Genomic DNA, 57,671 nt, shown 5'->3' with positions numbered 1-57,671 from the left:
CTTCTCGGGTGAGGACCTGGTGGACGACGAGTCGATGCTCGCGACCGTCCGGGCCCAGGAACCCATGGCCGGCGCGTCACTGGCCGAGGCCGTCTCGACCGACACCGCCTACGTCGTGGAGCCCGAGGGGCGGGCACGCCATTCCGTGGCGGCGCTCGACCTGGGCATCAAGACCAACACCCCCCGCATGCTCACCGCACGCGGCGTGCGGGTCCACGTGCTCCCGTCGGACGCGACCCTGCAGGACGTGCTCGACCTCGACGTGGACGGGGTGTTCCTGTCCAACGGCCCCGGGGACCCGGCCACCGCCGACGCCGCCGTGCACCTGACCAAAGAGGTCCTGAGCCAGGGGATCCCGTTCTTCGGGATCTGCTTCGGCAACCAGATCCTGGGCAGGGCGCTCGGGCTCGAGACCTACAAGATGAGGTTCGGCCACCGCGGGATCAACATCCCGGTGGTGGAGAAGGCGACCGGGAGGGTCGCCATCACCTCCCAGAACCACGGGTTCGCGCTCCGCGCCCCGGATACCGAGACCTGGGAGACACCCTGGGGCACCGCCACCGTCACGCACGTGTGCGCGAACGACGCGACCGTCGAGGGGGTCGCCCTCACCGACGGCTCCGCCTTCTCCGTCCAGTACCACCCCGAGGCCGCGGCGGGTCCCCGTGACGCCGCCGACCTCTTCGACCGCTTCGTCAGCCTGCTCGACTCAGCAACCGGTGACACCGCCGCCCACGGTTCCGCAGACTCCAGAAAGGGCTCGAACTGATGCCCCGCCGCACAGACATCAACCACGTCCTCGTGATCGGTTCCGGACCGATCGTCATCGGCCAGGCCTGCGAGTTCGACTACTCCGGCACCCAGGCCTGCCGGGTACTCCGCGCCGAGGGGCTGCGCGTCACGTTGGTCAACTCCAACCCGGCCACGATCATGACCGACCCCGAGTTCGCCGACAGCACCTACATCGAGCCGATCACGCCCGAGTACATCGACAAGATCTTCGTCAAGGAGGCGGCCGACGGACACCCCGTCGACGCCGTCCTCGCCACGCTGGGCGGCCAGACCGCGCTCAACGCCGCCATCCAACTCGACGCGCAGGGGATCCTGACAAAGCACGGCGTGGAGCTGATAGGCGCCGACATCCCCGCGATCAACCGCGGTGAGGACCGTCAGACCTTCAAGGACATCGTCGCGAGTGTGGGAGGCGACTCGGCACGCAGCGCCGTCTGCCACACCATGGACGAGGTCCACGCGACCGTCTCCGAACTGGGTCTGCCCGTCGTGGTCCGGCCGTCGTTCACCATGGGCGGGCTCGGCTCCGGCCTGGCCTACACCACCGAGGACCTCGAGCGGATCGCCGGCGGCGGGCTGTCCGCCTCGCCCACCGCGAACGTCCTCATCGAGGAATCGATCCTCGGGTGGAAGGAGTATGAGCTGGAGCTCATGCGCGACAACAAGGACAACGTCGTGGTGGTGTGCTCGATCGAGAACGTCGACGCACTGGGCGTCCACACCGGCGACTCGGTCACCGTCGCCCCGTCGATGACGCTGACGGACCGCGAGTACCAGGACATGCGCGACCTCGGCATCGCGATCATCCGCGAAGTCGGCGTGGACACGGGCGGTTGCAACATCCAGTTCGCCATCAACCCCGTCGACGGTCGCCTCGTGGTGATCGAGATGAACCCACGCGTCTCACGGTCCTCGGCGCTGGCGTCCAAGGCCACCGGGTTCCCCATCGCCAAGATCGCCGCCCGGCTCGCCATCGGCTACTCGCTCGACGAGATCACCAACGACATCACCGGCGAGACCCCGGCGTGCTTCGAACCGACCCTGGACTACGTGGTGGTCAAGGCCCCCCGCTTCGCGTTCGAGAAGTTCCCGGGTGCCGACGACACGCTCACCACCACCATGAAGTCGGTGGGCGAGGCGATGAGCCTGGGCCGCAACTATCGCGAGGCGCTGGGCAAGGTGATGCGCTCGCTGGAGACCAAGGCGGCCGGCTTCTGGACCCTGCCCGACGAGACGATCGCGCCCGGACGGTCGACCGACGTCGACGCCGTCCTCGCGGACCTCGTGCGCCCGACCGAGGGCCGGATGTACGACGTCGAGCTGGCGCTCCGCCTCGGCGCGACCGTCGAACAGGTCCACGAGGCCTCGGGGATCGACCCGTGGTTCCTCGAGGAGGTCGCCGCGCTGGTCGAGCTCCGTCAGGAGATCGTCGACGCACCGGTGGTCGACGAGGCGCTGCTGCGCCGCGCGAAGCACAACGGCCTGTCCGACGCCCAGATCGCGGCTCTGCGGCCCGAGTTCGCGGGCGCCGAGGGCGTCCGGCGTCTGCGTCACCGGCTCGGCGTGCGGCCCGTCTACAAGACCGTCGACACCTGCGCCGCGGAGTTCGAGGCCAAGACCCCGTACCACTACTCGACCTACGAACTCGACCCCGCGGCCGAGTCCGAGGTCGCCGCCCAGACGGAGCGCGAGAAGGTCATCATCCTGGGCTCCGGACCCAACCGGATCGGTCAGGGCATCGAGTTCGACTACTCGTGCGTCCACGCCGCGCTCACGTTGTCCGAGGCCGGGTACGAGACCGTCATGGTCAACTGCAACCCGGAGACCGTCTCGACCGACTACGACACGGCGGACCGTCTGTACTTCGAGCCGCTGACGTTCGAGGACGTCATGGAGGTCTACCACGCCGAGTCCGAGTCGGGAACCGTCGCGGGAGTCCTGGTCCAGCTCGGCGGCCAGACCCCGCTCGGCCTGGCTGCACAGTTGGAGGAGGCCGGCGTCCCGATCGTGGGCACCAGCCCCTCGGCCATCGACCTCGCGGAGGACCGGCGTGAGTTCGGCGAGGTCCTGGTGAGGGCCGGTCTGCCCGCACCCGCGTTCGGGACGGCCATCAACGCCACGGAGGCGACGGAGATCGCGGCGCGTATCGGCTACCCGGTGCTCGTCCGCCCCTCGTACGTGCTGGGCGGGCGGGGGATGGAGATCGTGTACGACGAGACGTCGCTGCGGTCGTACATCGAGCGCGCGACCGAGATCAGCCCGGACCGTCCGGTCCTGGTCGACCGATTCCTCGACGACGCGGTCGAGATCGACGTCGACGTGTTGTGCGACGGCACCGAGGTTTACCTGGGTGGCGTCATGGAGCACATCGAGGAGGCCGGCATCCACTCCGGTGACTCCGCGTGCGCCCTCCCGCCCATCACCCTGGGGCAGGACGACATCGACCGCGTCCGCCGCTCCAGTGAGGCACTGGCGTTCGGCATCGGCGTCAAGGGACTGATGAACGTCCAGTACGCGATCAAGGACGACGTCCTGTACGTGCTCGAGGCGAACCCCCGCGCCAGCCGCACCGTGCCGTTCGTCTCCAAGGCGACCGGCGTGCACCTCGCCAAGGCGTGTGCCCGCATCATGATGGGTGAGACGATCGCCGAGCTCAAGGCCGAGGGGCTCCTCCCATCCGACCGGGACGGCGGTTCGCTCCCGGCGGACGCGCCGGTCGCCGTCAAGGAGGCGGTCCTCCCGTTCAACCGTTTCCGCACCCCCGAGGGCAACCCCGTCGACTCGCTGCTCAGCCCGGAGATGAAGTCGACCGGTGAGGTCATGGGCATCGGCCCCAACTTCGCCGTCGCCTTCGCCAAGGGCCAACTCGCGGCCGAGGGCGTCCTCCCGACGTCCGGGACCGTGTTCGTCTCGGTCGCGAACCGGGACAAGCGGTCCATGGTGTTCCCGGCACAGCGCCTCGCCGCGCTCGGGTTCACGGTCCTGGCCACCGAGGGCACCGCGCTCATGCTCCGGCGCTACGGGATCGCGTGCGAGACCGTGGCGAAGCTGACCGAGGCCGGGGGAGGGCCGGTCGACGAGCAGGGCGACCCGGTCCGGACGATCGTCGACCGGATCAACGCCGACGAGGTCGACCTGATCCTCAACATCGCCTCGTCCACCGGGGGGACCCGCGCCGACGGGCACGAGATCCGCTCGGCCGCGATCACCCGGAGGGTCCCGTGTATCACCACCGTCCAGGGCGCGACGGCGGCGGTGCACGGCATCGAGGCCATCCGGCGCGGTGACGTCACGGTGAGCCCCCTCCAGGAGTTGCACAGCGGGTTCGCCGCCCGATGACCGGGGGCGCACCCCGAGACCCGTTCGGTGCGCGGCTGCGGTCCGCCGTCTCCGCACGCGGGAACCTCTGCGTGGGGATCGATCCCCACCCGGCGCTCCTCGAGTCCTGGGGGCTGGGAGTGGACGCCGCCGGGGTCCGCGAGTTCTCCCGCCGGTCCCTGGAGGCGTTCGGGGATCTCGTGCCGGCGGTCAAGCCCCAGGTGGCGTTCTTCGAGGAGCACGGTTCCGCGGGCTTCGCGGTCCTCGAGGAGGTCCTGACGTCGATCGCCGAGTCGGGAGCGCTGTCGATCGCCGACGCCAAGCGCGGGGACATCGGATCCACCATGGCCGGGTACGCCCGGGCCTGGTTGGCCGCGGACTCACCACTGGCCTGCGACGCCCTGACCGTGTCCCCGTACCTGGGGGTGGGCTCGCTCGAGGCCGCCTTCGACACCGCATCGGCGAACAACCGCGGGCTGTTCGTGTTGGCCCGCACCTCCAACCCTGAGGCGGGGGGCCTGCAGGCGGCCACGGGACCCTCCGGAACGGTCGCGCAGTCGGTCGTGGACGAGGTGGGCCACCGGAACGCCGCATCGGGGCCCGGCACGCCGGGCCCGTTCGGTGTCGTCGTGGGCGCGACGGTCGCCGACCCGCCCCGACTGGACGGTCTCCGCGGCCCGGTCCTCATGCCGGGAGTGGGGGAGCAGGGGGGGACGCTCGCGGACGTCCGGAGGATCGCCGGGCCCGCGTTGGCCCACACCCTCGTCAACGTCTCCCGGCACGTCCTGCGGTCGGGCCCGGACGTCGGGGCGATGCGTGCGGTGGTCCGCGATCTGGCCCGTACCTACCGTTTCGTCGGGTCCGCCTGAGGGGTCCGGCACCCCGGCGGAGTGCTGGCGTCACACGGGACGGCTGGCGTCACAGGGGCCACGTCGCCGGGAGCAGACGCCGTGACCCGGTCGCCCCATTTAGGGCGGTTCGGTTCGCGGGAGCACGCGACCGGCGTTAGTCTTCTCCTCACCTCACACGTCAATCCGCAGTTCAGGCGGGGTGCCACGCCGGGCCCCGCGCGACGACGAGGCCATCCGGCCGCGTACTGTTGCTGAGGTCATCAGGCCCGACGCCGTGCCGGTCTCCCGCGAGGGGGGCGGAATCGCCCGGGTACGGTGAGCACGAGGGAGCGCCCGCTCCCGGCACGAGCCGCAGCCCGCGGACGCGCCGGGGTCGGTCACCGCACACCACACGTGGATGTCCTACGGTGGACACCCGCGTGAGTCATGAGACACACACGAACGAGACGGAGGAATTGTGGCCCTTCCCCAGTTGACCGATGAGCAGCGTGCAGCTGCTCTGGAGAAGGCGGCTGCCGCCCGTCGCGCCCGGGCTGAGCTCAAGGAGCGCCTGAAGCGTGGTGGCACCGACCTCAAGCAGGTGCTCAAGGATGCCGAGAGCGACGAGATCCTCGGCAAGATGAAGGTCTCGGCGCTGCTCGAGGCCCTGCCCAAGGTCGGTAAGGTCAAGGCTCAGGAGATCATGACCGAGCTGGAGATCGCACCGACGCGTCGCCTGCGTGGTCTCGGAGACCGCCAGCGCCGCGCACTGCTCGAGCGGTTCGACTTCACGGTCGACTGATCGACGCATGAACACACCGTCATCCGGGGTCTCGTCCCCGGAAGCGACGGCGAAGAGGGGCCGGCTGATCGTCTTGGCCGGCCCCTCCGCCGTCGGCAAGTCAACCGTCGTGGCACGGCTGCGTGACCGCGTGCCGGACCTCTACTTCAGCGTCTCCATGACCACCCGGGACCCACGTCCCGGCGAGGTCGACGGGCGCGACTACCACTTCGTCAGCGCCGAGCAGTTCCGCGAGGCCGTCGACCAGGGACGGATGCTCGAGTGGGCCGAGATCCACCGGGGCCTCCAGCTCTCGGGCACCCCGGCCGACCCGGTCCGCCGCGCCCTCGAGGAGGGCCGGCCGGTCCTCATCGAGGTCGACCTCGCCGGCGTCCGGCAGATCCGTGAGTCCATCCCCGAGGGACGTACCGTGTTCCTGTCCCCGCCGTCGTGGGAGGAACTCGAGCTCCGTCTCCGCGGCCGGGGTACCGAGCCGCACGAGGTCGTCACCCGCAGGCTCGAGACGGCGAAGGTCGAGATGGACGCCCGCGGGGAGTTCGACGAGGTCGTCGTCAACGACGAACTCGAGGTCGCGGTCGACGAGTTGGTATCATTGCTGGTCGGCCAAGACTGACGCCGAATCCGACGCGAGAGCACCACCCCAGGCCAGAGCACCACCCAGGCTGTACCCAGAGGAGAACCCATAGTGGCCACCATCGAAGCCGCAGCGGCAGCCCCGTTGTACGACACCCCGATCGGCATCACCAACCCCCCGATCGACGAGCTCCTCGAGCGGGCGTCCTCCAAGTACGCCCTGGTGATCTTCGCCGCCAAGCGCGCCCGGCAGATCAACTCGTACTACAACCAGATCGAGGAGGGCATCCTCGAGTACGTCGGTCCCCTGGTCGACCCCGGTCTGCATGAGAAGCCGCTGACGATCGCGCTGCGCGAGCTCCATTCCGACCTGCTCGACTGCGCCGAGGGAGAGTGACCCACTCCGGGGGCGACGTGCGGCGCACGCGCGTCGTCGTCGGGGTCGGCGGCGGAATCGCCGCCTACAAGGCCTGTGGCCTGATCAGGCTCCTCACGGAGTCCGGGTGCCACGTCGACGTGGTCCCCACCGAGGCGGCCCTGCGGTTCGTCGGGTCCGCCACCTTCGAGGCACTGTCGGGGAACCCGGTCTCCACCGGGGTGTTCTCGGACGTGCCGTCGGTCCGCCACGTCGCCCTCGGGCAGCGGGCGGACCTCGTCGTGGTCGCCCCCGCGACGGCCGATCTGCTCGCGCGGGTCGCCTCCGGGCGCGCGGACGACCTGCTCACCTCCACTCTTCTGACCGCGCGGTGCCCCGTGCTGCTCGCGCCGGCGATGCACACCGAGATGTGGGAGCACCCGGCGACGAGGCGCAACGTCGACACCCTCCGGGGCGACGGCGTGCACGTCATGCCGCCCGCATCCGGGAGACTCACCGGGGCCGACACCGGCGCCGGCCGCCTGCCCGAGCCGGCCGATATCGCGCGTCTCGCGAGACTGCTGCTCGACGGCGGCGGCCTCCCGTGGGACCTGGCCGGCAAGCGGGTCGTGGTGACGTCCGGTGGTACCCGCGAGGAGATCGATCCGGTGCGGTTCCTCGGCAACCGCAGTTCCGGGAAGCAGGGACACGCGATCGCCGCTGTCGCGGCGGCGAGGGGAGCGAGGGTCACGCTCGTGACCTCCTCCGACCTGCCGGTGCCGGCGGCCGTGGAGGCGATCCACATCGACTCCGCCCGCGAGCTACGCGACGCCACCTTCGCCGCCGCGGCCGAGGCGGACGTGGTCATCAAGGCCGCGGCGGTGGCCGACTTCCGCCCGACGGACGTGTCGTCCTCCAAGCTCAAGAAGGGCACCGGATCCGAACCGGCCGAGATCCGGTTGGAACGCAATCCGGACATCCTCGCCGAGCTCGTCGCGGGCCGCGGGTCCGGGGACGTCCCCGCGGGCTGCATCCTGGTCGGGTTCGCCGCCGAGACCGGCGACTCCTCGGGATCGGTCCTCGACCACGGCCGGGCGAAGCTCGCCCGGAAGGGGTGCGACCTCCTCGTCGTCAACGAGGTCGGTCGCGGCACCACTTTCGGGCAGGACGTCAACGGCGGGTGGATCCTGGACTCCGCGGGCGGGGAGACGCCGGTGGACAGGGCGAGCAAAGATCTCCTAGCCAGCCGGATCCTCGACGCCGTGGTGTCCCGGGCCGCGGCCCCATCCGCGCGAACCACCACGGACCGCACCGACTAGTCTGTCCCCACGCGATCGACCGATCACACGCATCCGGCACCAGGAAGAGAGAACCACTGTGACGCAGGCACGTCGGCTGTTCACCAGCGAGTCCGTGACCGAGGGGCATCCGGACAAGATCTGTGACGCGATCTCGGACGCCATCCTGGACGCGATGCTGACGCAGGACCCCGAAGCCCGTGTCGCCGTGGAGACCATGGTGACCACCGGGATGGTGCACGTGGCCGGCGAGGTCAAGACGAGCGGCTACGTGGAGATCCCGCAGCTCATCCGCGAGAAGATCGTGGAGATCGGATACGACTCCTCCGACAAGGGTTTCGACGGCGTCTCCTGTGGTGTGTCGATCTCGATCGGGCAGCAGTCCCCCGAGATCGCCCAGGGCGTGGACACGTCGCACGAGGCACGGACCTCCGCCGACCCGGTCGAGGACGCGATCGCCCGACAGGGCGCCGGCGACCAGGGCCTGATGTTCGGTTACGCGTGCTCGGACACCCCTGAGCTCATGCCGCTGCCCATCGCTCTGGCACACCGCCTGTCACGCCGGCTGACCGAGGTCCGCAAGGACGGCACGTTGGCCTACCTGCGCCCGGACGGCAAGACCCAGGTGACCATCGAGTACGACGGCGACCGCGCGGTACGCCTGGACACGATCGTCATCTCGACGCAGCACGCACCCGAGATCGATCTGGAGACGACGCTGCGCGACGACCTCACCGAGCACGTCATCGGGCCGGTCCTCGCCGAGGCCGCGGCCGGTATCGAGACCGGCGAGTTCCGCCTCCTGGTCAACCCGACCGGACGGTTCGTGCTCGGCGGCCCGATGGGCGACGCCGGCCTGACCGGACGCAAGATCATCGTCGACACCTACGGCGGCATGGCCCGCCACGGTGGCGGCGCGTTCTCCGGAAAGGACCCGTCCAAGGTCGACCGCTCCGCGGCGTACGCCATGCGGTGGGTCGCCAAGAACATCGTCGCCGCCGGCCTGGCCGAGCGGGTCGAGGTCCAGGTCGCCTACGCCATCGGCAAGGCCGCCCCGGTCGGGCTGTTCGTCGAGGCGTTCGGGACCGAGAAGGTCGACATCGCGGCCCTGCAGGAGGCCGTCACAGAGGTGTTCGACCTGCGTCCCGGCGCGATCATCCGCGACCTGGACCTCAAGCGTCCGATCTACGCCGGGACGGCCGCCTACGGTCACTTCGGCCGGACCGATCTGGACCTCCCCTGGGAGAGGACCGACCGCGTCGACGAACTCAAGCGGGCCGTCGGGCACTGACGACCGTCCCGGTTGTCGGAGCGGGGTGCGAGAATCCGAGACCGTGACCACGACGCGCCCAGCGGCCCGGGTCGCGGCGGCCACGGCCCCCGTGGCCCGGGTCCTGCCCCTGCTCGGGGTTCCGCATCTGGACCGGGAGTTCGACTACCTGGTCCCGGAGTCCCTGGCCGACCAGGCGGTACCCGGTACCCGCGTCCGCGTGCGGTTCGCCGGCCGCCTCGTCGACGGGTACCTCGTGGAGCGCTCGGACGAGACGCATCACCGCGGGGAGCTCGCGTGGCTCGAGCGCGTCGTCTCGCCGGAGCCCGTGCTCACACCGCAGTTGCTCCGGCTGGTCGACCTGGTCGCGCGACGGTGGGTGGGCATGCGCTCGGACGTCCTGCGACTGGCGATCCCCCCGCGGCACGCCGCGGCCGAGAAATCGGTGCCGGACCGCGAACCACCGCTGGGTGTGACGGAGGGCCCGGTCGAGATCCCGGTCGGCTGGTCCGACCACCCGATGGTGACGCGGTTCCTCGACGCGGCGACCGGGGGGGTCCCGGCCCGGGCCGTCTGGACCGTGCCGCCCGGACGGGACTGGGCGCGCGCACTCGCCGCCCTGGCGGACTCGGTCAGGCGGAGGGGCCTGCAGGTGTTGCTGATCGTCCCGGACCAGCGGGACGTCGACCGGTTGACCGCGGAGTGTCGGCAGATCGTGGGCGGGGGAGCCACGGGGCGGGACCTGGTGGTCGACCTGTCCGCGGGGATCGGCCCCTCGGCTCGGTACCGACGGTGGCTGCGGGCGGTCCGCGGGCACGCCCGGATCGTGGTGGGGACCCGCAGCGCCGTGTTCGCACCGCTCCCGGAGCCGGGTCTGATCGTGCTGCACGACGACGGCGACGACTCGTTCGTGGAGCCCCGCGCCCCCTATCCGCACACCAGGGAGGTCGCCGCACAGCGGTCCGTGCTGGACGGCACCCCGTTGCTGCTGAGCTCGGTGGATCGGACCCCGGAGGTGGCCGAGTACGTGCGGTCGGGGTGGGCACACGAGATCCGGCCCGAACCCGGGCTCGTCCGGGCGCTCGCCCCGCGCGTCGTCGCGTTCTCCGACGCGGATCCGACCCAGGCCCGTGATGTGGCCGGCGGGCGCACCCGGTTGCCCGCGGTGGCGGTGACGATGGCCCGGGAGGCCGTCGACGTGGACGCCCCGGTGCTCGTCCAGGTCCCGAGGAAGGGGTACATCCCGACCCTGCTGTGCGGGTCGTGTAGGACACCGGCCCGGTGTCGCCGGTGCAACGGTCCGCTCCGCGCGGGGCGGATGGATGCGGTGTACGGCCCCGTGGATCTCGCCTGCGGCTGGTGCGGAGCCCCGGAGCCGGGTTTCCGGTGCGTGGCCTGCGGGTCGCGGGCCCTGCGCGCGGGTGTCGTGGGCGCGGGCCGGACGGCCGAGGAGCTCGGCCGGATGTTCCCCGGGGTCAGGGTGCGGACGAGCGGGGGCGGGGAGATCCTCGACACCGTTCCCGCCGCCCCCGCCATCATCGTGTCCACTCCCGGGGCCGAACCGGTCGCCGAGGGTGGATACGGAGCGGCGCTGCTCCTGGACTCGTGGGCCCTGCTGGGACGCCCGGATCTCCGAGCGGTACAGAACGCCCTTCGGCACTGGGTGGGCGCCGCCTGCCTGGTCCGCCCGGCCGCCGACGGGGGCCGTGTGTTCCTGTCGGCGGATTCCGGGTCCCCGGTCGCGCAGGCCCTGGTGCGGTGGGACCCCCAGGGGTGGGCCGAACGCGAACTCGCGGACCGCGCCGAGGTGGGGTTCCCGCCCGCCGTCCACATGATGGCGGTGGACGGCCCGGCCTCCGCGCTGGCCGAGATCCTCGACGAGCTCCGGATCCCTGACGAGGTGGAGGTGCTCGGGCCCGTCGACCTCCCCCCGGGGGAGGAGTTGCCCGGACACGACGGCGTGGAGGACCCCGAGCGGGTGTTGCTCCGCGTCCCGCCACCGCTGCTCGGAGCGGTCTCCACCGAACTACGGGCGGTCGTGGTGGCGCGGTCGGGACGGCGGAACGCCGACCCCGTCCGGGTCCGGCTCGACCCGGTACACATCGGCTGACCGGCCCGTGCGGTGGGTTGCCCGGAGAACACCTAGAATGGGCGTTTCCCGTATCCCCGTCCGCGAGGAGTTCAGATACGCATGGCCGTCCATCCCGTCCGGCTCTTCGGTGATCCCGTCCTGAGGACCCCGACCGATCCCGTCACCTCGTTCGACGACAGGTTGGCGCGCATCGTGGCCGACCTCATGGACACGGTCCGCCACGAGGACGGAGCCGGGTTGGCCGCTCCCCAGATCGGCGTGTCCACCCGGGTGTTCGTCTACACCTGTGGAGGCCGCGAGGGCCACCTCGTCAACCCGGAGTGGGAACCGATCGGGGACGAGAGGACTCACGTCAACGAGGGGTGCCTGTCGATCCCCGGGGTCTCCGAACCCACCGAACGCTACGCGCGTGTCGTGGCGCGCGGCGTCGACGTGCACGGAGAGCCGGTGCGTCTCGAGGCCGAGGGGATCCTCGCGCGCGCCGTGCAGCACGAGACCGACCACCTCGACGGGATCCTGTTCCTCCAGCGCCTCACCCCGGACCGGCGGCGCTCGGCGATGGCCGGGATACGGTCGTCCGGATGGTTCGGTAGCGACGCCATCAGCGCCGGGGTCGTCTACGACCGACTCGCCGACGCGATGGCGGTGAGGTGACGGTGCGACTCGTCTTCGCCGGCACCCCGCAGGCGGCCGTCCCCTCGCTCGAGGCCCTGCTGACCTCAGGCCGACACGACGTGGTGGCGGTGGTCTCCCGTCCCGATGCCCGGACCGGTCGCGGCCGGAGCCTGTCCCGCAGTCCCGTGGCCGCGGCCGCCGACGCCGCGGGGATCGAGGTCCTCACGCCGCCGAACGCCCGCGACCCGCAGTTCGCCGAGCGCCTCCGTGACCTCGCACCCGACGCGGTGCCGGTGGTGGCCTACGGGCACTTGGTGCCGCGACCCGTCCTGGACATCCCCGCACACGGCTGGGTGAACCTCCACTTCTCGCTGCTGCCGGCGTGGCGGGGTGCCGCACCGGTCAACGCCGCCATCGAGGCGGGAGACGAGGTGACCGGCGCCACGACCTTCCGTCTCGACGAGGGGATGGACACCGGTCCGGTGCTCGGCACGATGACCGAGATCATCCTCCCGCGCGACACCGCCGGGGACCTGCTCGCCCGGCTGTCGGTGTCCGGCGCGGGACTGCTCCTGGCCACCCTGGACGCCCTGGAGACGGGCGAGCTCCGCGCAGTCCCGCAGCCGACCGACGGGATCTCCCGGGCGGGGAAGATCACCGTCGACGACGCGCGGGTCCGCTGGACCGATCCGGCACTGGCGGTGGACCGCCACATCCGTTCCGTCACCCCGGCCCCGGGGGCGTGGACGACCTTCGGCGGCGAGCGGGTCAAGATCGGTTCCACGTCGCCGTCCGGGGAGGGAGCACCGACCCTGGCCCCCGGGCGGATCCTGTGGGACAAGCACACCTTCCTCGTCGGCACGGCCACCGCTCCCGTCGCGGTGGCCACTCTCCAGCCACCCGGCAAGAAGATGATGAACGCCGTCGACTGGGCACGCGGGGCCCGACTCGACGACGGGGCGGAGTTCTCATGAGTGCCCACGGCGGAGGGGGCCGCGGCCCCGGAGGCGGCGGTCGGCAGGGTGATGGCCGGCGGGGCGGCGGTCGGCAGGACACCGGCAAGCAGGACGGTGGCCGGCAGAGCAGCGGCCGGCAGAGCAGCGGCTGGTCGGGCGGGCGACGACCGGATGCACCCCGATCCGCCGACCGTCGGATGGACGGGCGAACACCTCGGCAGAGCCGCCCCGATGCCAGGACCGTCGCCCTCGCCGTGATGACGGCGGTGCGCGAACGCGCGGCGTATGCGAACCTCCTGTTGCCGTCCGAGCTCAGGAAGGCGCGACTCGACACCCGGGACGCGGCCCTGGCCACCGAGCTCACCTACGGCACCCTCCGGACACAGGGGTTGCTGGACCGCATCATCGCGGAGGCCGCCGGCCGCCCGGTCGAGGAGATCGACCCCCCGGTCCTGGACCTGGTGCGACTGGGCGCCTACCAGTTGCTGTTCACCCGGATCGGGGCGCACGCGGCCGTCGACACCAGTGTGGAGGCGGCGCGGACGCAGGGGCTGGGCCGGGCCGGGGCGTTCGTCAACGCGGTGCTGCGCAAGGTCTCCGCACAGGACCTGGACGGCTGGGTCGCAGTGCTCCGGAAGGACGTGACGGACCCCGTCGCCCGGCTGGCGGTGGGCACCGCGCACCCGGAGTGGATCGCCCGTGCGTTCGCCGAATCCCTGGGGGCGGACGCAGCGGAGCTGCCCGAGCTGCTGGCCGCCGATGACGCGCGCCCCAAGGTGCACCTGGCGGCACTGCCCGGCGCCATCTCGGCGGAGGAACTCGCGCTGGTGACCGGCGGCACCGAGGGCGTCGTGTCGCCGTACGCGGTCCACCTCGACTCGGGTGACCCCGGGACCCTCGAGGCGGTGCGCGACCGGCTCGCCACGGTGCAGGACGAGGGCAGTCAGGTCGTCGCGATCGCCGCGTCCCGTGCACCGCTCGTCGGCGAGGACGGCGGCCGGTGGTTGGATCTGTGCGCCGGACCCGGGGGCAAGGCCGTCATGCTGGGCGCGTTGGCGGAGATCGAGGGCGCGACGGTGACCGGTGTGGAGGTCTCTGAACACCGTGCCGACCTCGTGCGGGAGGCCACCCGGGACCTTCCGGTGACCGTCCTCACCGCGGACGGCCGGGATCCCGGTCTGGAACCGGGGTTCGATCGAGTCCTCCTCGACGCACCGTGTTCGGGTCTCGGCGCCCTCCGGCGTCGTCCCGAGGCCCGGTGGCGAAAGACCGCCGCCGACATCCCGGGACTGGTGGTGCTCCAGCGGGAGCTGCTGGAATCCGCACTGCGTCTCGTGCGGCCCGGGGGCGTGGTGCTCTACGCGACGTGTTCCCCCCACCTGTCCGAGACGGTGTCTATGATCCGAGAGGCGAACAGGCGCGACGACGTCGAACTCCTCGACGTACGCGAGATCCTCGAGGGGATCGACGGGGCCGCCACCGAGGGCCTCGGAGACGGACCGTGGGTGCAGCTCTGGCCGCACCGCCACGGCACCGACGCGATGTTCATGGCGGGGCTGCGCAGGGTCGCCTCAGACCCCACACCGCCGACACGAGAGGACTGACAGTCGATGCCGTCATCAGACGCGGACCAGGGCCGGGACGACGCGACCTTCCTCTCCGGCGGGACCGGGTGCGCGGCGTGGGTGTACCGCCCGGAGACCTCGTCGGACCCCGGCGGGACGACCGCACCGGCCATCGTCATGGCGCACGGCCTCGGGTGTATCCGCGATCTCCGACTGCCCGCGTACGCCGAGCGGTTCCGCGACGCCGGCTTCGTCGTCGTGGTCTTCGACTACCGGCACTTCGGCGCGAGCGACGGGCAGCCCCGCCAGCTCCTCGACATCGGCCGTCAGCTCGACGACTGGCGGTCCGCGCTCGCCTTCACCCGGTCACTGACCGGCGTCGACCCGGACCGTGTCATCGCGTGGGGCACGTCGTTCTCGGGCGGCCACGTCCTCACGCTCGCCGGAACAGGGGAGCGACTCGCGGGGGTCGTCGCGCAGGTTCCGCACGTCAGCGGGCCGGCCGCGGTCCGGGCGACGCCGCTGCGCTCGGCGGTCAGGCTCACCCCCGCGATCATCGGCGACCTCTGGCGCGCGGCCCGGCGTGGGGAGCCCCGGTACGTCCCGCTGGTCGGTAAGCCGGGGGAGGCCGGTGCCATGACGAGCCCGGACGCCGACCCCGCGGTCGACCGCCTGGCGGCGGACTCCGGACTGGAGCGCGGCGACTTCCCCGAGTACGTCGCAGCCCGGATCCTGGTGCGGATCGGCTTCTATTCTCCGATCCGGCACGCGAGACGGATCGCGTGCCCCGTCCTGGTGCAGATCGCCACCCGGGACGCCATCACTCCCGCGGCGACCGCGCGCCGGGCCGCTCAGCGGATGCCGCGTGGCAGGTATCTGGAGTACCCGTGCGAGCACTTCGACCCCTACGTCGACCCGTACTTCGAGCAGATCGTGGCCGACCAACTCGAGTTCTGTCTCTCGCTGGCGGGTCCGGGCGCCTGATCGTCCGGCCAGCTGAGGGCCCGACTATGTGAAAGCCCGGCTACGTGAGAGCCCGAGGCGGCTCCGGTCCACGCCCTGGGAAGTCCGCTCGCGCCTGCCCGCCTAGACTGGGCGGCATGTCGTACCAGCCGCTCATCGCGCCGTCGATCCTGTCCGCCGACTTCGCCCGCCTGGACAGGGAGATCGAGCGGATCCCCGCCGCGGACTGGATCCACGTCGACGTGATGGACGGCCACTTCGTCCCCAACCTGTCCTTCGGCGCCCCGGTCGCGAAGGCGGTCGGCGAGGTCACCGACAAGCCGATGGACTGCCACCTGATGATCGAGGACCCGGCACGGTGGGTGGGCGACTACGTCGACGCGGGTGCGGCCAGCATCACCTTCCACGTCGAGGCCACCGACGATCCGAGGGCCGTCGCGGACCTGCTGCACTCGCGCGGCTGCCGGGCCGGCATCTCCCTCAAGCCGGGCACGGCCGTGGAGCCGTACCTCGATCTGCTCGAGCACGTCGACCTGGTCCTGGTGATGAGCGTCGAGCCCGGGTTCGGGGGCCAGTCGTTCATGCCGGAGGTGCTCGACAAGGTCCGCACGCTGCGCGCGGAGATCGACCGGCGCGGGCTCGACGTGCTGATCCAGATCGACGGCGGCATCGACTCGCGCACCATCGGGGACGCCGCCTCCGCGGGCTGCGACGTCTTCGTCGCCGGATCCGCCGTCTACGGCGCGCCCGACCCCGACGCCATGATCGAGACCCTGCGCGCGGGGGCGGCGGACGCACGGGCGTGACGATGTCGGATGGGCCGGACGACGGTCGACGGCGCCGTGAGCGCGAGTCCCTGGCCGACGCGCTCGCCCTGTCGCGGTCGTCGCTGGGGGTCACCACACCCAACCCGCCCGTGGGCGCCGTGGTACTCGACCCCGCGGGTGCCGTGGCCGGACGCGGGGCCACCGAGGCACCCGGCGGCCGGCACGCCGAGGTCGTCGCTCTCGACGCCGCCGGGGACCGCGCCCGGGGCGGCACACTCCTGGTGACCCTCGAACCCTGCGATCACCAGGGCCGAACCGGGCCCTGTTCCGCGCGGGCCCTCGCCGCGGGCGTCGCGCGCGTGGTCTACGCCGTGCGGGATCCGAACCCCCTCGCCGCCGGTGGGGCGGAGACGTTGCGGCGGGCCGGGGTGGACGTGGCGCAGGCTGACGACGACGAGGTGGCCGCCGCCGAACAGGGTCCGCTGAGGGCGTGGCTGCACCGCCAACGCTCGGGCCGGCCGTACGTCACCTGGAAGTACGCGGCCACCCTGGACGGCCGGGTGGCCGCGGCCGACGGCAGCAGCCGATGGATCACCGGCCCCGAGTCACGACATCACGTGCACGGACGACGGCAGGAGATCGACGTCGTCGTCGTCGGTTCGGGGACCCGCGCCGCCGACGACCCCTCGCTCACCGCCCGGTCCGACGACGGGGCGCCCACGGATCGGCAACCACTCCGGGCGGTGATGGGACTGACCCCGGTGCCCCCGGACGCCGCCGTGCGGGGTTCCGACGGCCGGTTCAGGCACCTGGCCACCCGCGATCCCGCGGAGGCGCTCGCGATGCTCGGCGACGTCCAGCACGTCCTGGTCGAGGGCGGCCCCCGTCTGGCCGGGGCGTTCCTCGCCGCCGGGCTCGTCGACGAGGTCGAGGCCTACCTCGCCCCGATCGTGCTGGGAGACGGTCGGTCCGCCGTCCAGGGTGCCGGGGTCGGCACGCTCACCGACGCCCACGGCTTCGAGGTGCGCGAGAACGCGACCCTGGGTCGTGACGTCTACCTCCGCATGACCAGACGCACCGCGTGACCAGGCGCACCGCATGATTACATCCACGAGAGGACCACACTGATGTTCACCGGAATCGTCGAGGAACTCGGCACGCTGGAATCGGTCGAGACCGTCGGGGACTCCGCGCGACTGCGGATCCGCGGACCCCTCGTCACGTCGGACGCCCGTCACGGGGAGTCGATCTCCGTCAACGGCGTCTGCCTCACCGTCACGGAGTTCACCGCCGGAGAGGGATTCGACGCCGACGTCATGGCCGAGACCCTGGACCGCACCGCCCTGGGTGCGCTGAGCCCCGGGGACCCGGTGAACCTGGAGCGGGCGATGCGGGCGGACGCGCGGTTCGGGGGTCACATCGTCCAGGGGCACGTCGACGGGACCGGCGCGGTGATCAGCAGGACCGAGCACGACCAGTGGCACGTGGTGCGCATCTCGTTGCCGCAGGACCTGGCCCGTTACGTGGTGGAGAAGGGGTCGATCACGGTGTCGGGCACCTCTCTCACCGTGTCGGCGGTCAGTGCGCTCGACCAGACCGAACCGTGGTTCGAGGTCTCGCTCATCCCCACCACGCTGGAGGACACGATCCTCGGCCGCCTGACCCCGGGGGACGCGGTCAACCTCGAGGTCGATGTGCTGGCCAAGTACGTGGAGCGTCTCCTCGGTGGACGCGGTGGCCGGTCCCGGTGACCGGATGCGCCATACTTGTGGCCGTGCCCGCGGCCGACGCCCGGGTTTGATGAGTACCGAGGAGAACCCGCAGCAGTGACCACCTTCGACGGCATCGACCGCGCCATCGCCGACATCGCGGCGGGACGAGCCGTGGTCGTGGTGGACAGCGAGGACCGGGAGAACGAGGGCGACCTGATCTTCGCCGCCGAGCTCGCGACCCCCGAGCTCATGGGCTTCCTCGTGCGTTACTCGTCGGGGTACGTCTGCGTCGCGCTCGAGGCCGAGGACTGCCTCCGCCTGGATCTGCCGCCGATGCGGGCGATCAACGAGGACCGGCACGACACCGCCTACACGGTGACCGTGGACGCCCGTACCGGAGTCTCGACCGGGATCTCGGCCGCAGACCGCGCCCGCACCGCCCGGATGCTGGCCTCCACCGAAGCCGTCCCCGGGGACTTCACCCGCCCGGGTCACGTGGTGCCGCTGCGCGCGCGTCCCGGCGGGGTGCTGACCCGGCCGGGTCACACGGAATCCGCGGTGGACCTCGCCCGCCTGGCCGGCCTGCGGCCCGCCGGGGTGATCTGCGAGATCGTGTCCGAGGACGATCCGACCACCATGGCCCGGACCCCGGAACTGCGGCGCTTCGCCGACGAGCACGGGCTCGCGCTGATCACGATCGAGGCCCTGCAGGACTGGCGGCGGGCGCACGAGGTGCAGGTGATCCACGAGGCCGCCGCCCGCATCCCGACCCCGGCCGGCACGATGACCGCCCACGGGTACCGCGACGTCCTCCAGGGGGTCGAGCACGTGGCCATGGTCGCCGGCGACATCTCGGGCGACGAGCCCGTGTCGGTCCGCATCCACTCCGAGTGCCTCACCGGGGACGTCTTCCACTCGCTGCGCTGCGATTGCGGTCCGCAACTGGACGCGGCCGTCGCCTCGGTGTGCGAGGAGGGGCGCGGGGTGGTCCTCTACATGCGCGGTCACGAGGGCCGGGGGATCGGCCTGGTGCAGAAGCTCCGCGCCTATCAGCTTCAGGACGACGGCCGCGACACGGTGGACGCGAACCTCGACCTCGGACTGCCCGCCGATGCCAGGGACTTCAGCCTGGCCGCGCAGATGCTGCGCGATCTCGGGGTGACGCGCGTGCGGCTGATGACCAACAACCCCGCCAAGGCCGACGCCCTCCGTGCCGGCGGGGTCGAGGTGGTGGCGCGGGTCCCCATGCCCACCGCGGTGACCCCGGAGAACCTCCGGTACCTGCGGACCAAGCGGGACCGGATGGGCCACCTGCTCGAGGGCCTGGACGACGGGATCGACCCGGACACCAACGGAGAGGATCGGCGATGAGCGGCACCGGTAGGCCGGAATTGGTGATCCCCGACGCCCGCGGGCTGCGGCTGGGCGTGGTGGCCTCCACCTGGCACGACGAGATCTGCGCGCAACTGATGGACCGGGCCCTCGCGGTGGCCGAGACCTCCGGCGCGGTGGTCACCGTCGCCCGTGTCACGGGAGCCGTGGAGCTCCCGGTGGTCGCCCAGGAACTCGCCAGGTCACACGACGCCGTGGTGGCCCTCGGGGTGGTCATCCGGGGCTCGACCCCGCACTTCGACTACGTGTGCGGCTCGGTGACCGACGGCCTGACCCGGATCGCGCTCGACGAGGCCACGCCGGTCGCCCACGGGGTCCTCACCACCGAGAACGAGGCCCAGGCCCGCGACCGTGACGGGCACGAGGGCGCCACCGAGGACAAGGGCGGGGAGGCGGTCGCCGCCGCCCTGCGGGCGGCCGTCACCCTGCGCGACCTGCGGGCCGGACGATGACCGGGCGTTCGGACCTCGAGCGCCCGGATCTCGACCACTGGGACTTCGAGCACCGTCCACGACGACTCCGGATCGCCGTGATCGCGCTGGCGATCCTGACCGTCCTCGCCCACGTCGTCTGGGCTGTCGTGCTGGTCCGCGACGACACCGGGGTCACCATCGGGATCGCCGACCAGCTCGCCTTCGTGGCGATCGGTCTGATCTTCGCCGGCGTCCTGCTCACCCTCCTCCGGATCAGGGTGCGGGTGGGCGAGCAGGGGGTCGAGGTCCGCGGACCACTGCGTTCGCGGCTCTGGGACTGGCAGGACGTCGTGGGGATCACGTTCCCCCGGTCGAGCATGTGGCCCCGGCTCGAACTACCGGCCTACGAGCACGTCGGCGTCTGGGCCATCCTCACCGTCGACGGTCAGGACGCGGTCGAGGCCATGGGCACCATGCGGGAGACGGTCCGCCGGTACAAGCCCTCGGCCGCCGATCCCGAAACCGTCGCCGACCGCTGAGGCGTCGTGGCCGACCCGCGGACCTACCGCCCAGCCCCCGGTTCCATCCCCACGGAACCGGGGGTCTACCGGTTCCGCGACGCCCAGGGCCGCGTCATCTACGTGGGCAAGGCCAAGAACCTCCGCAGCCGGGTCGGGTCGTACTTCGCCGACCTCACCCTGCTCCACCCACGCACCAGACAGATGGTCACCGCGGCGGCGGGCGTCCAGTGGACCGTCGTCTCCACCGAGGTGGAGGCACTCCAGCTGGAGTACACGTGGATCAAGAAGTACGACCCCCGCTTCAACGTGCGGTACCGGGATGACAAGACCTACCCGCTCCTGGCGGTGACGGTGGGGGAGGAGTTCCCGCGCGCATTCGTCTACCGGGGGCCGCGACGGGCGGGGACCCGCTACTTCGGTCCCTACTCCCACGCGTGGGCGATCCGGGACACGCTCGACACCCTCCAACGGGTGTTCCCCGTGCGGTCGTGTTCGGCCGGGGTGTTCAGACGGCAGGCCCAGCTCGGCCGCCCCTGCCTGCTCGGCTACATCGACAAGTGCGCCGCCCCGTGTATCGGTCGGGTGACCGCGGACGAGCACCGCGAGATAGTCGACGAACTCTGCGACTTCCTCGCCGGCCGGACCGACGTCATCATGAAGCGGATCGAGAAGCGGATGCTCGAGGCGTCCGAGGACCTGGATTTCGAGCGCGCGGCCCGGCTGCGGGACGATCTCGGCGCGATGAGGCGGGCCATGGAGAAGCAGGCCGTGGTCCTGGGAGACGGTACCGACGCCGACGTCGTGGGCGTCGAGGCCGACGAGTTGGAGGTCTCCGTCCAGGTCTTCCACGTCCGCAACGGGCGCATCCGGGGCCAGCGCGGATGGGTGGTCGAGCACGCGCACGGTGTGGACGCCGACGGCCGGTTCGACCCGGCGCTCGCGGTCCCCGGTGTCGTCTCGGACTACCTCGCCCAGTTCTACGGAGGGGAGGCCGACCTGGCCGGGGCCGCCGAATCGGGCGCCGATCTCGCCGCCGCGGTGCCACGGGAGGTGCTGGTCCCGGCCCTCCCCGAGGACGCGGACGAGCTCGCCGACTGGCTCTCCACCCTGCGCGGATCACGTGTGTCGCTGCGGATTCCCCGGCGCGGCGACAAGCGCTCGCTGGCCGAGACGGTCCGGCGCAACGCGGTGGAGGCCCTGACCCAGCACAAACTGCGCCGCAGCGGTGACCTGACCGCGCGGTCGGCCGCGCTGCAGGAGATCCAGGAGACCCTGGACCTCGACACGGCGCCGCTCCGGATCGAGTGCGTGGACATCTCGCACACCCAGGGCACCGACGTCATGGCCTCACTGGTGGTGTTCGAGGACGGGCTGCCCCGCAAGAGCGACTACCGCCTCTACCGGATCCGCGAGGCGGCCGGCGACGGTCACTCCGACGACGTCGCGAGTATCGCCGAGGTGACCCGCCGACGGTTCCGGCGGCACCACGAGGAGCCGGCGGTGACCCCGGATGACACCGACGGCCCCGTCGACGACCGGGCCGAGCCCGACGACGCGGGGGCGGGCAGGTCCACTCCGACCCGCCGATTCGCCTACCCTCCCCAGCTCTTCGTGGTGGACGGCGGTCGGCCCCAGGTGGAGGCCGCCGCCGAGGTCCTGTCCGAGCTCGGTGTCACCGATGTCCCGGTGATCGGGATCGCCAAGCGGCTCGAGGAGATCTGGTTGCCCGGGGAGGAGTACCCGGTCATCTTCCCCCGGCACGGCGAGGGTCTGTTCCTCCTCCAGCGTCTGCGCGACGAGGCACACCGCTTCGCGATCCGCGCGCACCGGGGGGCCAGGTCAAAACGGATGACGACGTCGGTCCTCGACGAGGTACCCGGGCTCGGACCCGCACGCCGCGCCGCACTGCTGGAGACGTTCCCCACCGTGTCCGCTCTCCGGGCGGCCGGGATCGAGGACCTCTGTGCGGTCCCCGGGATCGGCCCCGGGGTGGCGGCCGCGATCCGGGCCACCCTGGGATCCCAGGACGCGGCGGCGGCACCGGGGGCGGATGAGGCGGCGGATGAGGCGGCGGCACCGGCGGCGGATGTGGCACCCGCCGACACACCGGGTCCGGACGGGTCCGGCGCCGACGTGGGAGACTCGGAGAGTGCGGTCGACGATGGCGGAACGAGCGACTCGAGGTGAACCATGGACATGAACGATGAGGGCCGAGAGCTCCTGCTCATCTGCGGGATGTCCGGTGCGGGCAAGGGCACGGCGTCGAAGGTGCTCGAGGAGTTCGGCTGGTACGTCGTGGACAACCTCCCGTTGAAGTTCATCGGGGAACTGGTGGATCGCCTCGGCGAGACGGAGGAGGAACCCAAGAGGTTGGCGATCGTGGCGGACGTCCGCAGCCTGGGTTTCGACGAGCACATCGGCGAACTGCTGGGCCGCTTCGACGGCCGCCCGCAGGCGAGGATCCTCTTCCTGGACGCCTCCGACGAGGCCCTGGTCAAACGCTTCAACAACGTCCGGCGGTCCCACCCGTTGCAGTCGGGCGACGGGCTGATCGACGGTATCCAGCGGGAACGGAGGGTGCTGGAGGGGATCCGTGGCCGCGCCGACGTCGTGGTCGACACCACCTCGCTGAGCGTGCACGACCTCCGGCACCGGCTCGAGAAGCCGTTCGGTGACCTGGGGTTCGACTTCCACCTCACCGTCGAGTCCTTCGGCTTCAAGTACGGGGTGCCGGTGGATGTGGACATGCTGCTGGACATGCGGTTCCTGCCCAATCCGCACTGGATCCCGGAGCTGCAGGCGCACACCGGCCGCGAGAAGCCCGTCCAGGACTACGTGCTCGCGGACCAGTCGATCGAGGAGTACCTGCGCGCCGCGGTGTCGATGATCGGTCTCGCGATGACCGGGTACCGGCGGGAGGGTAAGCGGTACATGACCATCGCGGTCGGGTGCACCGGCGGCAAACACCGGAGCGTGGCGATCGCCGAATCACTGGCCGGGCGGCTCGCCGGCCTCGACTCCGTCAATGTCCACGTCCGGCACCGTGACCTCGGACGAGAGTGATCGCGTGACCGGCCAGGCCACGGTCGGCGGATCCGGCCGGATGGGATCACTCGTCGCCCTCGGGGGAGGGCACGGGTTGTCGGCGACCCTGCGTGCCGGGCGGATGGTGGCCGACCACGTGACCGCGGTGGTGACCGTGGCCGACGACGGCGGCTCCTCGGGGCGTCTCCGGCGCGAGCTCGACATCCTGCCCCCCGGAGACCTCCGGATGGCGCTGTGCGCGCTCGCGGCCGACGACGACCAGCACCAGCAGCTGACCAGTCTGTTCCAGCACCGCTACGGAGGGACCGGGGCACTGGCGGGCCACGCCGTGGGGAACCTCGTCTTCGCGGGATTCTGGGAACTGCTCGGGGACCCCGTCGAGGCGCTCGACGCCGTCGCGTCGATGCTCGGGGTGACCGGGCGCGTGCTCCCCATGTCACCGGTCGCCCTCGACATCGCCGCGGAGGTCGTCGGCCTGGAGGCCGACCCCCGGGTCGTGCGTACGATCATCGGCCAGGTCGCGGTGGCCACCACGCCCGGCAGCGTGCGTCGGGTTCGCCTCATCCCCGCCGACCCGCCCGTGGCGGAGGGCGTCGTCGAGGCCATCGAGGCCGCGGACATGGTCGTCCTGGGACCGGGATCGTGGTTCACCAGTGTCATCCCGAACGTGCTGGTGCCGGAGATCGCGTCCGCTCTGGCCCGCACGTCCGCGACCCGGGCGCTCGTCCTCAACCTGGCGCCGCAACACGGGGAGACCGCCGGGTTCTCCGCCGAGCAGCACCTCCACGTCCTGCGCCAACACGCGCCCGAGGTCGACGTCGACGTGGTCCTGGTGGACCCCCGGATGCCGCTCAGCGGGACCGAACGCGAGCACCTCGACCGCGCCGCGGCGGGCCTCGGCGCGCGGGTCATGGTGGCGGACATCGCCAGGACGACATCGGATGGGACGATGAGACCCGTACACGACCCCGCACTGCTCGCCCGGGCGCTCGCCGCCACGGTGACGGCGGGGGCCGATGAATGACCGGAGAACGAAGGAGCAGGGCGTGTCACTGACCGCACAGGTCAAGTCCGAACTGGTGAGGGTGCCGGTGGGCAACTCCGAGACCAGGAAGGCGGAGATCGCCTCGCTCCTGCGGTTCGCGGGCACCCTCCAGGTCCTCTCGGGACGCCTCGTGATCGAGGCGGAGGTCGATTCGGGCGAGATCGCCGACCGACTGTCCGGGGAACTCGACTCGCTGTTCTCGGTCCCCTGCGAGATCCACCCGATCGGGGGATCCGGCGGCAAGCCGGCCCGGAAGTTCGTTCTGCGGGTGATCGACCGCGGCGCGGACCTGACCCGCCAGCTCGGCCTGGTCGACACCGCCGGTCGCACGGTCCGGGGGTTGCCCGCCGCGGTGGTCGGCGGATCCGTCGCGGCCGCGGAGGCGTCGTGGCGGGGGGCGTTCCTCGCCCACGGTTCCCTCACCAAACCCGGACGGTCGTCGGCCCTGGAGGTCACTGCTCCGGGCGCCGAGGCGGCGATGGCCCTGGTGGGGGCCGCGCGTCGGCTCGGGGTCACCGCGAAGGCCCGCGAGGTCCGGGGCGGCGACCGGGTGGTGATCCGGGACGGGGAGGCGATCGGGATCCTCCTCGCCCGGATGGGCGCCTCCGCCACCAGGGACATCTGGGAGGAGCGACGGTCCCGCGGGGAGGTCCGGGCGACCGCCAACCGGCTCGCCAACTTCGACGACGCGAATCTCCGCAGATCGGCCCGTGCCGCGGTCGCGGCGGCCGCCCGCGTCCAGCGCGCTCTCGAGATCCTGGCCGAGGACGTCCCGGACCACCTGTTGGCCGCGGGTGAGCTGCGCGTCCAACACCGTCAGTCCTCGCTCGAGGAACTGGGCCAGCTCGCCGACCCACCCATGACCAAGGACGCGGTGGCCGGCCGGATCCGCCGACTGCTGTCCATGGCCGACCGCAAAGCAGCCGATCTGGGTATCCCGGACACCGAGTCCGTCGTGACCGAGGACATGCTCGACGAAGACTGATCCGTGGTCTGTGGACCCTGCACAGCCCCCACATGGGGCGGGTAGTCTGGGTCACGTCCCCGGGCACCACCCAGCCCTCAGGGGTATTTTTCTCGCACCACCTATAAGGAGACATCACGTGACCGTGCGCGTAGGCATCAACGGATTCGGACGTATCGGCCGCAACTTCTACCGCGCGGTGGAGGCACTGAAGGCCGAGGGCAAGACGGATATCGAGATCGTGGCCGTCAACGACCTCACCACGAACGACATGCTCGCTCACCTGCTCAAGTACGACTCGATCCTCGGCCGCCTGGGCAAGGACGTCACGTTCGACGACTCGTCGATCACCGTCGGTGGGACCAAGATCGGCGCCCTCGCGGTCAAGGAGGGCCCCGCGTCCGTGCCGTGGGGTGACTACGGTGTCGACGTCGTCGTCGAGTCCACCGGCATCTTCACCGACGCCGTGAAGGCCAAGGGCCACCTCGAGGGTGGCGCCAAGAAGGTCATCATCTCGGCGCCGGCCAAGAACGAGGACATCACCATCGTCATGGGCGTCAACGACCACGAGTACGACGGCTCGCAGACGATCATCTCCAACGCCTCCTGCACCACCAACTGCCTCGCGCCGGTCGCCAAGATCCTCTCCGACGAGTTCGGGATCATCAAGGGCCTCATGACCACGATCCACGCCTACACCCAGGATCAGAACCTGCAGGACGCCCCCCACAGCGACATGCGTCGCGCCCGCGCCGCCGGCATCAACATGGTGCCCACCTCCACCGGTGCCGCCAAGGCGGTCGCTTTGGTCCTGCCCGAGCTCAAGGGCAAGTTCGACGGTTACGCCGTGCGCGTCCCGCTGCCCACCGGTTCGCTCACCGACCTCACGGTCGAGCTCGAGAAGAAGGCCTCCGTCGACGAGGTCAACGCCGCGATCAAGGCCGCGGCCGAGGGCCCCATGAAGGGCATCCTCAAGTACACCGAGGACCCCATCGTCTCCTCCGACATCGTCGGCGACCCGCACTCCTCGATCTTCGACGCGCCGCTAACCAAGGCCATCGACGGCCAGATCAAGATCGCGTCCTGGTACGACAACGAGTGGGGCTACTCCAACCGCCTCGCCGACATCATCGGCCTGGTCGGCAAGTCGCTGTAAGAGCCCTCGGGCCTGACGACCCTGCATCACACCGGGCCCGGTCCGGGAACGCCCAGAGCGTCCCGGCCGGGCCCGAGGTACATCACCCGCACCACCGATGTCGACCCACACCACCCGCACCACACCACCACCGTCCTCCCGACAGGAGCCCCACCCCATGGCAGTGAGCACTCTCCAGGACCTGCTCGACGCCGGCGTCGAAGGTCGCAAGATCCTCGTCCGCTGCGACCTCAACGTCCCGCTCGACGGATCGACCATCACCGACTCCGGCCGGATCACGGCCTCACTGCCCACCCTCAACTCCCTCCTCGACGCCGGCGCCGCACTGGTGATCACAGCGCACCTGGGCCGGCCGAAGGGTGCGGCCGATCCCGCGTTCTCGTTGGCCCCCGTCGCGGAGAAGCTGGGAGACGAGCTGGGCCGTTACGTGCAGCTGGCGGGCGACGTGGTGGGGCCGGATGCCCGTGAGCGCGCCAACGGGCTGACCGACGGCGACGTGCTGTTGGTCGAGAACATCCGCTTCGACCCCCGTGAGACCAGCAAGGACCCCGCCGAGCGTGCTGCTCTGGCCGCCGAGTTGGCGAGCCTCGTGGGGGAGGACGGCGCGTTCGTGTCCAACGGGTTCGGGGTGGTCCACCGCGCCCAGGCGTCGGTCTACGACATCGCCGAGGTGCTCCCCGCCTACGCCGGTGACCTGGTCCAGAGTGAGGTCGAGGTCCTCGCCGGTCTGACCGGGGACGCCGAGCGCCCCTACGCCGTGGTCCTCGGCGGCTCCAAGGTCTCGGACAAGCTCGCCGTGATCGAGGCCCTCGCCCCCAAGGTCGACACCCTGGTCATCGGCGGCGGTATGTGCTTCACCTTCCTCGCCGCACAGGGCCACGGCGTCGGGTCCTCGCTCCTTCAGGAGGAGATGATCGGCACCTGCAAGGACCTGCTCGACAAGTTCGGCGACGTGATCACCCTGCCGGTCGACGTGGTGGCGGCCGACGGGTTCGCCGCCGACGCGGCGCACACCACGGTGCCGGCCGACGCGATTCCCGACGGCCGGATGGGGCTCGATATCGGTCCCGAGTCCGTGGCCCTGTTCACCGAGAAGCTGTCCGCCGCCAAGACCGTCTTCTGGAACGGCCCGATGGGCGTCTTCGAGTTCGAGGCGTTCTCGGCCGGTACCCGTGGCGTCGCCGAGGCGATCATCACGGCCACCCGCAACGGTGCGTTCTCGGTGGTGGGCGGCGGCGACTCCGCGGCAGCCGTCCGGACGCTCGGGCTCGGCGAGGAGAACTTCTCGCACATCTCGACCGGCGGCGGAGCGTCGCTCGAGTACCTCGAGGGCAAGGAACTCCCGGGGGTCACCGCCCTCGAACGCAGTAACAACTGATCCGCACGCGCCGACCCACAGGAGACGTCATGGCACGCACCCCGCTCATCGCCGGAAACTGGAAGATGAACCTCAACCACCTCGAGGCGATCGCTCTCGTGCAGAAGGTGGCGTTCGCACTGCCCGAGAAGTACCTCGAGAAGGTGGAGGTGGCGTTCATCCCTCCGTACACCGACATCCGCGGTGTACAGATCGTGATCGAGGGGGACAAGCTCGGCTTCGCCTACGGAGCGCAGGACGTGTCGGTCCACGAGTCCGGTGCGTACACCGGTGAGATCTCGGCGGGGATGCTCGCCAAACTGGGGTGCACCTATGTCGTGGTCGGCCACTCCGAGCGTCGCGAGTACCACTCGGAGACCGACGAGTTGGTCGCCGCCAAGGCCGCGGCGTGCCACAAGCACGGCCTCAGCCCGATCGTCTGCGTGGGGGAGAAGCTCGAGACCCGCGAGGCCGGTGACCACGTGGGGTTCGTCGTGGAGCAGCTCAAGGGATCCCTCGCGGGTCTGGACAAGGGACAACTGGCCTCCACCGTGATCGCCTACGAGCCCGTGTGGGCCATCGGCACGGGGAAGACCGCCTCGGCGGCGGATGCGCAGGAGGTCTGCGCGGCGATCCGCGCGGCCCTCACCGAGCTGGCCGGCCCCGAGATCGCGGATCAGATGCGGGTCCTGTACGGCGGGAGCGTCAACTCCTCGACCGTCGGCGAGCTGCTCGAGCAGCCCGACGTCGACGGCGGTCTCGTGGGCGGGTCCTCGCTCAAGCCCGACGAGTTCGCCCAGCTCTCGGCCATCGCCGCCGGCGGTCCACTGCCCTGAGTCGACAGGCCCGGCGTGGCCGCCCCGAGACGGGCGGGCGCGCCGGGATTCGCCCTGGAGACCTCACCGGGTAGTCTGGACCAGTCGTCCTCCGACCACCCCGACCTGACGTAAGGCCCGATCCGCACATGAAGCTCGCCCTGGACATCTTCCTCGTCGCCACCAGCCTGCTGTTGATGCTGTTCATCCTGCTGCACCGCGGCAAGGGGGGCGGACTGTCCTCGCTGTTCGGCGGTGGCGTCCAGTCCAGCCTCTCCGGGTCCAGCGTCGTGGAGCGGAACCTCGACCGCGTGACCGTGGTCGTCGCGATCCTGTGGCTCATCGCCATCGTCGCCGTCGGACTCCTGGTCCGGTTCGGCTGACCGTCTGACCGTCGCGCCGCGCGGCGCGTCGACACGGGGTGCGCACCTCCGCGAGGAGGGGCGCACCCTGTCGTCGTGGACACCCGGTTGTCGGTGGCCGAGAGACGGGTCCCCGGTGACCAGGGTGCCCGCGGATCAGTTCAGTGCGGACGCCGCGCCCACGTCGAGGTGGTAGGTCGTGGACTCGGTGCCCACTGCGCCGGCCACCGGCCAGTCCGACGGTGAGGCCCCGCCGATTCCCTCGGCGACCGCCTCCGCCTTGCCCTCACCTGCGGCCACCACCAGGATGTGCCGCGAGCGACGAACCGCCGGGAGGGTGAACGTCAGCCGCTCCGGAGGCGGCTTGGGGCAGTCGCGGACCCCCACGACCAACCGCTCCGTCTCGGCGACCGCCGGCGTGTGGGGGAAGATGGAGTCGATGTGCCCCTCGGGCCCCATGCCCAGGATGGTCACGTCGAAGAGGGGCTCGTCGCCGGCGGGCACGTCCAGCGACTCCAGGAAGCGAGCGGCGGCGACGTCGACGTCGACGAGGTCCTCGGTCCGGGCAGGCCACCGGCGCACGGTCGGACGGTCGCCGAGCGCATCGAGCAGCGCCTCATCCAGCTGGCCGTCGTTACGTTCCGGGTGGTCGGCGGGAACGAAGCGTTCGTCGCCGAAGAAGATCGTGACCTTCTCCCATTCCACGGTCGAGTCCGCGAGTGCGGCGGCGGTCTTGACCCCCACCGAGCCCCCCGTCAGCGACAGACTCGCCCGTCCGGCGGTGGCGATCCGCTCGGTCAGATGCTCCACCGCCGCCCGGGCGGCCGCGGTAGCGAGCGCGTCGGAGTCGGCGTGGACGAGATGACGGATGTGGGACATCGGTCCTCCTGTGGTGTCGGGTCTCGGTGGTCCGGTCGGTGGGCGGCCCCGCTCAGCGGACGGAGGCCGAGGTGTAGATCACGCGATCGTGGTTCGCGAGTGCGTCGGCGTACACGCCGTCGGTGTCCATACGTCGCAGCTCTTCCGCGAGGCAGTCCGCCACGCTCCGTTTCACCAGCGTCACCCGCGTGGGGGAGTGGCCGGTGATCCGCAGCTCCGCGGAGGTGGGGCTCACCTGCTCGATGACGATCGATCCGGAGGCACGCTCCAGGACGACCATCCGCGGCCCCACCGCGCGGTGGACGTCGATCCCGAGGCGGGAGGCGAGCCACCCACCGGCGAGGTCCACGGACGCGGCCCGTTCGGGGCCACACACCGTGGCGCCGGTGATCGTCTCGAACGGCGGCCGGTCCAGCGTGGCCGCCAGCAGCGAACGCCAGTGCGTGACCCGGGCCCAGGCGAGATCGGTATCACCCGGGGAGTATCCGGCCGCCCGCTTGGCCAGTGCGTCCGTCGGGTGCCCCTCGGCGTCGGAGTCCACGATCCGGCGACGCGCGAGACGGCCCACCTTGTCCTCGGACAGCAGTGTCGGCGAATGCCTCGGCCACCACACCGCGAGTGGGGTGTCCGGCAGGAGCAGGGGGGTGACCAACGAGGCGGACTGGGACGCCATCGCCCCCGAGGTCCGCAGGACCACCACCTCGGCCGCTCCCGCATCGCCACCGACCCGGATCTGACCGTCGAGCCGGTCCGTCCTGGCACGGTTGCCGCGGATCACCACGATCACGCGACACGGGTGCTCGCGGCTGGCCTCGTTGGCCGCCTCGATCGCGGATTCGCTGCCGCGGACGTGGTCGGTGAGGACGATCAGCGTGAGCACACGGCCGATGGTGCTCAGCCCCGCGTCCTCGCGGATCTGCACGAGCTTCTTGGAGATCTCGCGGGTCGAGGTGTCGGGCAGGTCGATGATCACGGTCGCCTCCATGCGCGGCCACTGCGGGCCAGGATCTCGTCGGCGCCACGAGGGCCCCACGTCCCGGCCTGGTACTGCTCCGGGGTGCCGCCGGCCGACCATTCGTCGAGGACGGGATCGAGGAGCATCCAGCTCAACTCCACCTCGCGCGAGACGGGGAAGAGTGACGGCTCGCCGAGCAGCACGTCCAGGATCAGCCGCTCGTACGCCTCCGGGGAGGACTCGGTGAACGCCTCGCCGTAGGCGAAGTCCATGTTGACGTCGCGGACCTCCATCGCGGTCCCGGGCACCTTGGACCCGAACCGCAGCGTCACGCCCTCGTCCGGCTGCACCCGGATCACCAGGGCGTTCTGACCCAGTTCCTGGGTCATCGTCGCGTCGAAGGGCAGGTGCGGCGCGCGTCGGAAGACCACCGCGATCTCGGTGACGCGTCGGCCCAGCCGCTTGCCGGTGCGCAGGTAGAACGGGACCCCGGCCCAGCGTCTGTTGTGGACCTCGAGGGTGATCGCGGCATAGGTCTCGGTGGTGGAGGACGGATCGTATCCGTCCTCGTCCTTGAGCCCCACCACCTGCTCGGACCCCTGCCACCCACCGGAGTACTGACCCCGGGCCGCGGTCTCCGAGACCGGCAGCGCCAGCGAGGTGGACTCGAGGACCTTGGTCTTCTCCGCCCGCAGCGCGGCGGCAGAGAAGTCCGTCGGCTCCTCCATGGCCACCAGGGCCATGAGCTGGATGAGGTGGTTCTGGATGACGTCGCGCGCCGCCCCGATCCCGTCGTAATAGCCGGCGCGGCCGCCCAGACCGATGTCCTCGGCCATGGTGATCTGCACGTGGTCGACGTGATTGGCGTTCCACACCGGCTCGAAGAGCTGGTTGGCGAAGCGCAGGGCGAGGATGTTCTGGACCGTCTCCTTGCCGAGGTAGTGGTCGATGCGGAACACCGAGTCCTCTGGGAAGACGGCGCCCACCACCGCGTTGAGCTCGCGGGCACTCGCCAGATCGTGACCGAAGGGCTTCTCGATCACCACGCGGCGCCACGATCCGTCGACCGCCCTGGTGCATCCGGTCCGGTCGAGGTGCCGACAGACCGTGGGGAAGTCGTCCGGGGGGACGGACAGGTAGAACGCGTAGTTCCCGGCCGTGCCCCGGTCGACCTCCAGAGCCGTCAGCTGCTCCGCCAGGTGATCGAACCCCTCGTCGTCGTCGAAGGTCCCGGTGACGAACCGCAGTCCCGCCGCCAGTTGTTCCCAGACGTCCTCCCGGAACGGGGTACGGCACCGTTCCCGGGCGTGTTCACGGGCGAACCCGGCGAACTCGGAGTGGGTCCACCGGCGTCGACCGAAGCCGATGAGGGAGAAGCCCGGGGGGAGCAGACCCCGGTTCGCGAGGTCGTAGACGGCGGGGATGAGCTTCTTCTTGGACAGGTCGCCGGTGACGCCGAAGATGACGAGCCCGGACGGGCCGGCGATCCGTGGCAGCCGCCGGTCCCGCGGATCGCGGAGCGGGTTGGCCGACCCCTCCGGGCCGCCGACGGGGTCGCCGACGGGCGGGGAGGGCCGACTGTCCGGGTCGGTCACGACCCCGAGGGGATCTCGTCGATACGCGAGGTCACCGTGGCGATGAGGTCGTCCCACGCGCTGACGAACTTGCTCACGCCCTGCTGCTCGAGCAGCGTGAAGACCTCGTCGAGGTCGATCCCCTCCGCACGCAGCGCCTCGAGGGTCTCACGCGAGTCCCCACCGGTGCCCCGGACGGTGTCCCCCTCGAGGACGCCGTGGTCCGCGAACGCCTCCATGGTCGCGAACGGCATGGTGTTGACGGTGCCGTGGGTGACCAGGCCGCTCACGTACATGGTGTCGGGGTAGGCGGGGTCCTTGACGCCGGTGGACGCCCAGAGCAGCCGCTGGGGACGGGCACCCCGGGCGGCGAGGTCACCGAAACGACCGGAGGTGTCGTAGACCTCGTCGTAGACGTCCTGACACAGCCGCGCGTTGGCCAGCCCCGCCCTGCCACGCAGGTCGGAGTCCGCCGGCAGACGGGAGTCGATCTCGGTGTCGAGTCGGCTGACGAACACCGAGGCCACGGAATGGATGCGGGAGAGGTCGTGACCGGCCTCCGCAGCCCGCTCCAGTCCCGCCAGGTACGCCTCCGCGACCGCGCGGTACTGGTCGGCCGAGAAGATGAGGGTCACGTTGACATCGATCCCCCGGCCGATCACCTCCGTGATGGCGGGGAGCCCGGCGGACGTCGCCGGGATCTTGATCATGAGGTTGGGCCGGTCGACGACCGCGGAGAGCTCGACGGCCTGGGCCACCGTCCCCTCCGTGTCGTCCGCCAGCCGGGGATCGACCTCGAGTGAGACGCGTCCGTCGACGCCGTCTGTGGCCTCGAACACGTCGGCCAGGACCGCACAGGCGTCCCGTACGTCCGCGGTGGTGAGCGCGCGGACGACGGAATCGACATCCCTGTCCGCGCGGACGGCCTCGGTGAGCGCGGCCTCGTAGGCCGACGAGTCGCCCAGGGCGGCCTGGAAGATCGCGGGGTTGGTGGTGACTCCCACGACCGAGTAGGTGGACATCCGCTCCTCGAGCTCGCCGGAGGCGAGCAGCTGGCGGGACAGGTCGTCGAGCCAGACCGAGACGCCGGCGGCGCTCAGTGCGGCGAGATTGGCGTTGGTCATGATGCCTCCCCGTTGACGGCCGCGAGCGAGTCGCGGGCCGCGGCGACCACGGCGTCGCCGGTGATTCCGAACTCGGAGTACAGGGTCTGGTACGGGGCGGACGCACCGAAGTGCTCCAGTGACACCGCCCGACCCGCGTCGCCGAGGAAGCGGTACCACGGCATCGCTATCCCGGCCTCGACACTCACCCGGGCTCGGACCGACCGGGGGAGGACCGACTCGCGGTACTCCGGATCCTGCTGGTCGAAGAACTCGACACACGGCATCGACACCACCCGGGTCGGCACGCCCTCGGCCTCGAGGGCCTCTCGCGCCTCGACCGCCAGGTGGACCTCGGAACCGGTACCCATCAGGATCACCTCGGGGGATCCGGTGGACGCCTCGGCCAGCACGTAGCCACCACGCTCGACGCCCTCGCGCGCCGACTCGGCCGTGCCCTCCAGGACGGGGATGTCCTGGCGGGTCAGACACAGCCCCTTGGGACCGTCGAGGGCGATGAGCATCGCGCGCCACGCCGCCGCCGTCTCGTTGGCGTCCGCCGGCCGCAGTACGGACAGGCCGGGAATGGCCCGCAGCGCCGCGAGCTGCTCGACCGGCTGGTGGGTGGGGCCGTCCTCGCCGAGACCGATCGAGTCGTGGGTCCACACGTAGTAGGCGTTGCTGCCCTGGAGGGCCGCGAGCCGGACGGCCGGGCGCATGTACTCGCTGAAGATGAGGAAGGTCCCGCCGTAGGGCCGGGTGGGACCGTGCAGCGCGATCCCGTTGAGGATCGCTCCCATGGCGTGCTCGCGGACGCCGAAGTGCAGGTTGCGCCCGTACGGGGACGCCGTCCACATCCCGGTCGATATCGACGGGGGGCCGAAGGAGTCGGCGCCCTCGATCTGGGTGTTGTTGGACCCCGCCAGGTCCGCCGACCCACCCCACAGCTCGGGGAGGGTCCCGGCGAGTGCCTGGATGGCCTTGGCGGAGGCCTTGCGGGTGGCGACACCCTTGGGGTCGGCCTCCCAACTCGGGAGCCCGGCGTCCCAGCCCTCGGGCAACTGGCCGGAGTAGAGGCGGTCGAAGAGGTTCTTCGCCTCGGGGTTGGCCTCGGCCCACGCGTGGAACATGTCGCTCCACTGCGCGTGGACGCGGGCGCCACGGTCGCGTGCCGCGCGGGTGTGGGCGATCACCTCGTCGTCCACGGTGAACGGCTCGGTGCCGCCCATGCCGAGCGCCTCCTTGACCGCGTCCACCTCGGCCTGCCCGAGCGCCGAACCGTGCGAGGCCCCCGTGTTCATCTTCGTCGGGGCGGGGTACGCGATCACCGTGCGCAGGACGATCATCGAGGGCTTGTCCGTGACGGCGCGCGCGTCGGCGATCGCCTCCTCGATGGCCTCGATGTCCTCACCCCCGTCGACCGTCTGGACGTGCCAGCCGTAGGCCTCGTAGCGGGCGGCCACGTCCTCGGTGAAGGCGATCTGGGTGTCGTCCTCGATCGAGATCTTGTTGTCGTCGTAGACCGCGATGAGGTTCCCGAGCTGCTGGGTCCCCGCGAGCGAGCAGGCCTCGGCGGTCACGCCCTCCTGCACGTCCCCGTCCGAGGCGACGACGTAGATGAAGTGGTCGAACGGGCTCTTCCCGGCGGGTGCCTCCGGATCGAACAGCCCCCGCTCGTACCGGGCGGCCATGGCCATACCCACCGCGGACGCCAGCCCCTGGCCGAGCGGCCCGGTGGTGATCTCCACCCCGTCGGTGTGGTTCCACTCGGGATGACCCGGGGTCTTGGATCCCCAGGTGCGCAGCGCCTTGAGATCCTCGAGCTCCAGCCCGAATCCGGCGAGGTAGAGCTGGACGTACTGGGTGAGGGAGGAGTGGCCGCAGGACAGGACGAAACGGTCACGCCCCACCCACTTCGGGTCCGACGGGTCATGTCGCATCACCCGCTGGTAGAGCGTGTAGGCCAGGGGCGCCAGGCTCATGGCGGTGCCCGGGTGACCGCTGCCGCAGTTCTGCACGGCCTCGGCGGCCAGGACACGAGCGGTGTCGACCGCCCGGGTGTCCAGTTCGGTCCAGTCGGACGGGTGGCGGGCGGTGGTGAGCTCGGTGATCTCCGACGCGCTGGTCACTTGTGGTTCTCCCGGGTCGAGGGTGCGGCGCGGATCCGCGCGTATGTCGTGGACCACCTTAGTGGTCACCGGTGCCCGGGGTCGGACCGTCCCCGCCCCCGCTCTTTCGCGGAGCGTGCAGGGGGGACGTAGTATCGGCCGGGTAGTGCGTTGACATCTGCTGCGAGGAGTTCCGGTGCACGATTCCACCCCGACCCGGAGTGGGGGGCCGTCCGTCTCCCCTCCAGAGTCCTCGGGGCGGCCGGCTCCGGCGAGCGGGCGCGCCCGCGTAGTCGACGTCGTCATGTCGTACATCGCCCTCACCAAGCCGCGCGTCATCGAGTTGCTCCTGGTGGCCGCCATCCCCGCGATGCTGCAGGCCGACCGCGGGCAGGTCCACCTCGGCCTGGTGCTGTTGACGCTGGTGGGTGGCTGGCTCGGCGCCGCCAGCGCCAACACCCTCAACATGGTCGTCGACGCCGACATCGACAAGGTCATGAAGCGGACCGAACGGCGCCCGCTGGCCCGCCACGCCGTGACCCCCCGGGCCGCGCTGGTCTTCGGCCTGGTGCTCGGCGCGGCCAGCATGCTGTGGCTGGGACTCCTGGCACAGAGCTGGCTCGCCGCCCTGTTCATCCTGCTGACGATCTGCTTCTACGTCTTCGTCTACACGATGATCCTCAAGCGCCGCACCGCCCAGAACGTGGTGTGGGGTGGCGCCGCCGGGTGTATGCCCGTGCTCGTCTCGTGGGCGGTCATCACCGACCACCTGCCCGAGGGTCAACCGAGCAACTGGTGGCAGGCGATCGTCCTGTTCCTCATCATCTTCTTCTGGACCCCGCCCCACACCTGGGCCCTGGCCATGCGGTACAAGGAGGACTACAAGGCCGCCGGGGTACCGATGTTGCCGGTGGTCATGTCGGCGGAGGGCGTCACCCGACGCATCACCCTCTACACCTGGGCCACGGTCCTGTGCACCTTCGTGCTCATCCCGGCGGCGGGATGGATCTACGCGGCGGGCACGATCGGCTTCGGTGTGTGGTTCATCGTCATGGCCCACCGCCTCGAGGCCGGTGTGCGCCGAGGTGTCGAGGTCAAGCCCCTCAAGCTGTTCATCCTGTCGAACAACTACCTGGCCGCGGTGTTCGTGGCCCTGTCGATCGACGCCGTTCTCGGTCTCGAGACCCTGTCGGCGGCGTTCTCCCTGTTCTGATCGGTCACCTGGAGGGGTCGAGCGTGATCGACCCCGTGGTGCGCCGCGACTGCAACGCCCGGTGCGCCTGCGCCGCGTCGGTGAGTCCGAAGGTCGCCCCGACGTCGAGGACGAGCGACCCGTCGACCAGCCCCTCCATCACCTCGGCCGCACGGTCGCGGTACTCCTCGGTGGTCGCGATGAAGTCGCCGAGCTTGGGCCGGGTCAGGAACACCGATCCGGCCGCGTTGAGCCGCTGCGGGTCCACCGGCGGCACGGGGCCACTCGCCGCCCCGAACAGCACCAGCGTGCCGCGCCGCTCGAGCGAGGCCAGACTGGTGTCGAAGGTGTCCCGCCCGACTCCGTCGAACACCACCGCCACACCGCCACCGGACAGCTCGCGGATCCTCTCGGGCGTCGCCTCCGGATAGAGCAGGACGTGGTGCGCACCCAGGCCCCTGCAGATCTGCGCCTTCGACTCGGTCGAGGTGGTGGTGATGACCCGGTATCCACGGGCCACCGCCATCTGGATGAGGAGCTGCCCCACCCCTCCGGCGCCGGCGGTGATCAGTACCGCGTCCCCGCCGTGCGCACGATGGGTGTCGGTGATGAGGTAGTGCGCGGTGAGCCCCTGGAGGAGCATCGACGCCGCGACGCCGTCGGACACCTCGTCGGGGACGGCGACCAGGGCCTCCGCCGGGGCGACCACGTACTGCGCGTAGGAACCGGGCACCTGGCACCATGCCACCCGGTCCCCGGTCACGAGGTCGGGCGTGCCCACCCCCAGCGCGTCGACGACCCCGGCGCCCTCGCTGCCGGGGACATACGGCAACGCGGTCTGATAGATGCCCTCCCGGAAGTAGGTGTCGATGTAGTTGACGCCGATGGAGGTGGTCCGGACGAGCACTTCCCCGGGACCAGGTGAGGGAGTCTCCAGCTCGACAGGCTCGAGGACGTCGGGGCCACCGTGTTCTGAGATCCGGACTGCACGCATGGGCCCAGTATCCGCCACAGCCCGCGCCCTCGCCGCCCGGATATCGCGCGGTCTGGTGGCGGCACCCCGGGAGCGGCGGGCAACCGGGGACACCGGAGGCGATAGGCTACCCCCATGAGCCTGCAGATCCTTTCCCAGTACGCCGGGGGACCGCGAGTCCGGGCGACCGGTCGGCCCGCCGTCACCACCAGCGGGTCCGGTGCCGTGTCGGAATCCGATCAGGCGCCCGCCGCCGTCGACGAGGTGGCCGGCGGAGGCGAGACCGCGGCACCGGTGGACGAGGCCGCCACCCCGGCCGTTCCCGACACCGACGCACCGGCGGACGAGGCGCCGGCACAGCAGCCCACCCCGCGCACGGCTCCCGCGGCCGCGTCGGCGAACTCCTCCGGCGGGGGGCTCAGCCTGGGGCGCCGCGCCCCCAAGGCCCCCGGTGGCGGCGCATCATCCCTGCACGGATCGCGGATCTCGGAGATCGAGGGGAGCGGGACCTCCTCCCCGGCGGACGCCGCCGCGACCGGCACCACCCCGGTCGCCGCGGACGCGGAGCCGAAGACCGGGAGCGCGCCCGCGACCGGCACCCCCGCGCCCTCGTCCGAGCCGGCCCGGTCCGGATCAGGGGCGCCGCAGGCGGAGTCCACGACCTCGGAGCCCGCCGGGAAGGGCGCCTCACCTGCACCCGGAAAGGGCGGCCTGACGCTGGGTGGCCGCCAGGGGGCCAAGGCCCCGGGTGGCAAGTCCGTCGGCGCGCTGGTCCTGGGCGGTGGCGCGGGTGCGGCCGCGGCCGCCGACTCGGCACAGACCGACGGATCGGCTGCCGCTACGCCCACCGACGTCGGGGCCGACGACACCGGCGACACGACTCCGGCCGACGGGGCGTCCACCGACGGGGCACCGGCGGCGAAGGAGTCCGGCGGACTCTCCCTCGGGGGCGGGTCGAGCGCCAAGGCCCCGGGAGGCGGCAAGCCGGGCGGCCTGACGCTGGGTGGCGGGTCCAAGGCCAAGGCCCCCGGCGGCGGATCCGCGGGTCTGTCGCTAGGCGGCGCCGCCGCCGCACCCGGAGCGGACACGAAGGCTGCGGAGTCCGCGGACACGCCCACGGAGCCCGCGGCGACCACCGGGACGGAGGCCGCGCCCTCCGCCGCCTCCCGGCCCGCCGACGCCCCTGCCGCGTCCCAGCCCGCCGCGACTCCTCCGGCGGACGAGCCGGCCGCCGAGGACAAGTCGGTCGAGAAGCAGGCGGCGGAGAAGGCGCCGTCGGAGAAGATCGATCCCATCAAGGTCGAGCGCGTTCCGGCGGGCCCGACACCGCCCCCGGGCGCCGTGAAGTTCGTCAAGAAGTTCCTCGCCCGCCATGGCGGCGCGGCCGATCTCGTCCTGCAGCCCACCGGTCGGACGGGGATCCGTCTGACGTTCGTGGGCGCCGACGGGGTCATGGACGACTACATGGTCGACACCCTCGCCGAGGCCGAGGCCGTGCGCGATTCGGTTCCCGGGCTCACCGGTTCGGACTGGACCCGTGAACTGGTCTCCCATACCGATGTGCCCGCGGGCCACTGGAAGCGCATGGCCGGCTCCGGATCCCTGCTCTGAGACCCCGGTAGGACGAGAACGGCCCCGCCACGGCGGGGCCGTTCCGCATTCGCGTCAGGCGGGCCCTGCCGCCGGCCGGACTACGCGGGCCGCGGACTCCCGTCCGCCCGGTCCCTGATGACCGCCGAGGCCCAGAGTGCGCCGGTCACGGCGGTGATGGCCCCCGCCAGCGTCACGTGCAGGACCACCAGCACCTCGGGCACCCCCAGCTGGTACTGGGTGATCCCCACGACGGCCTGTGCCGCGATCAGCGCGATGAGGATCAGGCAGCGCCGGATGGCCGGTCCCTGAGCGCGCAACGCGAGAAGACCGAACGCCAGCCCGATGAGCAGGCAGACGTACCCGACCATCAGTTCGGCATGGAAGTGGACCAGCCACTGGATCGGCATCTGGAGGCGGTCGGCGGCCTCGATGCGGGCGTCACCGGCGTGGGGCCCGGCCCCGGTGACCATGGTGCCGGTCACCAGCACACCGGCCAGGAGCACCGCGGACAGGACGATGAGCCAGGACAACGGCGGGGGCAGGACACGGCGGGCGGGGGCGTCGTCGGCCTCCCCGATCCGGACGAACAGGACGGCCGCGAGCCAGGCCAGGATCATGGACGGGAGCAGATGGAGCGCGACGGTCCACCACACCAGGCCGGCCAGGACCGTGATGCCCCCGATCACCGCCTGCGCCAGGATCCCCGCGGGCATCGCCCAGGCGAGCACCTTGAGCCCGCGGCGACGGCCGGCACGATGGATCGCGAGAAGCAGGGCCGCCGCGATCGCGACCAGCACGAAGGTCAGGAGCCGGTTGCCGAACTCGATGGCCTGGTGCATCGCGGGTCCGGCGCCGGCGACGGGCACGAAACTGTCCTGGTTGCACCGCGGCCAGGTCTCGCAGCCCAGCCCCGAGGCGGTCACCCGAACGGTGACCCCGGTGGTCATGATGCCGATCTGGGCGAAGACGTTGGCCAGCGCGAGGCCCTTCTGCAGCCGGATCGACGGCATCGGCAGACGGGACAACGGTCCCGTCGGTCCGGGGGGTTCGCTCGTGGCATGGCTGCCGGGGTTCGGGGCGTGCGAAGTCGAGGTCACGCCCCCGATTCTAGGCGGGCGCGCAGACGGCTCCGCGATCAGGTGAAGGAGAAGTGCCGCACGGCCAGTCCGGCGCAGACCGCGGTCCACCCGACCAGGACCAGGGCCGCCACGGCGGGGAACCCTCCGTCGATCGCCGTGACCAGTGCGCTGGTCAGCGCGTACGACGGGACGACGACGAGGAGGTCGTGCAGCCACTCGGGCAGGGCTGCCACACCGATCGCCAGACCGGCCGCGCCGATGAGGACGAACCAGATGAGGTTGGCCAGCGCCAGGACGATCTCCGCCCGCAGGGTCCCCCCGAGCAGGAGCCCCATCGACGAGAACGCGACCGACCCGAACGCGATGATCACCGCGCCCACCGCCAGGCCGGCCGCACCGGGGCGCCAGCCGAGCCCGGCCGCGATCACACCCAGCAGGACCGCCTGACCGGCCACCAGGATCAGCGTGGCCAGGATCTTGCCCCCGATGATGACCGCGGGTGGGAGCGGGGTGCCACCGAGCCTCTTCAACGCCCCGTAACGACGGTCGAAGCCGACGGCGATGGCCTGACCGGTGAACGCGGTACCCATGACGGAGAGGGTCAACACCGCCGTGATCGCGTAGTCGATCCTCGGCTGTGGGATCGAACCGAACTCGATCGCGGTGAGCGCGAACAGCACGGCCACGGGGATCACCAGGGCGACCAGGAGCTGCTCACCGTTGCGCAGGAAGAGCGTCAGCTCCATCCGGGTCTGAGACGCGGCCATCCGGACGAGCGGGGCGGGCTCGGACGGGCGGGCGAACGTGCCCGGCGCGAAGCGGTTGGCACCGGTCTGGGTGTCGGTCATCGCAGATCCCGTCCGGTCAGGTCGAGGAAGACCTCTTCGAGGCTCCTGGCGCGGGTCGCCAGGGAGGTGAGCTGGACGTCGGCCTTCTCGAGCGCCGCGCAGAGAGTGGTCATGAGTTCGGGGGAGACCGGGCCGTGGACCTCCAGGACGCCGGCCGCGGCCCCCGTCGTCACCGTGTGGTCCGGACCGATCGCGTGACCCAGGAGAGTCGGGGAGACCTCGCCGTCGACGACCAGGGTCACGCCCTCGGACGTCCCCGACCGAGCCAGTTCGGCCGGCGAGCCTGCGGCCACACGGCGGCCGTGGTCGATGATCACGACCTCGTCGGCCAGGGCGGCGGCCTCGTCCATGAGGTGCGTCGTCAACAGTACGGCGGTTCCGTCGCGACGCATCGCCCGGACCAGGTCCCATACGGCCCGCCGGGACTGGGCGTCGAGTCCTGCGGTGGGCTCGTCGAGGAACACCAGCTCGGGTCGGCCGATGACCGCGATGGCGAGCGAGAGTCGCTGCTGCTGGCCGCCGGACAGACGCCGGTAGGGGGTGGAGACGTGGTCGCTGAGGCCGAGTTCGGCGAGGAGCCAGTCCGGGTCGAGGGGGTCTGAATAGTAGGAGGCGACCAGACGGACCATCTCCCCGACACGCGCCGCGGGATACGCCCCGCCGCCCTGCAGCATCATGCCGATCCGGCTGCGGACCCGCTGACGGTCGGACACCGGGTCGAGCCCCAGCACCCGCAGGGATCCGCCGTCAGGTCGGAGGAATCCCTCGCAGACCTCGACCGTGGTGGTCTTGCCGGCGCCGTTGGGGCCGAGGAGCGCCATCACCTCACCGCGCTCCAGCCGGAGGTCCAGCCCGGCCACGGCCGTGGTCTCCCCGAACCTCTTGACGAGTCCCTCGACGTGGAGCGCGGGGGAGTCGGTGCGTGAGGTCACGGGAGCATTCTAGGCCGCCCCGACTACCGGAAGCGCAACAGCCCCGGCCAGCGGAACATCGCGATCAGCAGCAACGTCACGGCCACGCCGGTGGCCACCCACGCCTGGACGGTGACGAACGGCGGCAGGCCCGCTCCCGGCGGGAGTGTGAAGCAGGCGAGCACGGCGCTGACCGCCACGACGGGGATCCGGAACTCCATCCGCGAGGCCCACGCCGCGAGCGGGATCAGGGCCCACAGGACGTACCAGGGCTGGACGACGGGGAAGCACAGGACGATGGCCGCCATCGACACCCCGAGGCCGCCGACCGGGTCGATCCGCCCGGCGGAGACCGCGAACAGCATCCTCACGGTGAACACGCCGGCGATCACGAGCGCCGCGGTCTGCACCATCACCAGGATCTGGGCGGTGTGGTCGCCCAGGCCGAGGTACTGTCCGATCCCGCCGACGATCACCCCCAGGGCCGTGGGTGGCGAGAGCCAGCTGCGCAGAGACGTGGCCGCCCCGAGCTTCGTGATCCACCCGAGACCGGAGGAGGTCGCGAGCATGGCCAGGCCGGTGGTGGCACCGCTGATGACCAGCATCACCAGAGCCGCCCGCACGGTGGCGAGATAGCCGCCACCCCAACGACGGGCGAGCGCCATCCCGACGAAACCCAGGGCGACGACCGTGGGCAGTTTCACCAGCGCCGACCCGGTGACCAGGACGGTCCCCACGACGAAGAGAACCGCGGTCCGGCGGCCGGAGTCCGGGGAGTCCACCGCGCGGAGGGCCAACACGAGCCCGACGGCCAGCAGTCCCATCATGAGCGACTCGGAGTGGATACCGGACACCAGGTGGAACAGCACGAGCGGATTGGCCACCGCCAGCCAGAGGGCCGCCACGTCCGACACCCCGCAGTACTCGGCCAACCGAGGGACCGCCCATCCCAGCATGAGGATCCCGAGGATGGCCACCACGCGGTGCAGGATCGTGCCGACCACCACGTCGTCCCCCGTCAGCGTGTGGATCACCTTCTGCACGCCGAGGAACAGCGGGCCGTACTGGTTCGGGGTGTCCCGCCAGATGTCCGGGACGTTGACCGTCAGGGCGTGGGAGGTGCCCAGCGCCGACACGGGACCCAGCGCGTACGGGTCGTCGAGGGTGTTGCCGATCGCGCCCTGGGCCAGATAGCTGTAGACGTCCTTGCTGAACATGGGCGGGGCCAGCGCGAGCGGAATCGCCCACGACGCGATGATGCGGTCGAGTGTGGCCCTGTCGATGCGGCCGCTCAGCCGTCCCCGGCGATCCCGGCCGAGGACGTACGGGGCGAGCAACAGCCAGCAGAGAGTCACCACCACCATCCCGGTCATGACCACGGTCATGGAGGACTGCTGCACCCTGAGCCACAAGCCGAACAACCGCTCGCCCGCGACGGGGTTCTGCAGGACCGGCAGGGCGCCGGCGCCCAGGGCACCCACCGCCATCGCGACGGCCGCGGTGGTGCCGATCCTGCGGATCCGGCGGAGTCGGGCCAGTTCAGCAGACGGTGGGGCCCCGGTGAACCGCTCCTCGGTATGGAGTCGGGCAGTGACGGACCCCGCACCGCGTACCGGGAACCTGGGTGCCACTGATTTCGGCCTCTCTCCACAGTGGGTGTCGCAGATCACATTTCGACGGCACCGCCGGACTCGCGGGGGGTGGGAATATTTCCGTCACGGAAGTGTTGCGTAATATGAGGTGGTGCGTCCCGCACGGGGCGCACCGAGCATAGCCGGAAGGGAGTGGCAGATGAGCGTGCAGCACGCGTACGAGAGCAGCACGCGGCCCGACACCCGCTCGGCCGTCCGTGAACTCCTGCTGGAACGAGGAGCGCTGACCGCCGTAGAGATCGGACGAGAGCTCGGGCTGACCGCTGCCGGTGTCCGCCGACATCTGGACCAGTTGGTCGAATCCGGCGAGGTCGAGGCCACCCGGACCCGCCCGGCCGGCACCCGCGGTCGGCCGGCCAAGGCGTTCCAGGTCACCGCGACGGGCCGCAGGTCCGCGCAGCACGGGTACGACCACCTGGCGGTGGAGGCCCTGTCCGCCCTGCGACGCGTCGGCGGCACCGCCGCCGTCGCGGACTTCGCCCGCCAGCGCGTCCGCTCGGTCATCGGACACGTCCGGCCCGCCGAGGGACCGCAGGACGTCGAGCGTGCGGCGACGGACATCGCCGTCGCCCTCTCGGAGTCGGGATACGCCGCGTCCATTGAGGACGCCGGGGCGGGCCTCCAGATCTGCCAGCACCACTGTCCGGTGTGGAACGTCGCCTCCCGGTTCCCGGAACTCTGCGAGGCCGAGCAGGAGGTGGTGGCCGAGATCGTGGGCACCCACGTCCAGCGCCTCGCCACCATCGCCGGCGGCAACTGCGCCTGCACCACGAACATCCCCACGGGGATGGTGACCGCCGGTGACCTGGCGGCGACCATCCCCGCAGCGGCCGGCGCAGACGCGTCGGTTCCGACCCCCGAAAGGACTGTGCGATGACCATCACCCCAGATCAGGTGACGGCCGACGTCACCGTGCACGAGCCGACCACCGATGAGGAGCGGATCGCCTCGATCGGTCAGTACAACTACGGTTGGCACGATTCCGACTCCGCCGGTGCCACAGCCCAGCGCGGCCTCTCGGAGGCCGTGGTGCGTGACATCTCCGCCAAGAAGAGCGAGTCCGAGTGGATGCTTGCCAAGCGACTCAAGGCGCTGGCGACGTTCTACAAGAAGCCCATGCCCGGATGGGGTTCGGACCTGTCGGGGATCGACTTCGACAACATCAAGTACTTCGTGCGGTCCACGGAGAAGCAGGCCACCTCGTGGGAGGACCTGCCGGAGGAGATCAAGAACACGTACGACAAGCTCGGCATCCCGGAGGCGGAGAAGCAGCGTCTGGTCGCCGGCGTCGCGGCCCAGTACGAGTCCGAGGTGGTCTACCACCAGATCCGTGAGGACCTCGAGAGCCAGGGTGTCATCTTCATGGACACCGACACCGCGCTCAAGGAGCACCCCGAGTACTTCGAGGAGTACTTCGGTTCCGTGATCCCGGCCGGCGACAACAAGTTCTCCGCCCTCAACACCGCGGTGTGGTCGGGCGGCTCGTTCATCTACGTCCCGCCGGGCGTCCAGGTGGACATCCCGCTGCAGGCCTACTTCCGCATCAACACCGAGAACATGGGCCAGTTCGAGCGCACCCTCATCATCGTCGACGAGGGCGCCTACGTGCACTACGTCGAGGGGTGCACCGCGCCGATCTACAAGTCGGACTCGCTGCACTCGGCCGTGGTCGAGATCGTCGTCAAGAAGGGCGGCCGTTGCCGCTACACGACCATCCAGAACTGGTCGAACAACGTCTACAACCTCGTCACCAAGCGCGCCCGGGCCGAGGAGGGCGCCACCATGGAGTGGATCGACGGCAACATCGGCTCCAAGGTGACCATGAAGTACCCGGCGGTCTGGCTCACCGGCGAGCACGCCAAGGGCGAGGTGCTCTCCGTGGCGTTCGCGGGGGAGGGTCAGCACCAGGACACCGGTTCGAAGATGCTGCACCTGGCGCCCAACACCTCCTCGAACATCGTCTCCAAGTCGGTGGCGCGAGGCGGCGGACGTTCCGCGTACCGCGGGCTGATCCAGATCAACGCCGGTGCGAAGGGATCCAAGTCGAACGTCGAGTGCGACGCACTGCTGGTGGACAACATCAGCCGGTCCGACACGTACCCCTACATCGACATCCGCGAGAACGACGTGACCCTGGGTCACGAGGCCACCGTCTCCAAGGTGAGCCAGGACCAGTTGTTCTACCTCATGAGCCGCGGTCTGGCCGAGGACGAGGCGATGGCCATGATCGTGCGCGGATTCGTCGAGCCGATCGCCAAGGAGCTCCCCATGGAGTACGCGCTCGAGCTCAACCGCCTGATCGAACTCCAGATGGAAGGATCGGTGGGCTGACCGCCATGACCGACACCACTACACCCACCACCGGAACCGGCCCCACCCCGGTGACGGACCGTTACGGCATCCCCGTCACCGCCACCAAGGGCGACCAGTTCTCCTCCTTCGACGTCGGCGCGTTCGAGGTCCCGAGCCACAAGGACGAGATCTGGCGCTTCACCCCGCTCAAGCGGCTGCGCGGGATCCATGACGGATCGCGCGTCACGGCCACCGGGAACCTGCTCGTCTCCGTCGCCGAGCGTGACGGACTGACGGTCGAGAGCGTCGGGACCGACGACAAGCGGATCGGCGAGGCCGGGGCACCCCGCGACCGCGTCGCCGCGCAGGCGTTCGGTTCCGTCGACACCGCGACGGTGCTGACCGTCGCCAAGGAGACCGTCCTGACCGACCCCGTGTACGTGACGGTCGACGGACCGGGGGAGGGCGAGCTGGCCTACGGCCACGCCCAGATCCGCCTGGAGCCGTTCGCCAACGCCACCTTCGTGGTGGACCAGCGCGGCGGGGGGACGATCGCCGAGAACGTCGAGTTCATCGTCGGCGACTCGGCCCACCTCGAGGTGGTGCTCATCCAGGACTGGGATGACGACGCGCTACACATGGCCAATCATCACCTGCAGGTCGGCCGCGACTCGACCCTCACCTACACCGCCGTGACCTTCGGCGGCGAACTCGTCCGGATCGCACCGCTGGCGACGTTCACCGCCCCCGGGGGCACCGTGAACATCAACGGTCTGTACTACGCGGACGACGGCCAGCACATCGAGCACCGGTTGCTCGTCGATCATTCGGTACCCCACTGCACGTCGCGGGTCCTCTACAAGGGCGCGCTGCAAGGCGATGCGACGTCGAACCTGCCCGACGCCCACACCGTGTGGATCGGCGAGGTCCTCATCCGGGCCGCCGCCGAGGGCACCGACACCTACGAGATGAACCGCAACCTCGTCCTCACCGACGGGGCCCGCGCGGATTCCGTACCGAACCTCGAGATCGAGACCGGCGAGATCGCCGGCGCCGGCCACGCCAGCGCCGTGGGACGATTCGACGAGGAGCACCTGTTCTACCTCATGTCCAGGGGCATCGCCGAGGACGTCGCCCGGCGCCTGGTCGTCCGGGGCTTCTTCGGAGAGGTGATCAACCGCATCGGCGTGCCGGAGGTACGTGACCGGATCGCCGAGGCCGTCGAGCTGGAACTGCAGTCCTCCGGGATCTGATCCCAGGCCCCCGAGAGACCACCCCCGAAGACTTCACAAAGATTGCGAGCACACCAATGACCATTCTCGAGATCAAGGGCCTGACCGCCCGCGTCGCGGCCACCGCGGACTCGGCCGAGACCGTCGACATCCTCAAGGGCGTCGACCTGACCATCGAGTCGGGGATGACCCACGCCATCATGGGCCCGAACGGCTCCGGCAAGTCGACCCTCGCCTACGTCATCGCCGGACACCCCAAGTACGAGGTCACCGGCGGTACCGTCACCCTCGACGGGGAGGACGTCCTGTCGATGGAGGTCGACGAGCGCGCCCGCGCCGGTCTGTTCCTGGCCATGCAGTACCCGACCGAGATCCCCGGGGTCTCGACCGCCAACTTCCTGCGCACCGCTGCCACCGCGGTCCGGGGCGAGGCGCCCAAGTTGCGGCACTGGGTCAAGGAGGTCAAGGAGGCAATGTCCGACCTCGACTTCGATCCGGCCTTCTCCGAGCGCAGCGTGAACGAGGGCTTCTCCGGCGGCGAGAAGAAGCGCCACGAGATCCTCCAGCTGGATCTGCTCAAGCCCAAGATCGCCGTGCTCGACGAGACCGACTCCGGTCTCGACGTGGACGCGCTGCGCGTGGTGTCGGACGGCGTCAACCGCTACCGGTCCGAGGAGAACGGCGGAATCCTCCTCATCACGCACTACACCCGCATCCTCCGCTACATCACGCCCGACCGCGTCCACGTCTTCGTGGACGGCCGGATCGCCGCCTCCGGTGGGGCGGAGTTGGCGGACGAGCTCGAGGCCGAGGGGTACGAGAAGTACCTCACGCCCGCGAACGCCTGATCGGACAGCTGGGAGAACATGACCTCGACCCTCGACATCACGGCCGTCCGCTCCGATTTCCCGATCCTGCAGCGGACGGTCCGTGACGGAAAGCCCCTGGTCTACCTGGATTCCGGGGCGACCTCGCAGCGCCCGATCCCGGTACTCGACGCGGAGCGGGACTTCCTGCTGCACTCCAACGCAGCGGTCCACCGGGGCGCACACCAACTGGCCGAGGAGGCGACCGACGCCTACGAGGACGCGCGCGCCGCGATCGCCGGGTTCGTCGGGGCCGATGTGGACGAGCTCGTCTTCACCAAGAACGCCACCGAGGCGCTCAACCTCGTCGCGTTCGCGCTCGGGGACGACCGATTCGGTCCGTACTCCGTGGGCCCGGGTGACGAGGTCGTGATCAGCGAGCTCGAGCACCACGCCAACCTGGTGCCCTGGCAGGAGTTGTGCCGCCGCACCGGCGCCACGTTGAAGTGGTACGGCGTGACCGACGACGGACGCATCGATCTCGAGTCTCTCCGGCTGACCGACGCGGTCAAGGTCGTCGCGCTGACCCATCAGTCCAACGTCACCGGCGCGGTGACCGACGTGGCACGCGTCGTGGAGGCCGCGAAGGCGGTGGGAGCGCTCGTCGTGTTGGACGCGTGCCAGTCGGTCCCGCACATGGCCGTGGACTTCCACGGACTCGGGGTGGACTTCGCCGCGTTCTCCGGACACAAGATGCTCGGCCCCACCGGCATCGGCGTGCTCTACGGTCGTCGGGAGTTGCTCCGGGCCATGCCGCCGGTGCTCACGGGCGGATCGATGATCTCCACCGTGACCATGGAGAAGTCGACCTATGCCGACCCGCCCCAGAGGTTCGAGGCCGGTGTGCCGATGGTGTCGCAGGCCGTGGGCCTCGCCGCCGCGGTGCGCTACCTCGAGGGCGTGGGGATGGAGACGGTCGCCCGGCACGAGGAGTCGCTCACCGCGGCCACCCTCGAGGCCCTCGGCCAGATCCCCGGCATCCGGATCGTCGGTCCCCGCGACATGGTCGCCCGGGGCGGTGCCGTCTCGTTCGTGGTCGACGGTGTCCACGCCCACGACGTGAGCCAGGTCCTGGACGACGACGGCGTCGCGGTACGGGTGGGCCACCACTGTGCGTGGCCGTTGCACCGCCGACTCGGCGTGCAGTCCACGGTCCGGGCCTCGTTCGCGCTGTACAACACCCTCGACGAGGTCGAGGTGCTCGCCCGGTCGCTGCGCCGGGCCCAGGAGTTCTTCGGAGTGGGAGGTGCGCGTTCGTGAAGCTCGAGCAGATGTACCAGGAGGTCATCCTGGACCACTACCGACACCCGCACCACAGCGGCCTGCGGGAGCCCTTCGGGGCCGAGGTGCATCACGTCAACCCGACCTGCGGCGACGAGCTGACGCTGCGGCTGCGGCTCTCCGACGACCGGTCGACGATCGAGGACGTGTCCTACGACGCGCAGGGGTGCTCGATCAGCCAGGCGTCCACCTCGATGATGGCCGACCTCATCGTCGGCCGGACGGTGTCGGAGTCCCTCGAGGCCTACGACGCCTTCCACGAGATGATCTCTTCCCGCGGGAAGCACGAGGGCGACGAGGAGATCCTCGACGACGCCGTCGCCCTGTCCGGGGTGTCCCGCTACCCGGCGCGCGTCAAGTGCGCGCTGCTGGGGTGGATGGCATACAGGGACGCTCTCGGCCGACAGACCGAACAGCATCAGGAGTGAAGTGACATGACCGAGCAGATGACCCCGGCCAACGACCCGTCGGTCGACGACGCGACGTCGGCGGAGGAGAACGCGACCGCGGCGGGCACCGTCTACAACGGTGAGTTCCGCCCCGACCCCAATCGTCCCGAGCAGTCGGAGGAGGACCTGGCGCTGGTCGCCGACCTCGAGGAGGCCATGCGCGACGTGGTCGATCCCGAGCTCGGGATCAACGTGGTGGACCTCGGGCTGGTCTACGACATCTGGGTCCGCCCGGGTGAGACCGAGGGTTCCACCATCGCGCGGGTGGACATGACGCTGACCTCGGCGGCCTGCCCGCTGACCGACGTGATCGAAGACCAGGCGCGCAGCGCTGTGGTGGGTTCCGACCTGGCCAACGACCTCGAGCTCAACTGGGTGTGGATGCCGCCGTGGGGCCCGCAGATGATCACGGACGACGGCCGGGAGCAGCTCCGGGCGATCGGCTTCACGGTCTGACGACCGACGGGACCGCCGCCCCCGGCCTCCCGGGGCCACCGGCGGTTCACCGGGTGTTTACCCTGGGAGCATGGCCCCACCCGCGGATGACATGGTGCCCGGAGCGCCACGAGACCACGAGCGAGGCCCGGTAGAAGCCGGGTACCCCCTGTCCAGGGCGGCCAGGTGGCTCCTGCTGCCCTCGCTTCTCCTCGCGCCGCTGTCCGGGCTTCTGTACGCCGTGGTCCGATCCACCGGGAGCTACGACCGGGATCAGGGATGGAACCTGCTGTGGAGCGCGTTCGACATCGGGGCCGAGGGGAACATCGCGGTCTGGTTCGCGGCCACGATGTGGCTGCTCGTCGGCGCCCTGGCCGCGTTGGCGGCCCTCACCTCTGAGCGGTTCCGGGCGTCGTGGTGGGTGTTCGCCACCGTGGCCGTCATCGCCTCGGCCGACGAGGCGGCACAGCTCCACGAGCGCCTCTTCTACGTGGGTGACCGCGTGGCGTCGGCGCTGCCGGGAGATCTCTACTACAGCTGGGTCATCCCCGGGGCCGCCGTCGCGTTCGTGGTCGCGGCGCTTCTCCTCCGCCTGGTCCTCGCCCTCCGTCCGCGGGTGACGATCGGGCTGATCGGCTCCGCGGTGGTGTTCCTCCTCGGCGCGCTGGTCATCGAGTCCGTCTCCGGCATCGTGGAACGCGACCAGGGGAGATCCGACCTGTATGTGGCGATCATGTACGTCGAGGAGACCTTCGAGCTGGTCGGGGTGGCGTGGGCCGTGATCGCGCTGGCCTCGATGTTCCGCGTGACCCGGAGGTCCGGGGCACTCGCCCTCACCTTCGACGGATTCCCGCCGTCACCGGAAGAGCCGGGGCCGGGACGCCGCGCGTCGGGTTAGCTCGATCGGGCAGTGACGGCGGGGCGGGGGCGCCGCCGGAGCACCGCGGCGATCATCCCCACCTTGCCGCGTACGGGCATGCACACCCACATGTCCCACATCGCCAGCGCCAGCTGGTACGAGGGACTCGCGCCGTCGAGGAACCACTGCTGACGACGGCCGCCGATCCGGCCGAATGCGCCGAACAGTTGCCTCAGGGTCCGGCCGTCGGCGCGCAGGAGAACGCGGAGCCCGATCTTGTGCAGCGCGGTGCTCGCGGGCGACCGGGGTGCCGGGATCGGGAAGCCGGTACCGATGGCGTGCACCGCACCCGGGACCGCCGCCAGCATCGAGGCGACCGAGTACCCCGTCGCCGCGTGTCCGTGACCACCGGCGGTACCGAACGCCTCGATCCGTGGGGCTCCGGACGCGCCCCCGCGGGGCAGGAGCGGGATCCGCACCCGCTCCACCTCGAGCGGTGCGTCGAGGGCCGACCGGGCGACTCCGCGTCGCAGGAGCCTCGATCGCAGCCGGGCCGCGAGGTCGGCGGGGTCCGGTGCGGGCAGCCCCGCGAGACACGTCTCCTCGAGGAGGACCCGGCCTGCGCCCAGGGGGATCGCGTACAGGAAGCTCGGGCCGAGCTCGTCGTCGTCGTGATCCGTCCGCCAGTCCATGAACAGCGCCGGGTCACCACCGAGGGCGGGGGCCGCGTCCACCGCATCCAGGACGATCCCGTAGGCGGTCTGGAGCGGCCCGGGATTGGCGGGGCCGCCGGCGCCGCGGCAGTCCACCACCCGGTGCGCCCGGGCGGTCAATGCGACCAACGCGGCATCGTCGACGGCCGTGGTCTCCACCGTCACGCCGGCCCCGAGAGGCAGTGCCTCGCGCAGGGAGTCGTTGTCGAGCACGCTGTAGGCCCGGTCCACCACGGCCCGGTCGGGGGAGTAGTGGACCGGCGCGTGGACGGAGTGCGCCAGGACGTCGACACCGCACGCCGCCACCGAGAGCCACGGGGGGAGCTGGTCGGCCCACAGGGAGAGCGTCTGGCGCCACGGCGCGTCCGGCTGCGGATCGATCGCGAGCACGCTCAGGCCCGCGGCGGCGCAGCGGGAGGCGAGCGCGCGGCCGGCCGGTCCCAGACCGACGACAGCGACGTCGTACAGCGCAGCCCCCGTAGCATCCATCACGACAGACAGTACCGCCGACGAGAGGGCATAGACGTGCCGGGAGCGTTCTACCACCAGGTCGCCGAGGGCCGATTCGAGTCCTCGCCGTTGACGGCCGGTCCGTGGTCACCGGACTCACAGCACGCCGGCCCGCCCAGCGCGCTGCTGGTGCGGGCCATGGAGCGGTTCGAGCGGCGGCCCGGGGTGCGGCTGTCGCGGGTCTCGGTCGACGTTCTCGGCCCGGTACCCGTGGCGGACCTGGAGATCGAGGTGCGCACCGTCCGGCCCGGCCGCAGTGTGGAGCTGCTCGAGGCCACCGCCTCCGCAGGCGGGCGGCCCGCCCTGGTGGCCCGCGGGTGGCGGATGCGGTCGACTCCCGAGGACTTCCCCGTGCACGGCGACCACACCGGTCCCGAGGTACCGGACGCGCCGCGCGAACGGGGGGCGATGATGTCCTTCGCGTACGCGGACGGATACCTGTCCGTGGTGGACTTCTCCTTCGACCACGGCGACGGCGACTCCCTCGGGCCGGCCCGCGCGTGGGGACGGAGCCGGCTCGACCTGGTCGACGGCGAGTCGATGACCGGGTGGCAGCACACGATCCTGGTGGCGGATTCGGCGAGCGGGATCTCCCTGGCCACCGACCCGCTCACGCATCCGGCGGTCAACTGCGACCTGGTGGTCTCCCTGCACCGGGAACCGGAGCCGGGGTGGGTGCATCTGGACTCCGAGACGGTGGGCGGCCCCGGTCGCGGCGTCATCACCGACACGCTCCTGTCCGACGACCGGGGACGGATCGGCCGCAGCGTCCAGAACCTGTACGGGCGCAGGGTCGGTTGAGGGCAGGGCCGGTTGAGGGCGCGGTCGGGTGACGGGCGGACCCGGGCCGAGCGGAGACCCAGGTCACCGGACTCGTCCCGCGTGTCGCACCGCAGGTAGAGTGGCTGGTCGGCCCGATTCCCCCCGATAGCAGACGAGGTACCCGCGCACGTGATCACCATCGACGACCTGGAGGTGCGCGCCGGCGTGCGCACCCTGCTCCACATGGACGGGTCCTCGCTGCGGGTCCAGCCCGGCGACCGGATCGGCCTGGTGGGACGGAACGGCGCGGGTAAGACGACGACGATGAGGATCCTCGCCGGCGAGGGTGAGCCCTACGCGGGCAAGATCATCCGGACCAGCGAGCTGGGGTATCTGCCGCAGGACCCGCGCGAGGGCAACATGGATCAGCTCGCGCGCAGCCGGGTCCTGTCGGCCCGCGGGCTGGACGTGCTCATGGCCGACATGACCGCTGCCCAGGAGCAGATGGTCTCCGCCCCGGACGACAAGGCCATGGACAAGGCCGTGCGTAAGTACGGGCGCCTCGAGGACGAGTTCTCCGCGCGGGGTGGGTACGAGGCCGAGAGCGAGGCCGCCCGCATCTGCAACAGCCTGGGGCTGGAGGACCGGATCCTCACCCAGAATCTGGGCACCCTGTCCGGCGGTCAGCGCCGCCGCGTGGAGCTGGCGCGGATCCTGTTCGCCGCCTCCGACGGTGCGGGCAAGTCGCAGACCATGCTGCTGCTGGACGAGCCGACCAACCACCTCGACGCCGACTCGATCACCTGGCTGCGCTCCTTCCTGGAGAAGCACGAGGGCGGACTGATCATCATCTCCCACGACGTGGAGCTGCTCGAGGCCGTGGTGAACAAGGTGTGGTTCCTCGACGCGGTGCGCGGGGAGATCGACGCCTACAACATGGGGTGGCAGAAGTACCTCGACGCCCGCGCCACGGACGAGGCCCGGCGCCGCCGCGAGCGCGCGAACGCCGAGAAGAAGGCCTCCGCCCTCAAGCAGCAGGCCGCCAAGCTCGGCGCCAAGGCCACCAAGGCCGCCTCGGCCAAGCAGATGATCCGCCGCGCCGAGACCATGCTCAACGAGCTCGACGAGGTGCGCGTGGCCGACAAGGTCGCGCACATCAAGTTCCCCACTCCCGCGGCCTGCGGCAAGACGCCGCTGTTCGCCAAGGGGCTCACCAAGATGTACGGCTCGCTCGAAGTGTTCGCCGGAGTCGACCTGGCGATCGACAAGGGCAGCCGCGTGGTGGTGTTGGGGTACAACGGTGCCGGCAAGACGACGCTGCTCAAACTGCTCGCCGGTGTGGAACGCACCGACGGCGAGGGCGGCGTCGTCTCCGGGCACGGGCTCAAGATCGGCTACTTCGCCCAGGAGCACGACACCCTCGACATGGACGCGACCGTGTGGGAGAACATCCGCCACGCCGCCCCGGACGCGGGGGAGCAGGACCTGCGCGGGTTGCTGGGCGCGTTCATGTTCACCGGCCCGCAGCTCGACCAGCCGACCGGCACCCTGTCCGGCGGTGAGCGAACCCGCCTCGCGCTGGCGGGGCTCGTGTCCTCGGCAGCCAACGTGCTGCTGCTCGACGAACCGACCAACAACCTCGACCCGATCTCACGCGAGCAGGTGCTCGACGCGCTCCGGTCCTATGAGGGCGCGGTCGTCCTGGTCACCCACGACCCCGGCGCCGTGGAAGCGCTGGAGCCGGAGCGGGTCATCATCCTGCCCGACGGTACCGAGGACCTGTGGAGCCAGGAGTACATGGAGATCGTCGAGCTCGCGTGAGTTCGAACACGCGGGTTCGACGTCGCCCGACGGGACCATCTGATAGACATTTCCCATGTCGACCGGAATGTTCAATGCAAATGACCAGCCGATTATCGAGCTGCTCAGCCCACATTCCACAGTCAGGTACGTGATCCCAAAGTACCAACGCGAGTACTCATGGGGAAAGAACCAGTGGGATGAGCTGTTCGACGACATCTACGAGTCTGAAAGTACCCAGGGACATTTCCTTGGCACCATCATCAGTCTCGCGAGATTATCCGGCGACGTCAATGAGCACGTCTTCGAACTCATCGACGGGCAGCAACGGATAACCTCCCTATCCGTTCTGCTTGCGACTCTCTACGCGATCCTTCGAGACAACAAGGCCGACCTCGACGATGATCAGCTAGCCGACTTCGTAGGACTCAAGAAGCAACTCGTGTCCTCCAAGGACGGGTTCCCAAGGCTACATCTCCAAGATCAGAACACCAACAATGATGACTACCGTTATCTTCTTCATTCTATTGGATTGATACCGGCAGCACCCAAGCCGGTAAATCATGGCAACAGGAGAATAGCGCTGGCTTTCGGACATTTTCGCAGGCGCGTCGATGCAATAACGAGGGACCTCACTGGTCCGGCAATTCTGGACGAGGTTTTCGCCCTTCTTAAGAAGATCAACCAATCAGTTATTGTCAACATTACTGTCCACAGCCATGCCAACGCTTTCCGACTCTTCGAGTCATTAAATAACAGAGGAATGCCGCTCACTCCGGTGGATATTCTAAAGAACACCGTACTGTCGGAGACTACTAGGGCGGGCAATTCAACTGACCTAGCCTTCGAGAAGTGGCAGCTCCTCCTCGGGTCACTAGGGGATAGCTATTCAACCCAGGAGCGCTTTTTCCGCCAGTATTACAACGCGTTTCGAAGCACCTTGGCGGGCAGTGACTCCTCACGCATCGCCACCCGGTCCAACCTTGTGGACCTGCACGAAAAGCTCATCAGCGTGAACGTGGGACGGTATATCGATCAGATAACGGCCGCCGGCGAGAAGTATTCCGTAATCCTTGGGCACACGAAAAACTCCCCATACGGGCCTGATCTTGACAAAGAACTCGAGTCCTTAAGACGCGCACAGGGCGCCGCTTCCTACATGCTCCTGTTACAACTTATGGCAAGACAAGATGACCTCGTTGTCTCCTCGAGAACTTTGACTGGGGTGACTCGATTGCTGACGTCGTTTTTCGTGCGGCGCAACATTACCAACACTCCACCAACCCACCGTATCGACCGCATGTTTATGGAGATCATAGAATCAAGCAAGAGTGCTCCAGAAGAACAGATTGAAGCCTTTATTCGGTCGAGGCTCGTAGCGGAGTCCGCCAGCGAGGCCGAGTTTTCAGCGGCATTGCGTGGTCCAATATACGAAGATAACGTAGATATGTTGAGATTCATTTTCGCATCTCTGGAAGCAGATCACTTCACCAAGGAAAACGAAGCAAATTTCTGGTCGAGGACCAGCAACAGGTATGACTGGACTATCGAACACATTCTGCCTCAATCCGACAACCTCGCGGGCGAGTGGGTTCGAGATCTAGGCGGCACTGGGGATGATGCGGCAGAACGAGCGCGGGAGGTTCAGGCCGAACTCGTTCACCGTATTGGCAACCTCACGTTCACCCGATACAACAGCAACTTGACGAACTGGGCGTTCACCAGGAAGCGCGACGCGATAGATGCGAAGGGCAACTACATCGGATTCAAGAATGGTCGATGGCTGAACAAATCCGTCGTGTCAGCTGACAGTTGGACGGCTCAGAAGATCAACGAACGCACTGAGATGCTCGTCTCGATGACAATGGAGAAGTTCGCCTTCTGACCTGACTTCCACAAGTTGACGCTGTTCTAGGGATCGGGATTGCGGTTTTCGCTGGTAGGGCGAGTTCGGGGCTGGCGTTTGTGACACTAAACGGCCCGGTAGCTTGGACGTGTGGGGCTGAAATTTCGGAAGGTGCCGACGGGGTCGGGGGCCACGGGCGTGCAGTTGGTCGAGTGGGTAAGCGGCCGGCTGGTGGTGCGCGAGCACCTCGGTTCGGCTCACACCCCCGGCGAGTTGGCGGCGTTGATCGAGGTCGCCAAGCAGCGCATCCAGGGCGATCAGCAGGCGTTAGACCTGGAGTTGAGCGAGCGCGGCGCCGCGGTGATCGACGTGCCGGCAGCGACAGCCGCGCGGATCCAGCAGTCCACGGCGCGGATCCTGTGGCAAGGATTGACCGGTACGTACTCTAGGCTCGGCTTCGACGTGGTGGGCGATACGGTGTTCCGCGACCTGGTGCTGTGCCGTGCGGTGGAGCCGACCAGCAAGTTGGACTCGGTTCGGGTCCTGGGCGAACTGGGGACGAAACCACCGCACGTCAACACGCTCTACAACTGTCTACAGCGAGTGGTCGGCCGGGACTACCGCGCGCTGATCGCCACCGCCTGCTGGGCCCACGTCAACCGCGCCGGGGGCCCCGGTGTCGCGTTGGTGCTCTACGACTTGACCACCTTGTACTTCGAGGCAGAAAAAGAAGATGACCTGCGCAAAGTCGGTATGAGTAAAGAGCGCAAGGTCGACCCGC

Annotated in this window: 51 protein-coding genes and 1 pseudogene (1 of these 52 running past the window's edge); 41 read left to right on the top strand and 11 right to left on the bottom strand. The window is 70.3% G+C overall.

Annotation, left to right across the window (positions count from 1 at the left end):
* From carA to secG, 27 genes are all read left to right on the top strand, one after another.
* Positions 1-769, top strand: partial view of a glutamine-hydrolyzing carbamoyl-phosphate synthase small subunit gene (carA, locus tag ABD250_RS00275; RefSeq protein ID WP_182609397.1) — the 3' portion only. Its footprint begins 455 nt before the window's first position; 769 of the gene's 1,224 nt are visible here — the last part of the coding sequence; its start codon lies off the left edge, out of view; its stop codon occupies positions 767-769.
* Entirely contained in the window at positions 769-4,131 is a 3,363-nt protein-coding gene (gene carB, locus ABD250_RS00270) for a carbamoyl-phosphate synthase large subunit (protein ID WP_182657707.1), read from the top strand. Before carA ends, carB begins: the two co-directional genes overlap by 1 nt.
* A complete protein-coding gene (gene pyrF / locus ABD250_RS00265) occupies positions 4,128-4,979 on the top strand; it encodes an orotidine-5'-phosphate decarboxylase (protein WP_182609395.1) in 852 nt (283 codons plus the stop codon). The genes carB and pyrF overlap by 4 nt, the downstream gene beginning before the upstream one ends.
* Before the next feature lie 439 nt (positions 4,980-5,418).
* The gene (mihF, locus tag ABD250_RS00260; protein WP_007631925.1) at positions 5,419-5,742 is read left to right on the top strand and encodes an integration host factor, actinobacterial type; all 324 of its coding nucleotides are present in this window, start codon (positions 5,419-5,421) and stop codon (positions 5,740-5,742) included.
* A 7-nt stretch (positions 5,743-5,749) separates the two neighbouring features.
* Positions 5,750-6,355: a guanylate kinase gene (gene gmk / locus ABD250_RS00255; protein WP_182657705.1), complete on the top strand. Its 606-nt coding sequence runs from the start codon at positions 5,750-5,752 to the stop codon at positions 6,353-6,355.
* A gap of 72 nt (positions 6,356-6,427) precedes the next feature.
* The gene (gene rpoZ / locus ABD250_RS00250) at positions 6,428-6,712 is read left to right on the top strand and encodes a DNA-directed RNA polymerase subunit omega (protein ID WP_107747549.1); all 285 of its coding nucleotides are present in this window, start codon (positions 6,428-6,430) and stop codon (positions 6,710-6,712) included.
* Positions 6,709-7,989: a bifunctional phosphopantothenoylcysteine decarboxylase/phosphopantothenate--cysteine ligase CoaBC gene (coaBC, locus tag ABD250_RS00245; protein WP_182616196.1), complete on the top strand. Its 1,281-nt coding sequence runs from the start codon at positions 6,709-6,711 to the stop codon at positions 7,987-7,989. The genes rpoZ and coaBC overlap by 4 nt, the downstream gene beginning before the upstream one ends.
* 58 nt (positions 7,990-8,047) lie before the next feature.
* Positions 8,048-9,259, top strand: coding sequence for a methionine adenosyltransferase (gene metK, locus ABD250_RS00240; RefSeq protein WP_182611193.1), 1,212 nt, complete (start codon positions 8,048-8,050; stop codon positions 9,257-9,259).
* Between the two features lie 43 nt (positions 9,260-9,302).
* Entirely contained in the window at positions 9,303-11,348 is a 2,046-nt protein-coding gene (locus tag ABD250_RS00235) for a primosomal protein N' (RefSeq protein ID WP_182657703.1), read from the top strand.
* A gap of 81 nt (positions 11,349-11,429) precedes the next feature.
* Complete coding sequence (gene def, locus ABD250_RS00230) at positions 11,430-11,984, top strand: peptide deformylase (protein WP_179525343.1); 555 nt, start codon at positions 11,430-11,432, stop codon at positions 11,982-11,984.
* A gap of 2 nt (positions 11,985-11,986) precedes the next feature.
* Positions 11,987-12,919, top strand: coding sequence for a methionyl-tRNA formyltransferase (gene fmt / locus ABD250_RS00225; protein ID WP_182657718.1), 933 nt, complete (start codon positions 11,987-11,989; stop codon positions 12,917-12,919).
* Positions 12,920-13,098: 179 nt separating this feature from the next.
* Entirely contained in the window at positions 13,099-14,505 is a 1,407-nt protein-coding gene (locus tag ABD250_RS00220) for an RsmB/NOP family class I SAM-dependent RNA methyltransferase (protein ID WP_182657701.1), read from the top strand.
* Between the two features lie 6 nt (positions 14,506-14,511).
* Positions 14,512-15,450, top strand: coding sequence for an alpha/beta hydrolase (locus ABD250_RS00215; protein ID WP_182657699.1), 939 nt, complete (start codon positions 14,512-14,514; stop codon positions 15,448-15,450).
* Positions 15,451-15,566: 116 nt separating this feature from the next.
* Positions 15,567-16,235 (top strand): ribulose-phosphate 3-epimerase, encoded by a 669-nt coding sequence (gene rpe / locus ABD250_RS00210; protein ID WP_179525340.1) that lies wholly within the window; start codon positions 15,567-15,569, stop codon positions 16,233-16,235.
* A gap of 2 nt (positions 16,236-16,237) precedes the next feature.
* Positions 16,238-17,281 carry a bifunctional diaminohydroxyphosphoribosylaminopyrimidine deaminase/5-amino-6-(5-phosphoribosylamino)uracil reductase RibD gene (ribD, locus tag ABD250_RS00205; protein WP_344390157.1) on the top strand — a complete coding sequence of 348 codons (1,044 nt, stop codon included), beginning with the start codon at positions 16,238-16,240 and terminating at the stop codon, positions 17,279-17,281.
* A 42-nt stretch (positions 17,282-17,323) separates the two neighbouring features.
* Complete coding sequence (locus ABD250_RS00200; protein WP_182617907.1) at positions 17,324-17,947, top strand: riboflavin synthase; 624 nt, start codon at positions 17,324-17,326, stop codon at positions 17,945-17,947.
* A 75-nt stretch (positions 17,948-18,022) separates the two neighbouring features.
* Positions 18,023-19,279: a bifunctional 3,4-dihydroxy-2-butanone-4-phosphate synthase/GTP cyclohydrolase II gene (locus tag ABD250_RS00195; protein WP_182609493.1), complete on the top strand. Its 1,257-nt coding sequence runs from the start codon at positions 18,023-18,025 to the stop codon at positions 19,277-19,279.
* Complete coding sequence (gene ribH / locus ABD250_RS00190) at positions 19,276-19,752, top strand: 6,7-dimethyl-8-ribityllumazine synthase (protein ID WP_179525336.1); 477 nt, start codon at positions 19,276-19,278, stop codon at positions 19,750-19,752. Before ABD250_RS00195 ends, ribH begins: the two co-directional genes overlap by 4 nt.
* Entirely contained in the window at positions 19,749-20,252 is a 504-nt protein-coding gene (locus ABD250_RS00185) for a PH domain-containing protein (RefSeq protein WP_182609492.1), read from the top strand. The genes ribH and ABD250_RS00185 overlap by 4 nt, the downstream gene beginning before the upstream one ends.
* A 6-nt stretch (positions 20,253-20,258) precedes the next feature.
* Positions 20,259-22,421, top strand: a complete 2,163-nt coding sequence (uvrC, locus tag ABD250_RS00180) for an excinuclease ABC subunit UvrC (protein ID WP_182658455.1) — start codon at positions 20,259-20,261, stop codon at positions 22,419-22,421.
* Between the two features lie 3 nt (positions 22,422-22,424).
* The gene (gene rapZ / locus ABD250_RS00175; protein WP_182658456.1) at positions 22,425-23,297 is read left to right on the top strand and encodes an RNase adapter RapZ; all 873 of its coding nucleotides are present in this window, start codon (positions 22,425-22,427) and stop codon (positions 23,295-23,297) included.
* A 40-nt stretch (positions 23,298-23,337) separates the two neighbouring features.
* Positions 23,338-24,303, top strand: coding sequence for a gluconeogenesis factor YvcK family protein (locus ABD250_RS00170; RefSeq protein WP_182658458.1), 966 nt, complete (start codon positions 23,338-23,340; stop codon positions 24,301-24,303).
* A gap of 22 nt (positions 24,304-24,325) precedes the next feature.
* On the top strand, positions 24,326-25,309 hold the full coding sequence (whiA, locus tag ABD250_RS00165) for a DNA-binding protein WhiA (protein ID WP_304815526.1): 984 nt from the start codon (positions 24,326-24,328) through the stop codon (positions 25,307-25,309).
* Between the two features lie 118 nt (positions 25,310-25,427).
* On the top strand, positions 25,428-26,444 hold the full coding sequence (gap, locus tag ABD250_RS00160; RefSeq protein WP_182610296.1) for a type I glyceraldehyde-3-phosphate dehydrogenase: 1,017 nt from the start codon (positions 25,428-25,430) through the stop codon (positions 26,442-26,444).
* A gap of 157 nt (positions 26,445-26,601) precedes the next feature.
* Positions 26,602-27,822: a phosphoglycerate kinase gene (locus tag ABD250_RS00155; RefSeq protein WP_182610297.1), complete on the top strand. Its 1,221-nt coding sequence runs from the start codon at positions 26,602-26,604 to the stop codon at positions 27,820-27,822.
* Between the two features lie 29 nt (positions 27,823-27,851).
* Positions 27,852-28,637, top strand: coding sequence for a triose-phosphate isomerase (gene tpiA, locus ABD250_RS00150; RefSeq protein ID WP_182658443.1), 786 nt, complete (start codon positions 27,852-27,854; stop codon positions 28,635-28,637).
* Between the two features lie 128 nt (positions 28,638-28,765).
* Complete coding sequence (gene secG, locus ABD250_RS00145) at positions 28,766-28,999, top strand: preprotein translocase subunit SecG (RefSeq protein WP_107747569.1); 234 nt, start codon at positions 28,766-28,768, stop codon at positions 28,997-28,999.
* A 135-nt stretch (positions 29,000-29,134) separates the two neighbouring features.
* Here secG and pgl read toward each other — a convergent pair whose 3' ends face one another.
* The 5 genes from pgl to tkt are packed head-to-tail and all read right to left on the bottom strand — an operon-like array spanning position 29,135 to position 35,618.
* The gene (pgl, locus tag ABD250_RS00140; protein WP_182658442.1) at positions 29,135-29,857 is read right to left on the bottom strand and encodes a 6-phosphogluconolactonase; all 723 of its coding nucleotides are present in this window, start codon (positions 29,855-29,857) and stop codon (positions 29,135-29,137) included.
* Positions 29,858-29,909: 52 nt separating this feature from the next.
* Positions 29,910-30,842, bottom strand: coding sequence for a glucose-6-phosphate dehydrogenase assembly protein OpcA (locus ABD250_RS00135; protein ID WP_182658441.1), 933 nt, complete (start codon positions 30,840-30,842; stop codon positions 29,910-29,912).
* Positions 30,827-32,407 carry a glucose-6-phosphate dehydrogenase gene (gene zwf, locus ABD250_RS00130; protein ID WP_182658440.1) on the bottom strand — a complete coding sequence of 527 codons (1,581 nt, stop codon included), beginning with the start codon at positions 32,405-32,407 and terminating at the stop codon, positions 30,827-30,829. The genes ABD250_RS00135 and zwf overlap by 16 nt, the downstream gene beginning before the upstream one ends.
* Positions 32,404-33,510, bottom strand: coding sequence for a transaldolase (tal, locus tag ABD250_RS00125; RefSeq protein WP_182658439.1), 1,107 nt, complete (start codon positions 33,508-33,510; stop codon positions 32,404-32,406). The genes zwf and tal overlap by 4 nt, the downstream gene beginning before the upstream one ends.
* A complete protein-coding gene (gene tkt / locus ABD250_RS00120) occupies positions 33,507-35,618 on the bottom strand; it encodes a transketolase (protein ID WP_182658438.1) in 2,112 nt (703 codons plus the stop codon). The genes tal and tkt overlap by 4 nt, the downstream gene beginning before the upstream one ends.
* A 283-nt stretch (positions 35,619-35,901) precedes the next feature.
* On the opposite strand from tkt, the gene ABD250_RS00115 reads away from it, so the two are divergent.
* Positions 35,902-36,810, top strand: coding sequence for a heme o synthase (locus tag ABD250_RS00115; protein ID WP_182658437.1), 909 nt, complete (start codon positions 35,902-35,904; stop codon positions 36,808-36,810).
* Between the two features lie 4 nt (positions 36,811-36,814).
* Here the strand turns inward: ABD250_RS00115 and ABD250_RS00110 are convergent, their stop codons facing one another.
* Positions 36,815-37,783 (bottom strand): quinone oxidoreductase family protein, encoded by a 969-nt coding sequence (locus ABD250_RS00110; protein ID WP_182658436.1) that lies wholly within the window; start codon positions 37,781-37,783, stop codon positions 36,815-36,817.
* 114 nt (positions 37,784-37,897) lie between these two features.
* Here ABD250_RS00110 and ABD250_RS00105 point away from each other — a divergent pair, with 114 nt between their 5' ends.
* Entirely contained in the window at positions 37,898-39,373 is a 1,476-nt protein-coding gene (locus tag ABD250_RS00105) for a hypothetical protein (protein WP_344389760.1), read from the top strand.
* Positions 39,374-39,453: 80 nt separating this feature from the next.
* Here ABD250_RS00105 and ABD250_RS00100 read toward each other — a convergent pair whose 3' ends face one another.
* Genes ABD250_RS00100 through mptB form a run of 4 tightly spaced genes read right to left on the bottom strand, consistent with a single transcriptional unit; the run spans position 39,454 to position 43,824 of the window.
* Positions 39,454-40,452 carry a COX15/CtaA family protein gene (locus ABD250_RS00100; RefSeq protein ID WP_182658940.1) on the bottom strand — a complete coding sequence of 333 codons (999 nt, stop codon included), beginning with the start codon at positions 40,450-40,452 and terminating at the stop codon, positions 39,454-39,456.
* Between the two features lie 38 nt (positions 40,453-40,490).
* On the bottom strand, positions 40,491-41,282 hold the full coding sequence (locus ABD250_RS00095; RefSeq protein WP_182658938.1) for an ABC transporter permease: 792 nt from the start codon (positions 41,280-41,282) through the stop codon (positions 40,491-40,493).
* On the bottom strand, positions 41,279-42,214 hold the full coding sequence (locus tag ABD250_RS00090) for an ATP-binding cassette domain-containing protein (RefSeq protein ID WP_182658936.1): 936 nt from the start codon (positions 42,212-42,214) through the stop codon (positions 41,279-41,281). Before ABD250_RS00090 ends, ABD250_RS00095 begins: the two co-directional genes overlap by 4 nt.
* 23 nt (positions 42,215-42,237) lie before the next feature.
* Positions 42,238-43,824 (bottom strand): polyprenol phosphomannose-dependent alpha 1,6 mannosyltransferase MptB, encoded by a 1,587-nt coding sequence (mptB, locus tag ABD250_RS00085; protein WP_182658934.1) that lies wholly within the window; start codon positions 43,822-43,824, stop codon positions 42,238-42,240.
* A 160-nt stretch (positions 43,825-43,984) separates the two neighbouring features.
* On the opposite strand from mptB, the gene ABD250_RS00080 reads away from it, so the two are divergent.
* The 8 genes from ABD250_RS00080 (at position 43,985) to ABD250_RS00045 (ending at position 51,298) form a co-directional block, all read left to right on the top strand.
* Positions 43,985-44,722: a helix-turn-helix transcriptional regulator gene (locus tag ABD250_RS00080; protein ID WP_182658933.1), complete on the top strand. Its 738-nt coding sequence runs from the start codon at positions 43,985-43,987 to the stop codon at positions 44,720-44,722.
* Positions 44,719-46,176 carry a Fe-S cluster assembly protein SufB gene (gene sufB / locus ABD250_RS00075; RefSeq protein ID WP_182658931.1) on the top strand — a complete coding sequence of 486 codons (1,458 nt, stop codon included), beginning with the start codon at positions 44,719-44,721 and terminating at the stop codon, positions 46,174-46,176. Before ABD250_RS00080 ends, sufB begins: the two co-directional genes overlap by 4 nt.
* A gap of 5 nt (positions 46,177-46,181) precedes the next feature.
* Positions 46,182-47,390, top strand: coding sequence for a Fe-S cluster assembly protein SufD (sufD, locus tag ABD250_RS00070; protein ID WP_182658929.1), 1,209 nt, complete (start codon positions 46,182-46,184; stop codon positions 47,388-47,390).
* Between the two features lie 56 nt (positions 47,391-47,446).
* On the top strand, positions 47,447-48,217 hold the full coding sequence (sufC, locus tag ABD250_RS00065; protein WP_179525313.1) for a Fe-S cluster assembly ATPase SufC: 771 nt from the start codon (positions 47,447-47,449) through the stop codon (positions 48,215-48,217).
* 18 nt (positions 48,218-48,235) lie between these two features.
* Positions 48,236-49,495 (top strand): cysteine desulfurase, encoded by a 1,260-nt coding sequence (locus ABD250_RS00060; protein WP_182658927.1) that lies wholly within the window; start codon positions 48,236-48,238, stop codon positions 49,493-49,495.
* The gene (gene sufU, locus ABD250_RS00055; RefSeq protein ID WP_182658925.1) at positions 49,492-49,944 is read left to right on the top strand and encodes a Fe-S cluster assembly sulfur transfer protein SufU; all 453 of its coding nucleotides are present in this window, start codon (positions 49,492-49,494) and stop codon (positions 49,942-49,944) included. Before ABD250_RS00060 ends, sufU begins: the two co-directional genes overlap by 4 nt.
* A gap of 6 nt (positions 49,945-49,950) precedes the next feature.
* The gene (locus ABD250_RS00050; protein ID WP_179525310.1) at positions 49,951-50,421 is read left to right on the top strand and encodes a metal-sulfur cluster assembly factor; all 471 of its coding nucleotides are present in this window, start codon (positions 49,951-49,953) and stop codon (positions 50,419-50,421) included.
* A gap of 70 nt (positions 50,422-50,491) precedes the next feature.
* Complete coding sequence (locus tag ABD250_RS00045) at positions 50,492-51,298, top strand: hypothetical protein (RefSeq protein WP_241730699.1); 807 nt, start codon at positions 50,492-50,494, stop codon at positions 51,296-51,298.
* On the opposite strand, the gene ABD250_RS00040 is transcribed toward ABD250_RS00045, so the two are convergent.
* The gene (locus tag ABD250_RS00040; protein ID WP_182658924.1) at positions 51,295-52,461 is read right to left on the bottom strand and encodes a lycopene cyclase family protein; all 1,167 of its coding nucleotides are present in this window, start codon (positions 52,459-52,461) and stop codon (positions 51,295-51,297) included. The two genes, ABD250_RS00045 and ABD250_RS00040, sit on opposite strands and share 4 nt — an antisense overlap.
* Positions 52,462-52,497: 36 nt before the next feature.
* Here ABD250_RS00040 and ABD250_RS00035 point away from each other — a divergent pair, with 36 nt between their 5' ends.
* The 4 genes and pseudogenes from ABD250_RS00035 to ABD250_RS00020 form a co-directional block, all read left to right on the top strand.
* Positions 52,498-53,283, top strand: coding sequence for a thioesterase family protein (locus tag ABD250_RS00035; protein WP_344389743.1), 786 nt, complete (start codon positions 52,498-52,500; stop codon positions 53,281-53,283).
* A 150-nt stretch (positions 53,284-53,433) separates the two neighbouring features.
* Entirely contained in the window at positions 53,434-55,065 is a 1,632-nt protein-coding gene (locus ABD250_RS00030; RefSeq protein WP_182659500.1) for an ATP-binding cassette domain-containing protein, read from the top strand.
* Between the two features lie 55 nt (positions 55,066-55,120).
* Complete coding sequence (locus tag ABD250_RS00025; protein ID WP_182659501.1) at positions 55,121-56,929, top strand: DUF262 domain-containing protein; 1,809 nt, start codon at positions 55,121-55,123, stop codon at positions 56,927-56,929.
* Positions 56,930-57,061: 132 nt separating this feature from the next.
* A pseudogene (locus tag ABD250_RS00020) lies at positions 57,062-57,671 on the top strand (IS1634 family transposase); the annotation flags it as partial.

It is taken from the genome of Dietzia cercidiphylli (genome assembly GCF_039531545.1).
GTDB classification, from domain to species: Bacteria; Actinomycetota; Actinomycetes; order Mycobacteriales; family Mycobacteriaceae; genus Dietzia; species Dietzia natronolimnaea.
This window is presented reverse-complemented; position numbering and strand designations above follow the sequence as displayed.

Coding starts and splice junctions, on each gene's coding strand:
- sufD (WP_182658929.1), top strand. CDS start 46,182: ATGACCGACACCACTACACCCACCACCGGAACCGGCCCCACCCCGGTG.
- ABD250_RS00040 (WP_182658924.1), bottom strand. CDS start 52,461: ATGGATGCTACGGGGGCTGCGCTGTACGACGTCGCTGTCGTCGGTCTG.
- ABD250_RS00050 (WP_179525310.1), top strand. CDS start 49,951: ATGACCGAGCAGATGACCCCGGCCAACGACCCGTCGGTCGACGACGCG.
- rapZ (WP_182658456.1), top strand. CDS start 22,425: ATGGACATGAACGATGAGGGCCGAGAGCTCCTGCTCATCTGCGGGATG.
- ABD250_RS00045 (WP_241730699.1), top strand. CDS start 50,492: ATGGCCCCACCCGCGGATGACATGGTGCCCGGAGCGCCACGAGACCAC.
- sufC (WP_179525313.1), top strand. CDS start 47,447: ATGACCATTCTCGAGATCAAGGGCCTGACCGCCCGCGTCGCGGCCACC.
- ABD250_RS00115 (WP_182658437.1), top strand. CDS start 35,902: ATGTCGTACATCGCCCTCACCAAGCCGCGCGTCATCGAGTTGCTCCTG.
- ABD250_RS00155 (WP_182610297.1), top strand. CDS start 26,602: ATGGCAGTGAGCACTCTCCAGGACCTGCTCGACGCCGGCGTCGAAGGT.
- secG (WP_107747569.1), top strand. CDS start 28,766: ATGAAGCTCGCCCTGGACATCTTCCTCGTCGCCACCAGCCTGCTGTTG.
- ABD250_RS00185 (WP_182609492.1), top strand. CDS start 19,749: ATGACCGGGCGTTCGGACCTCGAGCGCCCGGATCTCGACCACTGGGAC.
- ribH (WP_179525336.1), top strand. CDS start 19,276: ATGAGCGGCACCGGTAGGCCGGAATTGGTGATCCCCGACGCCCGCGGG.
- ABD250_RS00220 (WP_182657701.1), top strand. CDS start 13,099: ATGGACGGGCGAACACCTCGGCAGAGCCGCCCCGATGCCAGGACCGTC.
- ABD250_RS00025 (WP_182659501.1), top strand. CDS start 55,121: ATGTCGACCGGAATGTTCAATGCAAATGACCAGCCGATTATCGAGCTG.
- pgl (WP_182658442.1), bottom strand. CDS start 29,857: ATGTCCCACATCCGTCATCTCGTCCACGCCGACTCCGACGCGCTCGCT.
- ABD250_RS00135 (WP_182658441.1), bottom strand. CDS start 30,842: ATGGAGGCGACCGTGATCATCGACCTGCCCGACACCTCGACCCGCGAG.
- ABD250_RS00080 (WP_182658933.1), top strand. CDS start 43,985: ATGAGCGTGCAGCACGCGTACGAGAGCAGCACGCGGCCCGACACCCGC.
- ABD250_RS00200 (WP_182617907.1), top strand. CDS start 17,324: ATGTTCACCGGAATCGTCGAGGAACTCGGCACGCTGGAATCGGTCGAG.
- ribD (WP_344390157.1), top strand. CDS start 16,238: ATGTCGGATGGGCCGGACGACGGTCGACGGCGCCGTGAGCGCGAGTCC.
- carB (WP_182657707.1), top strand. CDS start 769: ATGCCCCGCCGCACAGACATCAACCACGTCCTCGTGATCGGTTCCGGA.
- ABD250_RS00170 (WP_182658458.1), top strand. CDS start 23,338: ATGGGATCACTCGTCGCCCTCGGGGGAGGGCACGGGTTGTCGGCGACC.
- rpe (WP_179525340.1), top strand. CDS start 15,567: ATGTCGTACCAGCCGCTCATCGCGCCGTCGATCCTGTCCGCCGACTTC.
- ABD250_RS00215 (WP_182657699.1), top strand. CDS start 14,512: ATGCCGTCATCAGACGCGGACCAGGGCCGGGACGACGCGACCTTCCTC.
- ABD250_RS00060 (WP_182658927.1), top strand. CDS start 48,236: ATGACCTCGACCCTCGACATCACGGCCGTCCGCTCCGATTTCCCGATC.
- def (WP_179525343.1), top strand. CDS start 11,430: ATGGCCGTCCATCCCGTCCGGCTCTTCGGTGATCCCGTCCTGAGGACC.
- ABD250_RS00095 (WP_182658938.1), bottom strand. CDS start 41,282: ATGACCGACACCCAGACCGGTGCCAACCGCTTCGCGCCGGGCACGTTC.
- pyrF (WP_182609395.1), top strand. CDS start 4,128: ATGACCGGGGGCGCACCCCGAGACCCGTTCGGTGCGCGGCTGCGGTCC.
- tpiA (WP_182658443.1), top strand. CDS start 27,852: ATGGCACGCACCCCGCTCATCGCCGGAAACTGGAAGATGAACCTCAAC.
- sufB (WP_182658931.1), top strand. CDS start 44,719: ATGACCATCACCCCAGATCAGGTGACGGCCGACGTCACCGTGCACGAG.
- ABD250_RS00110 (WP_182658436.1), bottom strand. CDS start 37,783: ATGCGTGCAGTCCGGATCTCAGAACACGGTGGCCCCGACGTCCTCGAG.
- gmk (WP_182657705.1), top strand. CDS start 5,750: ATGAACACACCGTCATCCGGGGTCTCGTCCCCGGAAGCGACGGCGAAG.
- tal (WP_182658439.1), bottom strand. CDS start 33,510: ATGACCAACGCCAATCTCGCCGCACTGAGCGCCGCCGGCGTCTCGGTC.
- ABD250_RS00105 (WP_344389760.1), top strand. CDS start 37,898: ATGAGCCTGCAGATCCTTTCCCAGTACGCCGGGGGACCGCGAGTCCGG.